This window comes from Nitrospirillum bahiense (genome assembly GCF_007828025.1).
GTDB classification, from domain to species: domain Bacteria; phylum Pseudomonadota; class Alphaproteobacteria; order Azospirillales; family Azospirillaceae; genus Nitrospirillum; species Nitrospirillum amazonense.
In genome coordinates, this window is the sequence record NZ_VITO01000005.1 from 300,622 (window position 1) to 357,127 (window position 56,506).

At 67.8% G+C, this 56,506-nt stretch carries 49 protein-coding genes (2 of these 49 running past the window's edge); 22 read left to right on the forward strand and 27 right to left on the reverse strand.

All coding sequences use genetic code 11. The annotated features are described in order from the left end of the window. The 7 genes from hpnA to FBZ88_RS09750 form a co-directional block, all read left to right on the forward strand. Positions 1–212, forward strand: the 3' end of a protein-coding gene (gene hpnA / locus FBZ88_RS09720; protein ID WP_145616614.1) for a hopanoid-associated sugar epimerase. 790 nt of this gene lie to the left of the window's left edge; the window shows 212 of its 1,002 coding nt (coding positions 791–1,002); the start codon falls outside the window, past its left edge; its stop codon occupies positions 210–212. Beyond that, entirely contained in the window at positions 209–1,489 is a 1,281-nt protein-coding gene (locus tag FBZ88_RS09725) for a glycosyltransferase (protein WP_145616615.1), read from the forward strand. The genes hpnA and FBZ88_RS09725 overlap by 4 nt, the downstream gene beginning before the upstream one ends. Further along, a complete protein-coding gene (gene hpnC, locus FBZ88_RS09730; protein ID WP_145616616.1) occupies positions 1,486–2,364 on the forward strand; it encodes a squalene synthase HpnC in 879 nt (292 codons plus the stop codon). The genes FBZ88_RS09725 and hpnC overlap by 4 nt, the downstream gene beginning before the upstream one ends. After that, entirely contained in the window at positions 2,361–3,230 is an 870-nt protein-coding gene (gene hpnD, locus FBZ88_RS09735; protein WP_246138591.1) for a presqualene diphosphate synthase HpnD, read from the forward strand. The genes hpnC and hpnD overlap by 4 nt, the downstream gene beginning before the upstream one ends. Further along, on the forward strand, positions 3,230–4,519 hold the full coding sequence (gene hpnE, locus FBZ88_RS09740) for a hydroxysqualene dehydroxylase HpnE (protein WP_145616617.1): 1,290 nt from the start codon (positions 3,230–3,232) through the stop codon (positions 4,517–4,519). Before hpnD ends, hpnE begins: the two co-directional genes overlap by 1 nt. 127 nt (positions 4,520–4,646) lie before the next feature. Beyond that, positions 4,647–6,638, forward strand: coding sequence for a squalene--hopene cyclase (gene shc / locus FBZ88_RS09745; protein WP_145616618.1), 1,992 nt, complete (start codon positions 4,647–4,649; stop codon positions 6,636–6,638). A 120-nt stretch (positions 6,639–6,758) separates the two neighbouring features. Next, positions 6,759–7,463: a phosphorylase family protein gene (locus tag FBZ88_RS09750; RefSeq protein WP_186464305.1), complete on the forward strand. Its 705-nt coding sequence runs from the start codon at positions 6,759–6,761 to the stop codon at positions 7,461–7,463. On the opposite strand, the gene hpnH is transcribed toward FBZ88_RS09750, so the two are convergent. Both hpnH and ispH read right to left on the reverse strand, forming a co-directional pair. Further along, positions 7,398–8,534 (reverse strand): adenosyl-hopene transferase HpnH, encoded by a 1,137-nt coding sequence (gene hpnH, locus FBZ88_RS09755; protein ID WP_040850176.1) that lies wholly within the window; start codon positions 8,532–8,534, stop codon positions 7,398–7,400. The genes FBZ88_RS09750 and hpnH overlap by 66 nt on opposite strands. 104 nt (positions 8,535–8,638) lie before the next feature. Next, positions 8,639–9,559, reverse strand: a complete 921-nt coding sequence (gene ispH / locus FBZ88_RS09760) for a 4-hydroxy-3-methylbut-2-enyl diphosphate reductase (protein ID WP_145616620.1) — start codon at positions 9,557–9,559, stop codon at positions 8,639–8,641. A 709-nt stretch (positions 9,560–10,268) separates the two neighbouring features. Between ispH and FBZ88_RS09765 the strand changes: the two genes are divergently transcribed. From FBZ88_RS09765 to FBZ88_RS09780, 4 genes are all read left to right on the forward strand, one after another. After that, a complete protein-coding gene (locus tag FBZ88_RS09765) occupies positions 10,269–10,682 on the forward strand; it encodes a copper resistance CopC family protein (RefSeq protein ID WP_211102591.1) in 414 nt (137 codons plus the stop codon). A 16-nt stretch (positions 10,683–10,698) separates the two neighbouring features. Further along, positions 10,699–12,357 carry a CopD family protein gene (locus FBZ88_RS09770; protein WP_145616621.1) on the forward strand — a complete coding sequence of 553 codons (1,659 nt, stop codon included), beginning with the start codon at positions 10,699–10,701 and terminating at the stop codon, positions 12,355–12,357. An 83-nt stretch (positions 12,358–12,440) separates the two neighbouring features. Beyond that, on the forward strand, positions 12,441–15,059 hold the full coding sequence (locus FBZ88_RS09775; protein WP_211102592.1) for an MMPL family transporter: 2,619 nt from the start codon (positions 12,441–12,443) through the stop codon (positions 15,057–15,059). A 110-nt stretch (positions 15,060–15,169) separates the two neighbouring features. Beyond that, the gene (locus FBZ88_RS09780) at positions 15,170–15,643 is read left to right on the forward strand and encodes a VOC family protein (protein WP_145616622.1); all 474 of its coding nucleotides are present in this window, start codon (positions 15,170–15,172) and stop codon (positions 15,641–15,643) included. A 181-nt stretch (positions 15,644–15,824) separates the two neighbouring features. Here FBZ88_RS09780 and FBZ88_RS09785 read toward each other — a convergent pair whose 3' ends face one another. From FBZ88_RS09785 to hpnI, 7 genes are all read right to left on the reverse strand, one after another. Further along, on the reverse strand, positions 15,825–17,414 hold the full coding sequence (locus FBZ88_RS09785) for an inorganic phosphate transporter (RefSeq protein WP_246138592.1): 1,590 nt from the start codon (positions 17,412–17,414) through the stop codon (positions 15,825–15,827). Positions 17,415–17,606: 192 nt separating this feature from the next. Then, positions 17,607–18,251 carry an HAD family hydrolase gene (locus FBZ88_RS09790; RefSeq protein WP_145616623.1) on the reverse strand — a complete coding sequence of 215 codons (645 nt, stop codon included), beginning with the start codon at positions 18,249–18,251 and terminating at the stop codon, positions 17,607–17,609. 38 nt (positions 18,252–18,289) lie between these two features. After that, positions 18,290–19,897 carry an inorganic phosphate transporter gene (locus FBZ88_RS09795; RefSeq protein ID WP_145616624.1) on the reverse strand — a complete coding sequence of 536 codons (1,608 nt, stop codon included), beginning with the start codon at positions 19,895–19,897 and terminating at the stop codon, positions 18,290–18,292. A gap of 90 nt (positions 19,898–19,987) precedes the next feature. Beyond that, positions 19,988–20,947 carry a lysylphosphatidylglycerol synthase domain-containing protein gene (locus FBZ88_RS09800; protein ID WP_145616625.1) on the reverse strand — a complete coding sequence of 320 codons (960 nt, stop codon included), beginning with the start codon at positions 20,945–20,947 and terminating at the stop codon, positions 19,988–19,990. An 11-nt stretch (positions 20,948–20,958) separates the two neighbouring features. Next, the gene (gene hpnK / locus FBZ88_RS09805; protein ID WP_145616626.1) at positions 20,959–21,855 is read right to left on the reverse strand and encodes a hopanoid biosynthesis-associated protein HpnK; all 897 of its coding nucleotides are present in this window, start codon (positions 21,853–21,855) and stop codon (positions 20,959–20,961) included. Between the two features lie 98 nt (positions 21,856–21,953). Next, complete coding sequence (gene hpnJ, locus FBZ88_RS09810) at positions 21,954–23,381, reverse strand: hopanoid biosynthesis associated radical SAM protein HpnJ (RefSeq protein ID WP_004272974.1); 1,428 nt, start codon at positions 23,379–23,381, stop codon at positions 21,954–21,956. Continuing rightward, positions 23,378–24,604 carry a bacteriohopanetetrol glucosamine biosynthesis glycosyltransferase HpnI gene (hpnI, locus tag FBZ88_RS09815; protein ID WP_145616627.1) on the reverse strand — a complete coding sequence of 409 codons (1,227 nt, stop codon included), beginning with the start codon at positions 24,602–24,604 and terminating at the stop codon, positions 23,378–23,380. The genes hpnJ and hpnI overlap by 4 nt, the downstream gene beginning before the upstream one ends. A gap of 387 nt (positions 24,605–24,991) precedes the next feature. Between hpnI and FBZ88_RS09820 the strand changes: the two genes are divergently transcribed. Further along, a complete protein-coding gene (locus FBZ88_RS09820) occupies positions 24,992–25,747 on the forward strand; it encodes an MlaA family lipoprotein (RefSeq protein ID WP_186464306.1) in 756 nt (251 codons plus the stop codon). A gap of 303 nt (positions 25,748–26,050) precedes the next feature. Here FBZ88_RS09820 and FBZ88_RS09825 read toward each other — a convergent pair whose 3' ends face one another. The 4 genes from FBZ88_RS09825 to FBZ88_RS09840 all read right to left on the reverse strand — a co-directional run bounded on the left by FBZ88_RS09825 (position 26,051) and on the right by FBZ88_RS09840 (position 30,066). After that, positions 26,051–26,710, reverse strand: coding sequence for an ABC transporter substrate-binding protein (locus FBZ88_RS09825; RefSeq protein WP_145616629.1), 660 nt, complete (start codon positions 26,708–26,710; stop codon positions 26,051–26,053). Beyond that, the gene (gene dxs, locus FBZ88_RS09830) at positions 26,707–28,617 is read right to left on the reverse strand and encodes a 1-deoxy-D-xylulose-5-phosphate synthase (protein ID WP_145616630.1); all 1,911 of its coding nucleotides are present in this window, start codon (positions 28,615–28,617) and stop codon (positions 26,707–26,709) included. The genes FBZ88_RS09825 and dxs overlap by 4 nt, the downstream gene beginning before the upstream one ends. Positions 28,618–28,695: 78 nt before the next feature. Next, positions 28,696–29,562, reverse strand: coding sequence for a polyprenyl synthetase family protein (locus FBZ88_RS09835; RefSeq protein WP_081486708.1), 867 nt, complete (start codon positions 29,560–29,562; stop codon positions 28,696–28,698). Positions 29,563–29,793: 231 nt separating this feature from the next. After that, a complete protein-coding gene (locus FBZ88_RS09840; protein ID WP_145616631.1) occupies positions 29,794–30,066 on the reverse strand; it encodes a hypothetical protein in 273 nt (90 codons plus the stop codon). A gap of 341 nt (positions 30,067–30,407) precedes the next feature. On the opposite strand from FBZ88_RS09840, the gene FBZ88_RS09845 reads away from it, so the two are divergent. Next, a complete protein-coding gene (locus tag FBZ88_RS09845) occupies positions 30,408–31,154 on the forward strand; it encodes a response regulator transcription factor (protein ID WP_145616632.1) in 747 nt (248 codons plus the stop codon). A gap of 122 nt (positions 31,155–31,276) precedes the next feature. Further along, positions 31,277–33,310 carry a sensor histidine kinase gene (locus tag FBZ88_RS09850; protein WP_186464307.1) on the forward strand — a complete coding sequence of 678 codons (2,034 nt, stop codon included), beginning with the start codon at positions 31,277–31,279 and terminating at the stop codon, positions 33,308–33,310. 20 nt (positions 33,311–33,330) lie between these two features. Here FBZ88_RS09850 and FBZ88_RS09855 read toward each other — a convergent pair whose 3' ends face one another. From FBZ88_RS09855 to FBZ88_RS09865, 3 genes are all read right to left on the reverse strand, one after another. Beyond that, a complete protein-coding gene (locus FBZ88_RS09855) occupies positions 33,331–33,657 on the reverse strand; it encodes an EthD family reductase (protein WP_040847536.1) in 327 nt (108 codons plus the stop codon). Between the two features lie 171 nt (positions 33,658–33,828). Beyond that, positions 33,829–36,015 (reverse strand): putative bifunctional diguanylate cyclase/phosphodiesterase, encoded by a 2,187-nt coding sequence (locus tag FBZ88_RS09860; protein ID WP_145616634.1) that lies wholly within the window; start codon positions 36,013–36,015, stop codon positions 33,829–33,831. Positions 36,016–36,095: 80 nt separating this feature from the next. Next, positions 36,096–37,913 (reverse strand): GGDEF domain-containing protein, encoded by a 1,818-nt coding sequence (locus tag FBZ88_RS09865; RefSeq protein ID WP_246138593.1) that lies wholly within the window; start codon positions 37,911–37,913, stop codon positions 36,096–36,098. A 339-nt stretch (positions 37,914–38,252) separates the two neighbouring features. Here FBZ88_RS09865 and FBZ88_RS09870 point away from each other — a divergent pair, with 339 nt between their 5' ends. Continuing rightward, positions 38,253–39,035: a 3-hydroxybutyrate dehydrogenase gene (locus tag FBZ88_RS09870; RefSeq protein WP_145616635.1), complete on the forward strand. Its 783-nt coding sequence runs from the start codon at positions 38,253–38,255 to the stop codon at positions 39,033–39,035. 462 nt (positions 39,036–39,497) lie between these two features. Here FBZ88_RS09870 and FBZ88_RS09875 read toward each other — a convergent pair whose 3' ends face one another. From FBZ88_RS09875 to FBZ88_RS09900, 6 genes are all read right to left on the reverse strand, one after another. Continuing rightward, entirely contained in the window at positions 39,498–41,150 is a 1,653-nt protein-coding gene (locus tag FBZ88_RS09875; RefSeq protein WP_145616636.1) for an OFA family MFS transporter, read from the reverse strand. 101 nt (positions 41,151–41,251) lie between these two features. Beyond that, positions 41,252–41,467, reverse strand: a complete 216-nt coding sequence (locus FBZ88_RS09880; RefSeq protein ID WP_040846996.1) for a formate dehydrogenase subunit delta — start codon at positions 41,465–41,467, stop codon at positions 41,252–41,254. Next, complete coding sequence (gene fdhD, locus FBZ88_RS09885) at positions 41,457–42,332, reverse strand: formate dehydrogenase accessory sulfurtransferase FdhD (protein ID WP_145616637.1); 876 nt, start codon at positions 42,330–42,332, stop codon at positions 41,457–41,459. Before fdhD ends, FBZ88_RS09880 begins: the two co-directional genes overlap by 11 nt. After that, positions 42,329–45,190, reverse strand: coding sequence for a formate dehydrogenase subunit alpha (fdhF, locus tag FBZ88_RS09890; RefSeq protein WP_145616638.1), 2,862 nt, complete (start codon positions 45,188–45,190; stop codon positions 42,329–42,331). The genes fdhD and fdhF overlap by 4 nt, the downstream gene beginning before the upstream one ends. Positions 45,191–45,204: 14 nt before the next feature. Beyond that, positions 45,205–46,761: a formate dehydrogenase beta subunit gene (locus tag FBZ88_RS09895; RefSeq protein ID WP_145616639.1), complete on the reverse strand. Its 1,557-nt coding sequence runs from the start codon at positions 46,759–46,761 to the stop codon at positions 45,205–45,207. Next, on the reverse strand, positions 46,758–47,255 hold the full coding sequence (locus FBZ88_RS09900) for a formate dehydrogenase subunit gamma (protein WP_145616640.1): 498 nt from the start codon (positions 47,253–47,255) through the stop codon (positions 46,758–46,760). The genes FBZ88_RS09895 and FBZ88_RS09900 overlap by 4 nt, the downstream gene beginning before the upstream one ends. A 192-nt stretch (positions 47,256–47,447) precedes the next feature. On the opposite strand from FBZ88_RS09900, the gene FBZ88_RS09905 reads away from it, so the two are divergent. After that, positions 47,448–48,179, forward strand: a complete 732-nt coding sequence (locus FBZ88_RS09905; RefSeq protein WP_145616641.1) for a tetratricopeptide repeat protein — start codon at positions 47,448–47,450, stop codon at positions 48,177–48,179. A gap of 85 nt (positions 48,180–48,264) precedes the next feature. Here the strand turns inward: FBZ88_RS09905 and FBZ88_RS09910 are convergent, their stop codons facing one another. Continuing rightward, positions 48,265–49,170, reverse strand: coding sequence for a LysR family transcriptional regulator (locus FBZ88_RS09910; protein ID WP_088874227.1), 906 nt, complete (start codon positions 49,168–49,170; stop codon positions 48,265–48,267). Between the two features lie 219 nt (positions 49,171–49,389). On the opposite strand from FBZ88_RS09910, the gene FBZ88_RS09915 reads away from it, so the two are divergent. The 6 genes from FBZ88_RS09915 to FBZ88_RS09940 all read left to right on the forward strand — a co-directional run bounded on the left by FBZ88_RS09915 (position 49,390) and on the right by FBZ88_RS09940 (position 54,340). Then, a complete protein-coding gene (locus tag FBZ88_RS09915; protein ID WP_145616642.1) occupies positions 49,390–49,890 on the forward strand; it encodes a hypothetical protein in 501 nt (166 codons plus the stop codon). A 137-nt stretch (positions 49,891–50,027) separates the two neighbouring features. Then, positions 50,028–51,476: an alpha/beta hydrolase family protein gene (locus FBZ88_RS09920; RefSeq protein WP_145616643.1), complete on the forward strand. Its 1,449-nt coding sequence runs from the start codon at positions 50,028–50,030 to the stop codon at positions 51,474–51,476. Positions 51,477–51,481: 5 nt separating this feature from the next. Further along, a complete protein-coding gene (locus FBZ88_RS09925) occupies positions 51,482–52,000 on the forward strand; it encodes a GNAT family N-acetyltransferase (protein WP_246138597.1) in 519 nt (172 codons plus the stop codon). 17 nt (positions 52,001–52,017) lie between these two features. Next, a complete protein-coding gene (locus FBZ88_RS09930) occupies positions 52,018–53,067 on the forward strand; it encodes a DUF3298 domain-containing protein (protein WP_186464308.1) in 1,050 nt (349 codons plus the stop codon). 117 nt (positions 53,068–53,184) lie between these two features. Continuing rightward, positions 53,185–53,763 (forward strand): hypothetical protein, encoded by a 579-nt coding sequence (locus FBZ88_RS09935; protein ID WP_145616646.1) that lies wholly within the window; start codon positions 53,185–53,187, stop codon positions 53,761–53,763. Between the two features lie 4 nt (positions 53,764–53,767). Next, complete coding sequence (locus tag FBZ88_RS09940; protein WP_145616647.1) at positions 53,768–54,340, forward strand: hypothetical protein; 573 nt, start codon at positions 53,768–53,770, stop codon at positions 54,338–54,340. Here the strand turns inward: FBZ88_RS09940 and FBZ88_RS09945 are convergent. The 4 genes in view from FBZ88_RS09945 to FBZ88_RS09960 are tightly spaced (at most 57 nt apart) and all read right to left on the reverse strand, a layout consistent with a single transcriptional unit that may run on beyond the window. Further along, positions 54,316–54,762 carry a hypothetical protein gene (locus tag FBZ88_RS09945; RefSeq protein ID WP_088874221.1) on the reverse strand — a complete coding sequence of 149 codons (447 nt, stop codon included), beginning with the start codon at positions 54,760–54,762 and terminating at the stop codon, positions 54,316–54,318. The two genes, FBZ88_RS09940 and FBZ88_RS09945, sit on opposite strands and share 25 nt — an antisense overlap. Beyond that, complete coding sequence (locus FBZ88_RS09950) at positions 54,762–55,379, reverse strand: HupE/UreJ family protein (protein ID WP_145616648.1); 618 nt, start codon at positions 55,377–55,379, stop codon at positions 54,762–54,764. Before FBZ88_RS09950 ends, FBZ88_RS09945 begins: the two co-directional genes overlap by 1 nt. A gap of 57 nt (positions 55,380–55,436) precedes the next feature. Next, a complete protein-coding gene (ureG, locus tag FBZ88_RS09955; RefSeq protein ID WP_088874219.1) occupies positions 55,437–56,066 on the reverse strand; it encodes an urease accessory protein UreG in 630 nt (209 codons plus the stop codon). Continuing rightward, a protein-coding gene (locus tag FBZ88_RS09960; protein ID WP_244909649.1) for an urease accessory protein UreF crosses the window boundary here: on the reverse strand, positions 56,063–56,506 show its 3' portion. It continues 282 nt past the right edge of the window; the window shows 444 of its 726 coding nt (coding positions 283–726); its start codon lies off the right edge, out of view; it ends in the stop codon at positions 56,063–56,065. Before FBZ88_RS09960 ends, ureG begins: the two co-directional genes overlap by 4 nt.

A 56,506-nucleotide genomic window follows, 5' to 3' on the forward strand; every position in this document is an offset into this window, starting at 1 on the left:
TGATCCTGCCCATCGCCGTGGTGGCGGAAGCGGTGGCCAAGGTGACGAAGCGCGAGCCGTTCGTGACCGTGGACGGCCTGCGCATGTCCAAATACCGCATGTTCTTCTCCTCGGCCAAGGCCGAGGCCGAGTTGGGCTATACCGCCCGGCCCTACGGCCAGGCCCTGGCCGACGCCCTCACCTGGTTCAAGACCGCGGGGTACCTTGCATGAGCCTGATCTTCCTCATTGGCCTCATCAGCCTGGCGATCTGGGTGGTCCTGGTCTTCGCCCGCGGCCAGTTCTGGCTGGGGCTGGAACGGGACGACATGGCGGTGGTGCCGGCCAACAGGCCGGGAGACCTGCCCAGCGGCCCAGCTCATGGCCATGGCGGGCTGGAGGGCGGCTGGCCTTCTGTCACCGCCATCATCCCCGCCCGCAACGAGGCTGACGGCATCGCCCAGGTGATCGCGTCCCTGGGCGCGCAGGATTACCCCGGCGCCCTGAACATCGTGCTGGTCGACGACGGCAGCGACGACGGCACGGCCGACCTGGCCCGCCACGCCGCCGAGTCCTCAGGCTCCACCGCCGCGCTGACGGTGCTGACGGGGGCGGAACTGGCGCCGGGCTGGACGGGCAAGCTGTGGGCCGTGCGCCAGGGCATCGCGCACGCGCAGGAGGGCGACTTTCCGCCCGACTACCTGTGGCTGACCGACGCCGACATTGCCTACGCCCCCGACACGCTGACCCGCTTGGTGACCCGCGCCCAGACGGAGAAGCGCGTGCTGGTCAGCCTGATGGCCAAGCTGCGCTGCCAGAGCTGGGCGGAGCGGGCCTTCATCCCGGCCTTCATCTATTTCTTCCAGATGCTGTACCCCTTCGGCCGGGTGAACGACAGCGGATCCACCGTGGCGGCGGCGGCCGGCGGCTGCATGCTGGTGGACCGCCAGGCGCTGGCGCGCGCCGGCGGCATCGACAGCATCCGCGACGCCCTGATCGACGACTGCGCCCTGGGGCGCCGCCTGAAGACGCAAGGGTCCATCTGGCTGGGCCTCAGCGACCGCGCCGTCAGCCTGCGCGCCTATGACAAGGTGGACGACATCCGCCGCATGGTCATCCGCAGCGCCTACGCGCAGCTGAACTATTCCCCGGCGCTGCTGGCGGGCACCGTGCTGGGCATGCTGCTGACCTATGTAGCGCCCGTGCTGCTGGCCCTGTTCAACCGGGAGGCGGCGGGCATCTTCGGCGCGCTCGCCGTCGGCCTCATGCTGGCCAGCTTCGCCCCCATCCAGGTGTTCTATCGCCTGTCGCCTATGCGGGCCGTCACCTTGCCGCTGATCGGTATCGTCTATACCGTGTGGACCGTGGACAGCGCGATCCAGCATTGGATGGGCCGTGGCGGCATGTGGAAAGGGCGCGCCCAAGCCCAGCATGTGCATCCTGTCCAGGTCAGCCAAGGCCAAGCGGTGACGGGTCAGCAGCCGGGCCAGAACGGAACCCCTACCCCATGACGGCAGCCAACCACCGCACCGGCAAAGGCCATAAGGACGAGAACTTCCCCGTCGCCTCGCTGATCATCCGCCGGGACGCCCGGGCGCCGGTCATGGCCTATTACGCCTTCGCCCGCGTGGCCGACGACGTGTCGGACAGCCCCATGCTGGCGCCGGACATGAAGCTGAAGCTGCTGGACGCCATGGGCGCCAGCCTGCGCGGCGAGCGCGAGAACGAGCCGGAGGCCGTAGCCCTGCGCGAGGTCTTGCGCGAGCGTGGCCTGCCCGACCAGCACGCCCACGACCTGCTGACCGCCTTCCGCCGCGACGTCACCCAGCTGCGCTACACCGACTGGGACGACCTGATGGACTATTGCCGGTACTCCGCCATGCCGGTGGGCCGCTACGTCCTGGACGTACATGGGGAGAGCCGCGACACCTGGCCGGCGTCGGACGCCCTGTGCGCCGCCCTGCAGGTCATCAACCACCTGCAGGACTGCGGCAAGGACAAGCGGGCGCTGGACCGCGTCTACATCCCCCTGCCCCTGCTGATCGCGGGTGACCTGACGCCCGACGTGCTGCTGGAGCCGGCGGCGCCGCCGGCCTTGCTGGACATCATCCATCATCTGGCCAAGCGCACCGACGCCCTGCTGGACCAGGCGGAGCCGCTGGCCGCCCAGGTGAAGGATCTGCGGCTGGCCATCGAGGTCGCCATCATCCAGCGCCTAGCCCGCCGCCTGGTGCGCCTGTTGCTGATCCGCGACCCGCTGTCCGACCGGGTGCACCTGACCAAGATGGAAACGCTGTGCACCGCCGCCGGCGCCGCCCTGTCCACCCTGTGGCAGCGCGTGACCGGCGGCGGCACCCGCGCCGTGCCGGCGGGGAAAAAGCCATGAGCCTGGCCGCCGAGATGACCGAAACCACAGCTCAGAACGAGACCGCGGCCAAGTCCGCCAGCGGCAGCTCGTTCTACACCGCCATGCGCGTGCTGCCCCCGGCGGAACGCGATGCCATGTTCCACATCTACGCCTTCTGCCGGGCGGTGGATGACATCGCCGATGGCGACGACCCGACCGTGGCATCTACCAAGGCGGCGCGGCGCGAGGCCTTGGACAAATGGCGCCGCGACATCGCCGCCGTGTGTGAGGGCAAGGGTCCCGCCAGCCTGGCCGGACTGCAGGCCGCCACCGTGCGCTTCGGCCTGCGCCATGACGATTTCCTCGCCATCATCGACGGCATGCAGATGGACCTGGACGCCGATATCCAGGCGCCGGACATGGCCACCTTGGATCTGTACTGCGACCGGGTGGCCAGCGCCGTGGGCCGCCTGTCCGTCCGCGTCTTCGGCATGCCGGAGGACAGCGGCATCGCCCTGTCCCACCATCTGGGCCGCGCCCTGCAGCTGACCAACGTGCTGCGCGACGTGGATGAGGATGCGGCGATCAACCGGCTGTATCTGCCGGCCGAGCTGCTGCGCAAGCACGGCATCACCGCGACCGACCCCAGCACCGTGGTGGCCGACCCGCGCATCGACGGCGTGGCGCGCGACCTGGCGGTGCGGGCCGCCGAGCATTTTCGCGAGGCCGACCGCCTGCTGGCGGCCGCCCCCCGCCGCGCCGCCCGGGCCCCGCGCCTGATGCGGGACGTCTATAAGGTGTACCTGGACCGCCTGTTGGTGCGCGGCTGGACCGGGTCCCGCCCCAAGGTCCGCATCGCCAAGCCCCACCTGCTGTGGATCGTGCTGAAGGCGTTCCTGTTCTGATGACTACCCCCCTTCCTTCCCCCGGGGCTTCCTTCCCCGGGCCCACCGTGCATGTCGTCGGCGCCGGCCTGGCCGGCCTGGCCGCCGCCGTGCGCCTGACCCAGGCCGGGCGCCACGTGCGCCTGTATGAGGCGGCGGCCCAGGCCGGCGGCCGCTGCCGCTCGTATGATGAGCCCAACCTGGGCATCCGCATCGACAACGGCAGCCACCTGATGGTCAGCGGCAATCACGCCGCCATGGCCTATTTGCGCGCCACGCACGGGCCTGGCCGGGAACCGGCACTGGAAAAGGTGGAATACCGGTTCTGGGACGGCGCCACCGGCCGGCGCTGGCAGGTGCGGCCCAACGACGGCAAGCTGCCGTGGTGGGCCCTGGTGCCCTCGCGCCGCGTGCCGGGCACCAAGGCCAGCGACTACCTGGCCGGGTGGAAGCTGATGCGGGCCGATCCGCTGGCCCCCATCGGTGAAGTGCTGGCCTGTTCCGGCCCCGCCTGGGACACCTTCTTCCGCCCGGTCCTGCTGGCGGCGCTCAATACCGAGCCGGAGCAGTCGGCTGCGGGCCTGGCCGGCGCCATCATCCGCGAGACGCTGGCCCAGGGCGGTGCTGCCTACCAGCCCTTGCTGGCCAGCGGCGGCCTGTCGCCCGTCTTCGTCGACCCGGCACTGGAGTGGCTGGCGGCGCAGGGGGCGGAGATCGTGTGGCGCCGCCGCCTGCGTGCCCTCACCCGTGTGGACCAGCGGGTCACCGCTCTTGATTTCGGCGCCGAAACGATTGAGCTGAAGCCAGAGGACCGGGTAGTGCTGGCGGTGCCGGCCTGGGTGGCGGCCGACTTGTTGCCCGGCCTGACGACGCCGACGGAACACCGCTCCATCCTGAACGTTCATTTCCGCCTGGACCGGCCGGCGGGCATGCCCCGGATGACGGGCATGATCAACACCGTTGGCGAATGGGCCTTCGCTTATGACGACCATGTGTCCGTCACCGTCAGCGGCGCCGACCGCTTGATGGAGTCGGACCGTGAAGAGACCGCGCGCACCATTTGGGGTGAGATCGCGGCCCTTGCCAACCTTGATCCCACCACGTCGCTGCCCCCGTGGCAGGTGGTGAAGGAGAAACGGGCCACCTTTGCCGCACTGCCAGAACAGGCAAAGCGTCGCCCGAATGCAACGGCCGCCGGAAAAAACCTTGCGTTGGCAGGGGATTGGACCGCTACCGGATTGCCATCCACCATCGAAGGCGCCATACGTTCAGGATTCACTGCTGCGGATGCGGTCCTGACCGCACGGTGAGCCGCCTGAGCATTTCAGGCATGAGGTTGAGGTGTGCGCTGGCGCACAGCCCGGCTTGGCGTTTGTTGAATCATCCCGCTTCAGGTTAAGTCGCGTTTCTAGAGGTCGCTTGGTCATGGATGTTCGTATGGAAGCCGATTTCGTCGGCACCGGCGCCGCTTCGGCCCGCGTCAACGAAGGGGTGCTGCAGCAGTCGATCGACCGCGCGGCCCGCGTCCTGATGGACCGCCAGGCGGCCGACGGCCACTGGGTGTTCGACCTGGAGGCGGACGCCACCATTCCCGCCGAATACATTCTGCTGAGGCACCACCTGGGTGAGGAGCCGGATCCGAAGATCGCGCGCCGCATCGGCAACTACCTGCGCCGCATCCAGGGCAGCCATGGCGGCTGGCCCCTGTTCCACAACGGCGCGTTCAACATCAGCGCCAGCGTAAAGGCCTACTTCGCGCTGAAGGCCATCGGCGACGACATCGACGCGCCGCACATGGCCCGCGCCCGCCAGGCCATCCGCGACAACGGCGGGGCTGCCGCCAGCAACGTCTTCACCCGCATCATGCTGGCGCAGTTCGGCGCCGTGCCGTGGACCGCCGTGCCGGTGATGCCGGTGGAAATCATGCTGCTGCCCAAGTGGTTTCCCTTCCACCTGACCAAGATCAGCTATTGGGCGCGCACGGTCATCGTGCCGCTGCTGGTCCTGATGGCGCTGAAATCCAAGGCCAAGAACCCGTGCAACCTGCGCATCGATGAGCTGTTCCTGGTTCCGGCCGATCAGGTGAAGTCCTGGCCCAAGGCGCCGCACGTGAAGAAGCCGTGGGGCGAAATCTTCGGCGTCATCGATCGCGTGCTGCGCCTGGCCCAGCCCTACTTCCCCAAGAAGAGCCGTGACAAGGCCGTCGAGAAGGCGGTGGCCTTCGTGCGGGAACGCCTGAACGGAGAGGATGGCCTGGGCGCCATCTACCCCGCCATGGCCAACACCGTCATGATGTTCGACCTGCTGGGCTGGTCGCCCAAGCATCCCGAGGTCGCGACCGCCCGTTACGCCATCGAGAAGCTGCTGGTGATCGACGAGGCGCGGGACGAGGCCTTCTGCCAGCCCTGCGTCAGCCCCGTGTGGGACACCAGCCTGCTGTGCCATGCCATGCTGGAAGTGGGCACGGAAGAGGCGCTGGCCCGCACCGGCCAGGCCTTGGAATGGCTGAAGGGTGAGCAGGTGCTGGACGTGAAGGGCGACTGGGCCGACCAGCGCCCCAACGTCCGCCCCGGTGGCTGGGCCTTCCAGTACGGCAACGACCATTATCCCGACCTGGACGACACCGCCGTGGTGGTGATGGCCTTCAACCGTGCCCAGCCGCAGCTGGTCGCGGCCGGCCTGCCCGCCGACTACGACATGACGGTGGCGCGCGGCGCCGAATGGGTGGAAGGCCTGCAGAGCCGCAATGGCGGCTGGGGGGCGTTCGACGCCGACAACACCCACTACTACCTGAACTACATCCCCTTCTCCGACCATGGCGCCCTGCTGGATCCGCCGACCTCCGACGTCACCGGCCGCTGCCTGGGCATGATGGCCCAGCTGGGCGCCGCCAAGGACGGCAAGGCCATGCGGGAAGGCGTCGATTACCTGCTGAAGGAGCAGGAGAAGGACGGCAGCTGGTTCGGCCGCTGGGGCGTCAATTACATCTATGGCACCTGGTCCGCTCTGAACGGCCTGAACGCCGCCGGCCTGTCGCCCGACCACCCCGCCATGAAGCGGGCGGTGGACTGGCTGGTGCAGATCCAGAACCCCGATGGCGGCTGGGGCGAGGATTGCGAGAGCTACGCCCTGGATTACAGCGGCTACCAGCCCTTCCCCTCCACCGCCTCGCAGACCGCGTGGGCCCTGCTGGGCCTGATGGCGGCCGGTGCCGTGGAGCATCCGGCCGTGGCGCGCGGCATCGACTGGCTGACGCGGAACCAGGGCGAGGATGGCCTGTGGAAGGAAGAGTACTACAGCGGCGGCGGCTTCCCCCGCATCTTCTACCTGCGCTACCACGGCTATTCGAAGTATTTCCCGCTATGGGCCATGGCGCGCTACCGCAACCTGTCCAACAGCAACAGCAAGCTGGTCAGCGTTGGCCTGTGACGAAAAGGACGCCTGTAAAAGGCCCTTTTTAAAACTGTAAATCGCCGCGACTGCGGGTAATAAAGACGCCTGGAAGGTCAGCCTTCCAGGCGTTTTGTTTTTGGTGTTCGGGAAATGGTCATGGTCCAGGCTCAGCGGCGCGTCGTGGCGCGCCCCATCATCGTCGTCACCGGCTTGAAGCGGGAGGCGGCCATCGCCCACGGGCGCGGCTGGTTGCCGCTGGTCAGCGCGGGCGATCTTGAGCGGACGGAGCGGGAACTGACGGCGCATGCCCCCGGCGCCTGCGGCTTCCTCAGCTTCGGCCTGGCCGGCGGCCTGCAGCCCGGGCTGGAACCCGGTACTCTGGTCGTCGCCAACCGCATCGTCACCGACGGCGGCGACTTCCTGCCCGATCCCGACTGGACGGCGGGACTGGCCGACGCGCTGCCCCGGGCCATGGTGGCGCCGGTGGCGGGGCAGGAATGCATCATCAACACGGTGGCGGGCAAACAAGCCCTGTACGCGGCCACGGGGGCGGCGGTGGTCGACACCGAATCCCAGATTGCGGCCCGGGTGGGCGCCCGCTTCGGCGTGCCGGTGGCGGTGCTGCGCGCCGTGTGCGACCCGGCCCACATGACCCTGCCGCCGGCGGCGACTGCCCCCCTAAAACACAACGGGACGCCGGACCCGTTCCGGATCCTGGCGTCCCTGTGGCGTCAACCGGGCCAGATCCCGCAACTGTTGCGGCTGGCCCGGGATTCCGAGGCGGCGTTTAAGGCCTTACTCGGCGGCTTTGCTGGCGTCGCGCGCGCGGATGTCAGCCAGCGCCTTCTCGACATGGCGTGAGAAGACGAACTCGGCCGGGCGCTGGTTGGCCAGGCTGATTTCCGGCGCCATGTCGCCACTGGTCTTCACGCCGCGCAGGCCGACCCAGGCGGCCTTCAGCGGGTTGGCCAGGGTGTCGGTGACGGCGGTCGCCTCATACCCGCAATGGACCATGCAGTCGGCGCACTTCTCGTAGTTGCCGGTGCCGTACTTGTCCCACTCCGTCTCCTCCATCAGCTCCTTGAAGGTCTTGGCATAGCCTTCGCCCAGGAGGTAGCAGGGACGCTGCCAGCCGAAATAGGTGCGGCAGGGGTTGCCCCACGGGGTGCAGTGGTATTCCTGGTTGCCGGCCAGGAAGTCCAGGAACATGGTCGACTGGTTGAACCGCCAGTTCTTGCCACCGTTGCCGCGCTTGAAGACTTCGCGGAACAGGTTCTTGGTGGCCGTGCGGTTCAGGAAATGCTGCTGATCGGGCGCGCGCTCATAGGCGTAGCCCGGCGAGACGGTGATGCCCTCCACCCCCATCTCCATGACGCTGTCGAAGAAGCGCGCCACGCGCTCCGGATCGGCGTCGTTGAAGAAGGTGCAGTTGATGCTGACGCGGAAGCCGCGATCCTTCGCCGCCTTGATGGCCGCGACGGCGCGGTCGTAGGTGCCCTTCTGGCAGACCGACTTGTCGTGCGCCTCGCGGTCGCCGTCCAGATGCACCGACCAGGTGAAGTACGGGCTGGGCTTGAACAGGTCCAGCTTCTTTTCCATCAGCAGCGCGTTGGTGCAGAGGATGGCGTACTTCTTCTTCGCGATGATGCCTTCGACCATCTGGTCGATTTCTTTGTGCAGCAGCGGTTCGCCGCCGGCGATCACCACCACGGGCGCGCCGCACTCGTCCACCGCCGACAGGCAATCCTCCAGCGGCAGGCGCTGGTTCAGGATCTCATCCGGGTAGTCGATCTTGCCGCAGCCGGCACAGGCCAGGTTGCACCGGAACAGCGGTTCCAGCATGAGGACCAAGGGATAGCGCTTCACGCCCGTCAGCCGCTTCTTGAGAAGATACGAGCCGATACGGACGACCTGATGCAGCGGAATACCCATGCCTTCAATCTCCTTGAACCCCTGCGCCATTAACCGCGGCGGCGCGGGTTGAAACATTTTGTCTACCGAATTGGCGGGCAAAAGACCACCAACCGGCGTGCGCGTCAGGCCAGCGTTTCCGGCAGGCGGAATTGAACGTCTTCCACGATGCCCGGCAATGTCGACAATTCGATGGGCCCCAGGCGCCGCAGCGCCGCAATCACACCGTCCACCAGTACTTCCGGCGCCGAGGCGCCGGCTGTGACGCCCACCACACCGCATCCCGTCAGCCAGGCGGGGTCGATGGCGCGCTCGTCAGGGACAAGGTAACTGGGCACGCCCAGTTCCTCACCAATTTCCCGCAGGCGGTTGGAATTTGAACTGTTTGCCGACCCAACTACCAGGATAAGATCGGCCACCTCGGCCAGTTCCCGTACCGCGGCCTGCCGATTCTGCGTGGCGTAGCAGATGTCCTTGGTCTCAGGACCCAGAATATCGACGAATCGGTGCTTAAGCGCCGCGATCACCGACCGCGTGTCATCCACGCTGAGCGTCGTCTGCGTCACATAGGCGACCGGCGTCTCCGCCGCCAGGGGCAAGGCCTCCACGTCATCGACACTGGACACCAGATATGTATCGCCCGGTATCTGGCCAAGGGTGCCTTCCACCTCGGCGTGGCCGGCATGGCCGATGAGGATGACGGTCCGGCCCTGCATCACGTAGCGCTTGCCCTCCGCATGCACCTTGGACACCAGCGGGCAGGTGGCGTCGATGACGCGCAGCTCACGCGCCTCCGCCTCCGCCTCCACGGCGCGCGATACGCCGTGGGCGCTGAATATGGTCAGGGCGCCGGCCGGCACCTCCGACAAATGCTCGACGAACCGGGCCCCCTTGGCCCGCAACCCTTCGACCACGTGCTGGTTATGGACGATCTCATGCCGCACATAAACGGGTGCGCCGTGGCGTTCCAGCGCCCGTTCGACGATGTCGATGGCGCGGATCACTCCGGCGCAGAAGCCCCGCGGCTGGGCGAGAACTACCTGCATTGCGGAAACCCCTGGAAGGACACCCCAAGTCCATCGTCCGCAACGGACCCGCCGGGGCACCCCACTTGAACATGTTAGCGATACCAACTGTCCCCCGCCGGACAGGGTCCGCCAGGTCCATATTGGCTACGGATGGTAAAACCGACCCCCCGCCTCGATCGAACACCGGCGATAGATACCCGTGCCAATCGAATCCGCCACCGCCCTATGGTCAGGCCAGACTTGCACAAAATTTAACGCGTGCCAATGCGCGGCGATTGCTTGAGCGATCTGCGCTTCACGTGTGGCATCGCGGCAACGGGGGGCCTAGACCTTCGCTAACGGCATCTTTAGTGGACAGAAAACGCAAACATCTTCCGACGGGAAGGCTATACGGGGGTCTTCGGCCCATTTGCCCCGTGATGGCGGATGGGTCGACGACGCATATGCAACAAAACGTCACGCGTGGCGCAACCTCCACAGCCCCAAATGCGACCCAGATGCGCTATGCATGACGCTTGATCTCCGTCGCCACAGCCGGGACGATGACGGAAAGAATTGACATAGACGCTGTCGCGCCCGACACCGGCCCGATAGAACGTCGCCTGACGCATGCGGACCGGCCCCGGCAGCGGCCCGTCCGCCCCGGCCCGACGGTCCCGCCCCTTCGAACGCGGGCGGCCGCCGGGCACGCCCCTGTTTTCGTGGTTCCCAGAGGAGAACACCCCCCGTGTCGACCGTACGGCCCCCCGTTTCCCGCCCCACCCGCCGCCCTTTCCTGGTCCTGGGCCTGATGGCCCTGGCGGGTACCGCGCTGGCGCCCCTGCTGGTCCCGGCGGCGGCCCAGGCCCACGCCATCGTCATCGACAGCAATCCCAAGGTGAATGACACGCTGGGCGTGGGCGGCAACGTCCTGAAGGTGCATTTCAACAGCCGAATCGACCGCGCCCGGTCCAAGCTGACCGTCATCGCCGCCGACAAGACCGAGGTGCCGGTGACCATGTCCGAAAGCCCGGATGACGAGACGCTGACGGGCCAGGTCACCCTGCCCTTCGCCGGCAGCTACAAGCTGCGCTGGCAGGTGCTGGCCGTGGACGGGCATACCACCCGCGGCGACATCCCGTTCACCGTGACCCAGCCGTAATCGGGGCCTGCCGCACGTGGATACCCTTGTCGATATCTTCGGTTACCTGACCGTCGTCTTGAACGGCATCAACCTGGTGGCCATGACCATGGCCTTCGGCAGCGTGCTGTTCCTGACCTGCCTGGCCCTGCCGCTGGCGGCCCAGTTGAAGCTGTCCGCCGACGCGGTGGCCGAGGCCGGTGCGCGTTATGCCCGCTGGGGCGGCATCGCCACGGCCATCGCCACCCTGTCCTCGCTGACGCTGAACGCCCTGGTGCTGTCCGGCACGCTGGAAATGCCGGTGCTGCAGGTGGCCGGCGCCTTCTTCATCGAGGCGGGCATCGTCCAGGTCCTGGCGGCCATCGCCATCGTGGTGGTGGCGCGCGGCCATATGACCCGCCCGCGCGTCGCCGTGCTGACGGCCCTGGCCCTGCTGATGCTGGTCGCCTCATTGGCCACCAGCCACGCCGCCGCCCGCCCGGGTGAGCGCGTGTGGATGCTGCTGGCCACCTTCTCGCACATCCTGGGCGCCGGCCTGTGGCTGGGCGGCCTGCCGGCCTTCCTGTCGTCGCTGGGCCAAGCCCAGTCGCGCGATGAGGGTGCCGCCATTGGCCAGCGCTACAGCCTGATGTCCATCACCGGCGTCATCCTGATCGTGCTGGGCGCCATCGGCATCAGCATCGGTTTCATCGGCGGGCTGCAGGGCTTCTACGGCACGGCCTACGGCGCCATGGCGGCGACCAAGGGCGTCATGCTGGGCATCCTGCTGCTGCTGGGCCTGGGCAACTTCCGCACCATCCGCCGCTTCGCCGCCGGCCAGGGCGAAAGCCTGACCCGCGTGCGCCGTTTCGTGGAAATCGAGATCGCCTTCGCCATCGCCATTCTGCTGGCGGCCGGCTCCATCACCTCGCAGCCGCCGGCCAGCGACCTGACGGACGACCGCGCCACCTGGGCCGAGGTGGTGGAGCGCATGACACCTATCATCCCGCCGCGCCTGGAAAGCCCCAGCCACGACAGCCTGGCCATCCCGGCCCTACAGGAGAAGCTGGATCAGGAATGGCGGAACCAGCAGGCCAGCAACCGCCCGCAGGCCTTCGTGCCCGGCGCCGGTGAGCTGCCGCCCCGCAACGCCGACGACATCGCCTGGTCGGAATACAACCACCACTGGGCGGGCCTGGTGGTGCTGCTGGTGGGCCTGTTCGCCCTGCTGGAGCGGGCGGGGGTGCGCTGGGCCAAGCACTGGCCGCTGTTGTTCCTGATCCTGGCGGGCTTCCTGTTCCTGCGGTCGGATCCGGAAACCTGGCCCATGGGCAACGTTGGCTTCTGGGACAGCTTCCGCGATCCGGAGGTGGTGCAGCACCGCATCTTCGTGGTGCTGATCATCGCCTTTACCGTCTTCGAATGGGGTGTGCGCACCGGGCGGTGGAAGAACCAGGCCCTGGCCCTGGTCTTCCCCGTGCTGACCACCGTGGGTGGCGACCTGCTGCTGACCCACAACCACGCCATCAGCAACATCAAGGAACAGCTGCTGATCGAGCTCAGCCACCTGTTCCTGGCGGTGCTGGGCGTGGCGGCGGGTGCGGCCCGCTGGATGCAGATCCGGGGCAGCGGCCGCGACGCCCGCTGGGCCGGCTGGATCTGGCCCACCTGCTTCGTCCTGGTCGGCCTGTTGTTGCTGGCCTACCGCGAGGCCTGATATCAAGGCCTTGGCGTTGATGATCTGGGAACGGGCGCCGGGAGACCGGCGCCCGTTTTCGCATAGGAAGCAAGGAAGCGAACATGGCGCGCGCCGACGGAAAGATGGGCCTTAACGATCGGGTGGCCGCCCTGGTGGCCGCCTGCTGCCGGCGCTGGCAGCTGACCTTGCTGGCCGGCCTGGTGCTGGGGGTGGCGGCCGCCTTCCATGTCGCCACCCACTTCGCCATCGACACCGACGCCGTGAAGCTGCTGTCGCCGCAGCTGACCTGGCGCCAGCGCGAGATCGCCTTCGACAAGCTGTATCCCCAGAAGGTGCAGCAGACCGCCATCGTCGTGGACGGGGTGACGCCGGAACTGGCGGAGCGCGCCGCCCGCATGCTGGCGGACGCCCTGCGCAAGCGCACCGACGTGGTGCGCAACGTCTTCCGCCCCGATGGCGGTCCCTATTTCGACCGCGAAGGCCTGATGCTGCTGCCCACGGAAGAGGTGCAGTCCACCATGCAGTCGCTGATCCAGGCGCAGCCGCTGCTGGGGCCGCTGGCGGCCGACCCGTCGGCGCGCGGCCTGCTGGACACGCTGGGCACCTATCTTCAGGGCGTCAGCTACGGCCAGGCCAAGCTGGAGGATCTTCAGCGCCCCTTCGACGCGCTGTCCGGCACGCTGGAGGCGGCGGCCCAGGGGAAGATGGTGCCCCTGAACTGGCGCGGCCTGGTGTCCGGCCAGCCGCCCAACCCCATGGAACTGCGCCGCTTCATCCTGGTGCAGCCGGTGCTGGACTTCAACGACCTGCAGCCGGGCGCCATGGCGTCCGACGCCATCCGCGCCACCGCCAAGGATTTGGGCCTGACGCCGGAGAACGGCATCCGGGTCCGCCTGACGGGCGAGGTGCCCATGGCGGACGAGGAGTTCGGCACCCTGGGCGAAGGGGCGGCCTTCAACGGCAGCCTGACGGGCATCGCCGTGCTGGTGCTGCTGTGGCTGGCGGTGAAGTCCTTCCGCATGGTGGGCGCCATTCTGCTGACCGTGGTTATCGGCCTGGCCGCCACCGCCGCCTTCGGCCTGATCGCCACCGGCCCGTTCAATCTGCTGTCCATCGCCTTCACCGTGCTGTTCGTGGGCCTGGGCGTGGACTTCGGCATCCAGTTCTCCGTCCGCTATCGCGCCGACCGGCTGGCCCATGATGACCTGGCCCAGGCCCTGACCGCCGCTGGGCGCGGCGTCGGCCGGGGCCTGACCATCGCGGCAGCCGCCACCGCCGCCGGCTTCCTGGCCTTCCTGCCCACCGATTACCGCGGCGTGTCGCAGCTGGGCATCATCGCCGGCGTGGGCATGGGTGTCGCCTTCCTGCTGTCCGTCACCTTCCTGCCGGCCCTGCTGATGCTGCTGCGGCCCAAGGGCGAGCAGGTGGAAGTGGGGTATAAGGCGTTGGCGCCCCTGGACCGCCTGGTGCTGACCCGCCGCCGCTGGGTGCTGGGCGCCGGCGCCGTGCTGGCCGTGGCCTGCGCCGCGCTGCTGCCGCGCCTGTCCTTCGACTTCAACCCGCTGAACCTGCGCAGCCCCAAGACGGAGGCGGTGTCGGTGGTGCTGGAGCTGATGAAGGACCCGCTGTTCACGCCCAACACCATCGACGTGCTGGCCAAGTCGGAGGATGAGGCGCGGGCGCTGGCCGACAAGCTGTCCAAGCTGCCGGAGGTGGCGCAGGCCATCACCCTGGACGACTACATCCCCACCGACCAGGACGCCAAGATGGCGGCCATCTCCGACGCCGCGTCGCTGATCGGCCCCAGCCTCGCGCCCACCGACGTGCGCCCCGCCCCCAGCATCGAGGACGTGCGCCAGTCCATGACCGGCATCGTCGCCGCCCTGGACAAGCTGAACCCCGATGGCACCAGCCCGGCCGGTGCCTCCGCCCTGCGGTTCAAGAAGGCGCTGGAGGGGGCCCTGGCCGCCCCGGCGGAAAAGGTGGTGCCCCTGTTCCAGAAGGCGGTGGAGCCCGGGCTTCAGACCATGCTGGCCCAGGTGAACGACAGCCTGCAGGCCACGCCCGTGACCTTCAAGGACCTGCCGGAGGATCTGAAGCGCGACTGGGTGGCGGCGGACGGGCACGCCCGCATCTCCGTCTTTCCCAAGGGCGACAGCAACGACAACCGGGTGCTGAAGCGCTTCGTGAAGGCGGTGCGGACCATCGCCCCCGACGCCACCGGCACGCCCATCAGCATCCAGGAAAGCAGCGCCACCATCATCCACGCCTTCCTTCAGGCGGGTATACTGGCGGTGATCCTGGTGACCATCCTGCTGGCCGTCACCCTGCGCAACGTGAGCGACGTGCTGAAGACCCTGGCGCCCCTGGCGCTGGCGTCGCTGCTGACCCTGGCCGCCGCCATCCTGGCGGGCAAGCCCATCAATTTCGCCAACATCATCGCCCTGCCCCTGCTGTTCGGCATCGGCACGGCCTTCAACATCTATTATGTCATGGCCTGGCGGCAGGGTCAGACCAACCCGCTGACCTCCAGCCTGACGCGCGCCACCATCCTGTCGGCCCTGACCACCGGCACCGCTTTCGGCAGCCTGTGGACCAGCCACCACCCGGGCACCGCCAGCATGGGCGAGCTGCTGGTGTTCTCGCTGGCCAGCATCCTGGCCACGGCGCTGCTGTTCCTGCCGGCCCTGCTGGGGCCGCCCAAGACGCCGACGGAATAATTTAGGCGAAATAATTTAAGGCGGCGGTGTCGGGCACCACCCCGCTTGGCCGTCCTTGGGGCAGAGGCGCATAGTCGGTTCGCGCCTTTCTCCAGAAAAAGGACGAGGACATGCCCAACATCCGCCCCTTCCTGTGGTTCGACACCCAGGCGGAAGACGCCGCCCGCTTCTACGTCAGCGTCTTCCCCAATTCGCGCATCACCACCATCAGCCATTACGGCGAGGCGGGCCCCCGCCCCGCCGGCCTGGTCATGACCGTGGCGTTCGAGCTGGACGGCAAGCCCTTCATCGCCCTGAACGGCGGCCCCCACTGGAAAATCAACGAGGCCATCTCTTTCGTCATCGACTGCGCCGATCAGGCGGAGGTCGACCGCTATTGGGAGGCGCTGACCGCCGACGGCGGCAAAACCCACGCCTGCGGCTGGCTGACGGACAAGTTCGGCGTCACCTGGCAGGTTGTGCCGTCCGGTTTCATCGAGCTGGTCACCAGCCCCGACCCGGTGACGGCGGCCCGCGCCATGGCCGCCATGCAGCAGATGATCAAGCTGGACATCGGCGCCCTGCGCCAGGCGGTCGAGGGCTGAGCCAAAAGCGAAGGGGCGGCCCTGGTGGACCGCCCCGGCGCCTGGTGGCTGGGTCGTCTCTATAGCAGCGGCCCGAAAGTGCGTTTCGTGCCGCTGTAGCCCGCGACCGCGGGCGCCGAAGATTTCCGGGAAGCCGAAGGCGAACTGGAAATCGAGGACGCGGACGCGGATGCGGGCTCCCTCAGAACAGGTGGCGGAACAGCCAGAACAGGCTGCCGGCCAGGACGATGGAGGCCGGCAGCGTCAGCACCCAGGCCATGGCCATGTTCCGCACCGTGGACCATTGCAGGCCGGAGCCATTGGCCGCCATGGTGCCGGCCACGCCGGACGACAGCACGTGGGTGGTGCTGACGGGCAAGCCGAAGGCGTCGGCGGCGCCGATGGTGGCCATGGCCACCAGCTCGGCCGAGGCGCCCTGGCCGTAGGTCAGGTGTTCCTTGCCGATCTTCTCACCCACCGTCACCACGATGCGCTTCCAGCCCACCATCGTGCCCAGGCCGAGCGCGATGGCCACGCCCACCTTCACCCAGGTGGGGATGAAACGGGTGGCGTGGTCGTAGCGGCCCAGCAGCTCCTTCAGCACCGGCTGGTCGGCGGCGTCGATGGCGGGCGCACCCGACTTCTGGATGATGCGCAGGGCCTCGGCCGACAGATAGATGTCGTTGCGGACGTTGCGCACCTTTTCCTGCGGCACCTGATCCACCGAGCCATAGGCGCGGATCTGGTCGGCGATGCTGGCCGTCAGGTCGTGGATGCCGCCCATGGTGCCGTCATTCGCCTTGTGGGTGCGGACGAAGTCCTCAACCGCGGCGCGGGGATCAGCCGGGGTTTCCTTGACATAGTGGCCCAGCACCTCGCTGGCGCGGTCGAAGGTGGCGATGTAGGCCGGCGTGTCGTGGATGGTGACGGCGCGGTTCAGGGCGTAGGCGGTGGGCACCGTGCCGATCAGGATCAGCATGATCAGGCCCATGCCCTTCTGCCCGTCGTTGGAGCCGTGGGCGAAGCTGACGCCGGAGCAGGTCAGCACCAGCAGGCCGCGGATCCAGGACGGCGGGGCCTTGTTGCCCTCGGGCGCTGTGAACAGCTTCTTGTCCTTGATCAGCGTGCGCATGATGACCAGCAGGGCGGCGGAGCAGAGGAAGCCCACCAGCGGCGACAGGATCAGCGACCAGCCGATCTTGGTGGCCTGGCCCCAGTCGACGCCGCTTGTGGCGGTGCCGGAGGTGGCCATCAATTGGTTCATCAGGCCGACGCCGATGATGGACCCGATCAGGGTGTGGGAGCTGGAGGACGGCAGGCCCAGATACCAGGTGCCCAGGTTCCAGATGATGGCCGCAATCAGCAGCGAGAACACCATGGCGAAGCCGGCGTCGCTGCCCACCTGCAGGATCAGTTCGACCGGCAGCAGCGAGACGATGCCGAAGGCGACGGCGCCGGTGGAGAACAGCACGCCGGCGAAGTTGCACAGGCCTGACCACACCACCGCCACGTTGGCGGGCAGGGAGTGGGTGTAGATCACCGTGGCCACGGCGTTGGCCGTGTCGTGGAAGCCGTTCACGAATTCGAAGCCCAAGGCGATCAGCAGCGCCACCCCCAGCAGCACGAAGGGCAGGACGGAGCGGGTGTCAACCCCGCTGAGGTCGCTGATCAGGTTGACCGCCATGTAGCCCAGGCCCACGGCCATCAGGGCCAGGAACAACAGGGTCCCATAGCGCGCGGCCGGGCCGCCGGAGGTTGCGACGGGGGAATGCACGGCTTCCGTATGCGCCATGGCGCCAGTCCTTCTTGAAAAAGCAGGTCCGGCACCCTACGGCGCGAGTCATGACAACTTTATGTCGCAGCCCCCACCATTTGGTTAATAAATGGCCGATTTGCCTTAACCATAAAGATGTGGGTCTGCTGGCAGGACGCGCCAAACAGGCGCTGGATCAAGGCCTTACCTTGCCACGCCCATAAAAATCCTTTAATCGCTTTGCGCGTCCAAAAGGCGACGGAGATCGCGCAAATCGCGAATATGAAAGCGCGCCCGGCCATCCCAAACGACGCCGGGACGGAGACTCTGGACCGTGGGCATGCCCAGGCTGTTGCCGGCGGCGATTTCCGACTCCGGATTGTCGCCCACCACCAGGGCCTGGGCCGCCGGCACGCCGGACTGATCCAGCAGCATCCGGAACAGCGCGGCCTTGCCGGGGTGCCCCGCCTCGTCGATGGCGTCGATGTGGATGCCCTTCATATGAGGGGCGAGGCCCAGCGCCCGCACCTTGCTCTGCTGCAAGCGGCGAAAGCCGGACGTGACGAGGTAAAGCGGCAGACCCAGCCCGGCCAGCAAGGGCAGATCGCCATAGTCGGCCATGGCGCCCGTCACCTCCAGCCCCGCCGTCGCCGTCCAGGCGGCCTGGTGCATGGCGGGGCTGAAGCCGTGCGTCCGGCTGACCCAATCCAGGGGATGGCGCCAGATGTCGGCGAAGGCGGCATCCAGGGCGTCCGGGGCCAGGGTGCCGCCATTGGCCGCCGTGATGGCGTCGAACACCGGCCGCATGAGCGCCACGCCGATCCCATCGGCCGGGGCCAGGCAGTTATCCAGGTCGAAGATGATGGTCCGGATCATACGGCGACGCTCCCCTGCCGGCGCGGCGGCGAACCGGGTCAGAACAGGTGGCGGAACAGCCAGAACAGGCCGCCGGCCAGGACGATGGAGGCCGGCAGGGTCAGCACCCAGGCCGTGGCCATGTTGCGCACCGTGGACCATTGCAGGCCGGAGCCATTGGCCGCCATGGTGCCGGCCACGCCGGACGACAGCACGTGGGTGGTGCTGACCGGCAAGCCGAAGACGTCGGCGGCACCGATGGTGCCCATGGCCACCAACTGGGCGGAGGCGCCCTGGCCGTAGGTCAGATGCTCCTTGCCGATCTTCTCACCCACGGTCACCACGGTGCGCTTCCAGCCCACCATGGTGCCCAGCCCCAGGGCGATGGCCACACCCACCTTCACCCAGGTGGGGATATAGCGGGTGGCGTGATCGTAACGGCCCAGCAATTCCTTCATCACCGCGCGGTCGTCATCGTCAAGCAGGGGGAAGCCCTGCTTCTGCAGGCGACGCAGCGCTTCGGCCGACAGGTACATGTCGTTGCGCATCTGGCCCTGCGCCACGCCGGACAAGGCGCCGGAGAAGCGCAGCTGGTCGGCGATGCTGGCCGTCAATTCATGCAGCCCGCCCAGGGTGGCGCTGGTCATGGTGCCGCTGCGCACGTAATCCTCCACCACCGCGCGGGGGTCAGCCGGCACACGCTGGGCATGACGGCCCAGCACATCGCTGGCCCGGTCGAAGGTGGCGACATAGGCGGCCGTGTCCGCGGCGGTGATGCCCCGGTTCAGGCCATAGGCGGCCGGCATGGTGCCGATCAGAATCAGCATGATCAGGCCCATGCCCTTCTGCCCGTCATTGGAACCATGGGCGAAACTGACGCCGGAGCAGGTGAGGACCAGTAGGGCGCGTATCCAGGCGGGCGGCGGCTTCCGGCCCTTGGGCGCCTGGAACAGCGCCTTGTCCTTGATCAGGCCCCGCATCAGCATCAGCAGCCCCGCGGCGCAGACGAAGCCCACGATGGGGGAGATCAGCAGCGTCTGAATGATCTTCAGGGCCTGGCCCCAGTCCACGCCGCTGGCCGCGGCACCGGGGGCGGCCATCAGCTGGTTCATGAGGCCGACGCCGATGATGGACCCGATCAGGGTGTGGGAGCTGGAGGACGGCAAGCCAAGGGCCCAGGTGCCCAGGTTCCACAGTACAGCGGAAATCAGCAGGGCGAAGACCATGGCGAAGCCGGCCTCGCTGCCCACCCGCAGGATCAGCTCCACCGGCAGCAGGGACACGATGCCATAGGCCACGGCCCCGGTGGACAGCAGCACACCGGCGAAGTTGCACAGGCCCGACAGCACCACGGCGGCGTGCGCCGGCAGGGAATGGGTGTAGATCACCGTGGCCACGGCGTTGGCCGTATCGTGGAAACCATTCACGAATTCGAAGCCCAAGGCGATCAGCAGCGCCACGCCCAGCAGCACGAAAGGCAGGGCGGACGCCGTGCCCATCCCGCGCAGGTCGGCCGCCACATTGACCACCACATAGCCCAAACCCAGGGCCAGCACCGCCAGCAGCGCCACCGTCCCCAGCCGTGACGCCAGCCCGCCGGATACGGCGGGCAGGGGCGTCAGGGGGGATTCGTCCAGTGACGGCTGAAGGACCTCAAGGTGCGCCATGGATTCAGGCTCCGGTGCGTTAGCCGTTGGCAGCGCACAACGGCGCCGGAAGATGGCTTAAGACGGGGCGCGTGGCCTTGATCGTGATCATCACGCCGCCTTGACCTTGCGGATGGTGGTCCAGGCGACCAGGCCCGGCAGGAAGACCACCAGGTCGCGCAGGCGGCGGGCGGCCGCCAGGGCCAGCGCGGCGGGCGCGTCCAGGCCCAGCGCGCCACCCAGCAGCAGGAAGGCGCCCTCCTGCACCCCCAGGGCGCCGGGCACGACGAAGGCCGCACTGCTGACGGCCTGGATCAGGCCCTCGATCACCAGCGCCTCGACCAGGCCCATCGGATGGCCCAGGGCCCACAGCGCCAGCCAGATCTCACCCGACCCCAGGGCCCAGCCCAGCAGCTGCCACAGGAAGCAGCCGGTGATAGCGCCGGTGCGGCGGTACATGGCCTTGGACGCGCGATCGATGCGGGCGCTGTGCGCCATGATGCCGGCCAGGCGGCCGGACGCCGCCTTGTCCAACAGGCCGGTGACCTTGGCGAACAGGCCGGCGCGCTGCACCAGGATGAACAGCGCCACCAGCGGCACCATGGCCAAAAGCCCCAGCGTCACCTGGCCGGCGATGCCCACGGGGCCCTTCAGCGCCACCAGCAGGCCCACCGCCAGCAGGGAGAAGCCCAGCTGGCTGAGGATGGAAATGGCCATGTCCACCACCAGGCTGGCGGCGGCGGGTGCGACACGCACCCCATCCAGGCGTAGGATGCGGAAGGACACGATCTCCCCCCCGATGCGCGCCACGGGCAGCAGGCCGTTGACCGACTCGCGGATCCAGACATTGCGGGCCATGGCGCCCAGCGAGGGGCGCGTGGCCCCGGGCAGCAGCACCTGCCAGGCCCGGGCGTTGGCCACCATGGGCACGGCATGGAACAGGCCCGCCGCCACCAGGCCCACGCCGGCGGTCTTCAGCAGGGCCCACAGGGCGCTGGTGTCCTCGCGGGCGACCAGCACCACGGCCAGGACCAGCCCCAGCAGGGCGAACAGGCGGGCTGCCTTTTCCATCGGGTGGGGGCCTATTCCAGGGTGATGGGCAGATCGCGGAAGCCGCCGCGGGGAAAGGCGGCGGCCAAGGCGTTGACCTCGGGATCCAGCAAGGCGGCCAGCTCATCGCGGTAGCGGTAGCCGGGCGCGCCGCCCGGCACGTCGTCGCTGACGGCGGGGTGCAGGTAGATTTCCGTGATGCCAGGCGGCAGGCGGGCCAAGGCGCCGCGCAGCTTCTCCGCCGTGACGGCACCGGTCCAGGCCAGGCCCAGCACCTGGTCGGGGGCGGCTAGGCCGGCACGGCGCACTTTGGCCCGCAGCAGCTTGGCCCAGAGGCCGGTGACGCGGTGCAGGCCCAGGTCGGCCTGGGGCGTCACGGCACGGATGACATCGGCCGGTTCCACCGGCACGCGCATGGCACGCGCCCCGTGGCGTCGCGCGGCATCCAGCAGGATGCGGCCCACGGTGGGGTGCAGATGATAGTGCTTATGGGCGTTGACGTGGTCCAGCTTCAGTCCGGTGGCGCGGAAGGCCTGGAACTGCGCCTCCACCTCGGCCGCGACCTGGGCGGCGACCTTGGGGCGAAAGAAGATGGACGCCCCGACCTTGGCCAGGTCGTTGCGGAACAGGCCGTCGGGCCCCACCAGGTCGGGAATCCGCTCAGGCGGCAAGAAGGGCTTGCCGTCCACCAGCACGACATGCAGGCCCACCGCCAGGCTGGGCTGGGCATGGGCCAGCGCCACCGCCGCGTCGGCGGCGGCCCCCGCCACCATCAGGCTGGCGGCGGTCAGGATGCCATTGAGGTGGGCGTCGATGACCGCGGCGTTGACGGCGGCCGACAGGCCGAAGTCATCCGCCGTAACGATCAGGCGCCGCCCCGATCCCCCATTGCTGGGGGTCGCGGCGGCGCCCGGCGTGGATACGGACATGAGAAGGTGTGTCCTGAACCCGAGGTAGTGGGCGCCGCATCGATCCCCGGCAATGGTCGGCGGGGTCGATGCCGGCGCCCGGCGCTTAAGGGCCGGCGTTAGGCGGCGTTGCGACGTTCACGCAGGAACTGCCAGAACTCCACGCCCTCGCGCAGGCGGCGCTTCATCATATCCTTGTCACGAACCATCTCGCCGACGATGGAGGCGATCTTGCCGCTGCGGAAGTAGAACTTCTTGTAGAAGGTCTCGACCGAGCCGAAGATTTCGGAGTGGCTCAGGTGGTCGTAATGCAGCGGGGCGATCTGCACGCCGTGCTCGTCCACCAGCTCGGCGTTCGCGTCGTCCAGCCAGCCATTCTCGATGGCCTGCTGGTACAGGAAGGTGCCGGGGTACGGGGCGGCCAGCGAAACCTGGATGGTGTGCGGGTTGATCTTCGCCGCCCACTTGATGGTTTCCTGGATGGTTTCCTTCGTCTCACCGGGCAGGCCCAGGATGAAGGTGCCGTGGATCTGGATGCCCAGCTCATGGCAGTCCTTGGTGAACTTCTCAGCCACCTCGACGCGCATGCCCTTCTTGATGTTGTGCAGGATCTGCTGGTTGCCGGACTCGTAGCCGACCAGCAGCAGGCGCAGGCCGTTGTCGCGCAGCACCTTCAGCGTCTCGCGCGGCACGTTGGCCTTGGCGTTGCACGACCAGGTGATGCCCAGCTTGCCCAGTTCCTTGGCGATGGCCTCGGCGCGCGGCAGGTTGTCCGTGAAGGTGTCATCGTCGAAGAAGAATTCCTTCACCTGGGGGAAGTTCTTCTGCGCCCACGCCATCTCCTCCACCACGTGGCCGACACTGCGGGTACGGTAGCGATGGCCGCCCACGGTCTGGGGCCACAGGCAGAAGGTGCAGCGCGACTTGCAGCCGCGGCCGGTGTAGATGCTGAGGTAAGGCGCCTTCAGGTAACCGATGAAGTACTTCTCGATTTCCAGGTCGCGCTTATAGACCGGGGTCACCCAGGGCAGGCTATCCATGTTTTCGAGGATCTCGCGGTCCTCGTTATGGACGATCACGCCCTCGGAATTGCGGAAGGACAGGCCCTTGATGTCCGACCACTTCTTGCCGTCGGCCACGTCCTTGATGGTGAAGTCGAATTCGTTGCGGGCGACGAAGTCGACGATGGGGGCCTGGGCCAGGCTCTTGTCCGCCTCGACCGCCACCTTGGCGCCGATCAGGCCGGCCTTCAGGTTGGGGTTGACGGCCTTCAGCGCCTCGATCGTCGCCACGTCCGACTTGAACGACGGGGTGGAGGTGTGCAGCACCACCATGTCGAAGTCTTTGATCTGCGACGTGATTTCGGACAGCTTGGTCTTGTGCGGCGGGGCGTCGATCAGCTTGCTGTTCTCGATCAGCGCCGCCGGCTGGGCCAGCCACGTCGGATACCAGAAAGACTTGATCTCGCGGCGCGCCTGGTAGCGCGAACCGGCGCCGCCGTCAAAACCATCGAAAGAAGGCGCCTGAAGAAATAGCGTCCGCATCATGACCCACCATTTTCGCCGACCGGCACCATTGTGCCGTCGGATTTGACCGAAAAGCGCTGTCCGCGCCAACTCACACGTCGAATGCCAAAGCTGGCAACGAACACCAAAAATGACAAGACGTCTCTAATCAATCCAGGCCATCGCGGCCGGGACCGTGTGATCCGTGCATCAATCGTCACCTGAAGCACGAGACGGGCGGCGACCGCAAGCCCCAGCAGCAGCAGGGACCACGCATGCCAGCCCGCGAAAATTGCACCGATGAGCGCCAGGGGCACCGAGTGGGTGACGATGGAGCCGGCGTAGCCCCCGGGGTCCAGGCCCCGGATGGTGCGGGCCCAGCGCAACTCATGAGTCAGCACCGCGCCCAGACTGGACTCGGGCGCCAGGTGCCCCACCACGAAGGGCGGCACCGCCACGGCCAGCCCCAGCGCGCGCACCGCCATGCCCATGGCATGGTCGTCCGCCAGGATGTCGCGGAACGCGGCGAAGCCGCCGATGCGCCCCAGCGTCTCATCCGTCAGGGCGATGGTGGAGCCGAAACAAGGCTTGGCCAGCCCGAGGCGCAGCCCGACCAGCACATTGGGCAGGAAATGATGGTCCACGGCGCGGGCCGCCTGGTCCTGCCAGAAGGAGCCGGCATCCACCGGATCGCCCCGGTATAGACAGGTGACCAGCCCAACGCCCGGACGCGACAAGGCGTCCACCACCCGCGCCAGGTAATCGGGACCCACGGCGATATCGCTGTCGGCCAGCACCAACACCTCATGCCGGGCGATCGCCATCAGGTTGATGACGTTGGAAATCTTGGCATTGGCGCCGTGGCGGGTGGTATCGACCACCAGATCCAGGCGCACCGGGCTGCCTGCCGCCTCAAGCTCGGCGATCAGGTCCTTCACGATGGCGATGGCGGGGTCGTCATGGGCCTGGACGCCGCACACCACCTGCACCGGCCCCGCGTATTCCTGGGTGGTCAGCGCCCGCAGGCGGGCCGCCAGCCCCGGCTCCGCCCCGTGCAGGGGCCGCAGCACCGTCACCGCCGGCGCGGGCCCGCCTGGTCTTTCCCCGCCCTCGCCCTTCCCACCCCCACGCGGCGCGAAGAAGCGCCGGGCACTGTCCGCCGCCGCCAGGGTGTAGAGCATACCGACCACGGACATCGCCCCGAATCCCCAGCCCAGGGCGTCAGTCAGCAGGGTGCCCAAGGCGTCGGTGGACGAGAACGGCATTCCGCGCGGAACTCTCAAATAGAAGCGGCCCGGCGACCCGGTCCGATGATGTCTCTGTGCCCGTGGTCTTAACGTAAGCGCGCCGCACACACCAGCGGACGTCATCGTGGTGCGGATCAGCGCTGCATTGCGATACACCGAACGCGAACGCGCATCCTGTGACGGCGGACATAGCCCGCCCCGTCACACGCGTTATTGCCTTTGCCGGTCATCCATCGACCGGCATATTGCGCTGCACGCTCCGATATTACACTTCGGGAGTGCATTTCCAATCATGGTGGTCGACACCATCATTTGTTATCCAAAGTGTCGCACCCTGGCGTCGTGGCCCCACCGGGCAGGCGGCGCGGTCCCCGGTTCCGCATCCCGCAGGAAAGTATGGCCAGCATGATCAGACAGTCCCGCGCGGCCCTGGCCGCCTGCCTCCTGACGGGCTTCATGCTCGCCGGCTGCGCCGCGCCGCCCAACGGCGGCCGTGACGAGCTGGGCGTGGTGGAGCCTTGGGATCCGATGGAGAACGTGAACCGGGTCACCTTCGACGCCAACATGTGGCTGAACGACAACGCCATCGGCCCGGCGGCCCAGGCCTATCGCTGGGCGGTGCCGGAGTATGTGCAGTTGCGCCTGCGCCACGGGATCGAGAACCTGGGCGAGCCGCTGATCTTCGGCAACGATCTGGCCCAGGCGCGCATCAAGGCGGCCTTCACCACCTTCTGGCGATTCGTCTTCAACAGCACCATCGGCCTGGCGGGCATGTACGACGTGGCGACGGACATGGGACTGACGCGCCAGACGGGCGACGTCGGCCAGACCCTCTATGCCTGGGGCATGCGGCAGAGTCCGTATTTCGTGTTGCCCCTGTTCGGACCGTCCACCGTGCGTGATGGCGTAGGCCTGGGCGTCGAGTTGTGGGCCGACCCCACCGGCCGTGTGTTCGACCACGCCGACGGCGGCGACGCCAACTATGCCATCGGCGTGGTGGGTGGCCTGGACAAGGCCCGCAACCTGGAAACCCTGGACGAGTTGCGCAAGGGCACCATCGACTTCTACGCCCTGCTGCGCAGCGTGTGGCTGCAGAACCGCCAGGCCGCGTTGGATGAGGCCATTGGCGTGACCACCAACAACATGCCGGCGATTCCTTAAGCGGTTCCTCAGGCGCCGGCGGGGCCATCTGGCCCATTGGCTACCTCGGCTCGCGCCCTGCGGTGCTCGGCATCCGGCGAACGCGGTCGCGTCCTAATTCAATCGTGCCTCAGGCGCCGGCAGGGCCATCCGGCCCATTGGCTACTTCGGCTCGCGCCCTGCGGTGCTCGGCATCCGGCGGACGCGGTCGCGTCCGTGCGGCATGAGCGCCCGGCAGATCAAATCTCGCGAATACACAAGAAAGAGGCCCGGCCCTTCCCTGCGGAAAGACCGGGCCTGATTCTTAACGGCAGCGTGAGAGGCTCAGGCGCCGGCCAGCAGTTTTTCCGCCTGCTGCTGCAGGCCCTGGATCAGGGCGTCGGCACCACCCTGCTGGATGGCGGCCGAAAACTCCGAGCGCCGGGTGGCCAGCTGGCTGATGGTGCCATTGAGATAAACATCGACGATGCGCGTCTGGTCACCCTGGCCACGCATCAGGTAGTTCAGCGGCACCGGCGGCTGGCCGTTGGGGGTCAACTTGGTTTCGACGATCTTGTCGGCTCCGCGCGCCTTGGGCGTGGGATCGACGTCGAAGACCTCGCCATTGAAGCCATCGAACTGGTTGGCGTAGGTGGCCACCGTCACCTTGGTGAAGGCGTCGATGGCACCCGTCTGCTGGTCCGGCGTGAACTTCTCCCACGCCGGGCCGACGGCCAGGCGGGTCATGGTCGCCAGGTCGAACGTCGACTTGATCACCGGGTCCAGCTTTTCCGCACGGCCTTTCACGCCCAGCTGCTTCGCCTGCTTCATGCAGCTCAGCAGCGTGTCGTAGAAGCCCTTGACCTTGCCCACCGCCGGATCGGCGGCTTCCGCCGTGGCGGGGGCCTGCTGGGCCAGGGCCGGCAGCGTCGTGCCGGTCATGGCCAGGGCCACGAAGGCCGCGGCGATGGCTTTACCCTTGAACGCGGTGACCTTGGTCGTCATGCGGTCCTCACCTGAGCGTTGGCCCCCAGCGCCTTGAGCACGGTGTCGATGATGCCGTTGGCGTTGAGGCCGGCCTCGTCATACTGCTTGGCCGGGTTGTCGTGTTCCTGATAGCGGTCAGGCAGCACCATGGGACGGAACTTCAGGCCGCTGTCGAACAGCCCTTCCTCCGCCAGGAACTGCATGACCTGGGCGCCGAAGCCGCCCACCGAGCCTTCCTCGATGGTCACCAGCACCTCGTGCTCAACCGCCAACCGGCGCACCAGTTCCCGGTCGATCGGCTTGGCGAAGCGTGCGTCCGCCACCGTCGTCGACAGGCCCCGCGCCGCCAGATCCTCGGCCGCCTTGCACGCCTCGCCCAGGCGCGTGCCCAAGCTCAGGATGGCCACCGTGTTGCCCTCGCGGACAATCCGGCCCTTGCCGATGGGCAGAACCTCGCCCTTCTCCGGCATCTCCACGCCCACGCCCTCGCCGCGCGGATAGCGCAGCGCGATGGGGCCCGCGTCATAGGCAACGCTGGTCGCCACCATGTGCACCAGCTCCGCCTCGTCCGCCGCCGCCATCACCACCATGTTGGGCAGGCAGCACAGATAGGCCAGGTCGAAGGCCCCGGCGTGCGTCGCCCCGTCCGCCCCCACCAGGCCCGCCCGGTCCATGGCGAAGCGCACGGGCAGGTTCTGGATCGACACGTCGTGCACCAGCTGGTCGTACCCGCGCTGCAGGAAGGTCGAGTAGATGGCCACGAAGGGCTTGTACCCCTCCGTCGCCATACCGGCCGCGAACGTCACCGCGTGCTGCTCCGCGATGCCCACGTCGAAGGTGCGCGTGGGGAAGGCCTGGCCGAACAGGTCCAGCCCCGTGCCCGACGGCATCGCCGCCGTGATCGCCACCACCTTGTCGTCGGCCTTGGCCTCCTTCATCAGGGCGTCGGCGAAGACACGGGTGTAGGTCGGCGCGTTCGCCTTGGCCTTGGCCTGGGCGCCCGTCACCACGTCGAACCGGCCCACCGCGTGCAGCTTGTCGGCCGAGGCCTCCGCCGGGGCGTAGCCCTTGCCCTTCTGCGTCACCGCGTGGATCAGCACCGGGCGGCCGTTCGGCTCATCCCGGATGTTCTCCAGGATGGGCACCAGCTGGTCCAGGTCGTGCCCGTCGATGGGCCCGACGTAGTAGAAGCCCAGCTCCTCGAACAGCGTCCCGCCCATGACCATGCCCCGGGCGTATTCCTCCACCCGCCGCGCCGCGTTCTGCAGCGGACGAGGCAGGTGTTCCGCCACCTGGCGCCCGATGTCCCGCAGGTGGCGGTACTGGCTGCTGCTGACCAGCTTGGCCAGGTAGCCCGACACCGCACCCACCGGCGGCGCGATCGACATGTCGTTGTCGTTCAGGATCACCACCAGGCGCGAGCCCAGGGCCCCGGCGTTGTTCATGGCCTCATACGCCATGCCGGCCGAGATCGACCCGTCGCCGATCACGGCGATGACGTGGTTGTTCCCGCCCGCCAGGTCGCGCGCCACCGCCATGCCCAGCCCGGCCGAAATGGAGGTGGAGCTGTGCGCCGCACCGAACGGGTCGTACTCGCTCTCCGACCGCCGGGTGAAGCCCGACAGCCCGCCACCCTGGCGCAGGGTGCGGATGCGGTCGCGCCGCCCCGTCAGGATCTTGTGCGGATAGGCCTGGTGCCCCACGTCCCAGATGATGCGGTCCGCCGGCGTGTCGAACACGTAATGCAGCGCCACCGTCAGTTCCACCACGCCCAGGCCCGCACCCAGGTGCCCGCCCGTCACCGACACCGCGTCGATGGTCTCGGACCGCAGCTCGTCCGCAACCTGCCGCAGCTGCTCAGGGCGCAGCGCGCGCAGGCGCTCAGGCGTCGGACACTGGTCCAACAACGGGGTCTTCGTCGCCATTCATCGGCTCCCAAATAATTCTAACCGACCTCTTACGGGCCGGTGACAGACAAACACTTTTGCACAGATCGTGATAAATCACGACTCTCGGTCGATAAGCATGAAGGGCAGGCCGCGCAACGAATCCGCCGCCGGACCGAAACCATCCAGACGGGCCGCCGCTTGCTCGGCCAGTTCCACCACCTTGGCACGGGCGGCGTCCAGGCCCAGCAAGGAGATGAGGGTCGCCTTGCCCTGCGCCTCATCCTTGCCGACGGTCTTGCCCGCCTTGCCGGCGTCGCCGGTGGCGTCAATAAGATCGTCGGAGATCTGGAAGACAAGGCCGAAATCCGCGGCGTAGTCACGCAGCAGGGCGCGTTCCGCTTCGCTGGCGCCGCCCAGGATGGGGCCGGCCTCGCAGCAGAATTCGAACAAGGCGCCGGTCTTGAGCTTTTGCAGCGTCAGGATTTCGTCGTAGCCGAAGTCGGAATTCGGCGCTTCCATATCCATCATCTGGCCGCCGATCATGCCCAGCGTTCCGCCGGCCTGGGCCAGCTTGGCGATCAGGGCGCAACGCACGCCCGCGTCGGCATGGGCCGCCGGCTGGGAGAGCACCTCGAACGCCAGGGTCAGCAGGGCGTCACCGGCCAGCAGGGCCGTCGCCTCGTCGAACTGGACATGGGTGGTGGGCTTGCCGCGGCGCAGGGTGTCGTCATCCATGCAGGGCAAGTCGTCATGCACCAGGCTGTAGGTGTGCACCATCTCCACCGCCGCGGCGGCCTGCAGCCAGTTGTCCTCGGACACGCCGAACAGGGCGGACGACGACTTAACCAGGAAGGGGCGCAAACGCTTGCCGCCGGCGAATACGGCGTAGCGGGCGGCTTCCTGCACCCGGCCGATGTAGCGGGCGGGGGTGGGCAGCAGCGCTTCCATGCGCTGTTCGGTCTGGCGCGATGCGAGGCCCATGGCCTCCAGCAATTCACGACCCGAGGGGTAACGGCCCGAGGAAGAGGGTGCGGCGGAAGAAACTAGGCCGGTCACTTGAAGAAACCTCGAAGATGATGACGCGTCGTATAAGCTGGGCACACTCTGCCAGCCATCTGCCAGTGTCAATTACTGGCGACCGCAGGGCGCCGTTGCGTCGCACGTAACAAGAGGTTGGTCAGGAATGAACACGCCGGCGATGGTTCCGGGAAATTATTCCACCAGACTGGGCTTGGCGGTGTCGGCCGACACAGACGAAACCGAAGGAGACTCGGCGGCCTCATCATAAGGCAGATCATCCGGCACGGTCCGGGCCGGCCAGCGCTCAGGCCAGGGACCGGTCAACAGGGCGGCCACGCTGTCCGCCTCCAGCATGCCGCCCCGGCGGATCCATAGGTCCCGCTCAGGACCCGAGGGCACGCTGGCGGCAACGCGATAGCATTGCTCGGCGGCGCGCAGCAGCGTCCATTGCTTCGCCTGACCCATCGATGACACCCCGATGATCCAGCCTTGGCACCGGCGCGGCCGGCGGACTGGTTCTTTGGGCGCCGTCCCGTCCAGGCCGGCGACCTTTTTCGTGAAGAGGCGAGCGTAAACAACCACGCCGTCGGCGGCAACGCCCTTCATGCCACCGGGAGCTGAAATCCGTAGGTGACGGCGCACATACCCGCCAGGATTCGAGGCGGCACGCATCGTATTGCTATAAAATTAATGAAAAATTAGAATGCGCATCAGAATAGTTCCAGCGGCAGGGCCGATCTGAGGATACGGCCCAAAAAATTTGTACCCGAACCATCGCTAAAACCTTTTAATAGAAAAGATTTTCTATGGCAGACCTGGATGCGAGCGTTGGAGTCGTCGCCCCGCGTGTGGTTTTGGTGGAAGACGATGTGGACCTTCGGGAATTACTGGCCCACTGCCTGAGCAGCCAAGGCCTGGCGGTCACCACGGCGGGCTCGGGCCTGGAGTTGTACCAGCAGATCGCCAAGGAGCCGGCGGACATCGTCATCCTGGACATCGGCCTGCCCGACCAGGATGGCTACGCCATCGCCAGCTTCCTGCGCGCCAATACCAACATGGGCCTGATCATCCTGACGGCCCGGTCGCGGGTGGACGACAGGCTGAAAGGCTTCACCAGCGGCGCCGACCTGTACTTCGTGAAGCCGGTGGATTGCCGGGAGCTGGCCATCGCCGCCACCAACCTGGCGCGCCGCCTGGCCGCCGGGCCGGATGTCAACGATCTTCCCAGCCTGCAGGCCCCATCCTCCAGCGAGCCCTGGGTGCTGGACAATGCGCGCTGGTCCGTGCTGTCGCCGCGCGGCATGGCCGTGCGCCTGACCGCCAAGGAATTCGACCTGGTGGTGGCCCTGACCCAGGATCCGGGCCGGGCGGTGGACCGCACCGCCCTGCTGGAAACGCTGGATTACGCCAACACGGTGCAAGGCAGCCGGGGCCTGGACGCCCTGGTCAGCCGCCTGCGCCGGAAAATCGAGGCCGCGGTGGGTGAGGCCTTCCCTATCCAAACCGTCCATGCCAAGGGTTACCTGTTCTCCGCCCCCATCAAGCAGCTGTAGTCCCCCACCGCACCATGACCGCCACCGTCCCATCCCCCGTAGCGCCCGCCCGGCGGCGCCCCAGCGGATGGCCAGCGGGGGGATGGCCACGGGGCGGGTGGCTATGGCTGTGCATTGTCGCCTTGGCGCTGCTGTGTGCCCCGCCCGCATGGGCCGAAGCTGGCCTCGACGGCTGGAAGGCGCCGCCGCTGCGCCTGGGGGCCGAAACGCGGACGCTTCCCATTGCCGGCCACCTCGAATTCCTGATCGACCCTGATGGGTCGCTGACCCTGGCCGACGTGACGGGTGGCGACGCCAGCCACCGCTTTCAGCCCCTGGCCGCCAATCTCAACCGCGGGTTCACCCTGACCGACACTTGGGTCAGGATGCGCATCGTGCGGCCTCCGGACAGTGACGATACCTGGTACCTGGAACTGCTGCCCAGCTTCCTCGACATGGTGGAAACCGACGTCGCCTTCACGGCGGTCGATGCGCCGCCGCCGCCGGCCGAGGCCTATGCCCGGACGGTGCAGGGCGACAGCGAGCCCACGGCCAACCGCATGCTGCGCTTCCGCAGCTTCACCCAGCCGCTGGTCTTCGACGGCGCCGGCCAGGCCTGGATCTATGTCCATGTCCACACCACCAGCGCCACCATCCTCAGTGGCCAAATCTATCGCCTGATCCCGCTGATGAACCACGTCAGCATGCAGTCCATCTGGTTGGGCTTCGTGCTGGGCATGGCGGTGGCGGTGCTGATCTCCAACCTCATCCATAGTTATTGGCTGCAGGAGCGGGTTTACTTCTACTACGCCCTGTACCTGATCAGCCTGATCGGACTGGCGTTCGGATCTTTCGGCGCGCTGGCGCAGATCCTTCCCGGGCCCGCGCCCAAGCTGGCCAACCTCATCACCGGCACCAGCGTCTGCGGCGGCATCCTGGCCGGCGCCCTGCTGACGGAGGAGTTTCTGAACCTGCGGCGCACCCTGCCGCTGATCAGCCTACTGAACCGCATCCCCATCGTTCTGGGCGCCCTGGGCATCGTCGCCACCTTCGCCGGCTATTACACGGTGGCCGGCGCCACGCTGGCCACGGTCACGTCGGCCTATATGTTCATCTATATCGGCAGCGCCATCTGGCTGGCGCGGCGGGGGCATCCCGGCGCCTTGATGTACAGTTTGGCCTTCGGCTCCGCCTGCATGGCGGCCCTGATGGGCTTCATGCGCACCCTGGGCGTGATCCCTGAGATCAGCCTGACCGAGGCGGCGTCGCAGGCGGCGTCGCTGGTGCATATGATCCTGATGAACATCGCCATCGCGTCGCGCGTGCGTCGGTCGGAAAAGGAGCGGAAGGAGGCGCAGGCCGCCGCGCTGTCGGCCTCCGTCCATGCCGAGCAGCGGGCCCTGGACATGGTGGCGCTGCGCACCCGCGAGCTGTCGGCCGCCAAGGAAAGCCTGGAGGAGGCCCTGGCCGCCGAGCGCCAGGCGGTGCGCGAGCAGATCCAGTTCATCGACATGGTGTCGCACGAATACCGCACGCCGGTGTCCATCATCCGCACCGGCATCGACATCCTGCAGATCAAAGGCTCCGCCGCCTTGGCGGAGGGCGCCAAAGGCCATGACCTGCTGAAGCGTATGGGCCGGGCCGTGGACCGCCTGGTGGAAATCATCGAAGTCGGCCTGCGCCGTGAGACCGACCGGTCGCCCGGCCTGCACCTGGAAACCCAATCGCTGATCCTGGAAGAGGTGGTGGCCGAGGCCGTCCGGTCCCTGCGCGCCTCGCACCCCGAGCAGGCGGTGCGGTTGGAGGGCGTGGTGCCGAACGAGATTCAGGGCGACCCCGCCCTCCTCAAGACATCCATCCTCAACCTGCTGGAAAATGCCGCCAAGTACGGCCCGCCCGGCAAGCCCATCCGGGTGGAACTGGCCCAGACGGCCACGCGCAGCACCGTGCGGGTGATCGATGCCGGCGCCGGCGTGCCGCCGGCCGACCGGGAGCGCATCTTCGGCAAGTTCGTGCGCCTGTCATCGGCCGAGCGCGTGCCCGGCATCGGCGTCGGCCTCTATCTGGTGCGGCGCATCGCGGAACTGCACGACGGGCGCGCCTATTACGACCACACCCGCCTGGACGGCTGCTGCCTGGTGGTGGAACTGGCGAACGCCCCGCTGCCCCGGGGATAGGGGGCCGAGAGGGCTGGAGGTCAGCCGCGGCCGGCGCCCACCACCACCTCGCTCACCTGGATGGTCGGCGACAGGGTGGTGTAGTTGGCGATGTCGGCCACGATCTCCTCGGCCACGGGCCCGAAGGCGGCCCAGAAACTGTCGGCGGACTCGGCAAAGATGTGGCACATGGCGACATAGGCCGGCGCTTCGCTGGGCGGGGCGCCGGTCAGGCCCTTGTCCACCGTGTAGAACAGGCAGGCGGCGCCCAGCTTTTCCTGGACCAGCGGCATGTGGCGGTCCCGATAATAATCGTGGTCGAAACGGGCGCCGGGTTCGTTGGCGTACAGCACGCTGACTTTGATCATGGCGTCGTCCTGGCTTTGGTTCAGGCTATGGGGATGCGCCAAGGTACGCCGGCCGCGGAAGCCGGCGTATTGTCCTATGGTTGTATGGCCACTTCACCTTTCTTCGGCGCAGGGCTTAGCCCTGCAGGTCTTCGGCGCGGGGCTCAGCCCTGCAGGTCTTCGGCGCGGGGCTCAGCCCTGCAGGAAGTCGCGCTCCACCAGATCCACCGGCATGGGACGGGCGAACAGGAAGCCCTGGACCTCGGCGCAGCCCTGCTGGGCCAGCCAGTGCCATTGCTCCTCCGTCTCCACGCCCTCGGCCACGGTCTTGAGGCCGAAGCTGCGTGACAGATCCAGCACCGCCGTGGCGATGGCGGTTTCGGCGGGGATGTCGTTCACGAAGGAGCGGTCCAGCTTCAGCGCCGTCACCGGCAGGCGGCGCAGATAGGCCAGCGACGAATAACCCGTGCCGAAATCGTCGACACTGATGCCCACACCCAGGTCGCGCAGGCGCGCCAGCAGCGCCTCGCTGTGGTCCAGGTCGCGCATCATGCTGGTCTCGGTGATCTCGATGTTCAGCAGCTCGGGCGGCAGATAGGACTTGGCCAGGCAGTCCGCCACCAGGTCGACCAGCCCCGCCTCCTGCAACTGGCGGGCGGAGACGTTGACGGAGACGGGTACGGCGTGCCCCGCTGCCAGCCAGCGCGCCGCCTGTTCGCAGGCCGTGCGCAGCACCCAGGCGCCGATGGGCACGATCAATCCGGTTTCTTCCGCAAGCGGAATGAAATCGCCCGGCATGACCAGCCGGTCCGGCTTCTGCCAGCGCAGCAGCGCCTCCACCCCGCTGAGCTTGCGGGTCAGCGTCTCCAGCTTGGGCTGGTAGTAGAGGACGAACTGGTTTTCCTCGATGGCGCGGCGCAACGCCGTCTCGTTGTGCAGGCGGGCCACCGCCCGGTCCATCATCTCGCGCGCGAAGAAGCGATAGCGCCCCCCGCCGGCCGCCTTGGCCGTGCACATGGCGACGTCGGCGCCGCGCAGCAGCGGCTCGGGATCGCGCCCGTCGCCGGGGAACAGCGCCATGCCCACGCTGGCGGTCAGCGCCACGGAATGGCCGTCGATGGCATAGGGGGCGGCCAGGGTGTCCAGGATGCGTTCCGCCAGGCGGGCCGCCATCTCCGGCTGGGCGATGTCCTCGGCCACCACGGCGAATTCGTCGGCGCCCAGGCGCGCCACGCTGTCACCGGCGCGCAGCACGCTGGTCAGGCGGGCCCCCACCTCGCGCAGCACGCGGTCGCCCACATCCAGGCCATAGCTTTCGTTGACGGTCTTGAACCGGTCCAGATCCAGGTGGAAGACGGCGACGTGATAGCCCGCGCGCTCCGCCTTGGGCAGGGAGCGGCCCAGTTCCTCCGTCAGCAGCACGCGGTTGGGCAGGCCGGTCAGCAGGTCGCGCGTGGCCATGCGGCGCTGCGCCTCCTGGCTGGAGGCCAGGCGGGCCAGCAGCTCATTGGTGCGCGCGGCGATGTAGCCCAGCTCATCCCGCTCATGCCCCGCCGGCAGCGGCAGGGCCGTTTCCATGGGGCGGTCGGGATTGATGCGGGAAATGGACCGGCCCAGGCTGAACAGCGGCCGGGTCACGTAGCGGTGCAGCACCGCCACCAGCGCCAGGCCCAGCAGCAGGTTGCGCAGCACGCCGCTGACCAGGCCGGTGCCCGCCAGGATCAGCAGGTCGCGGGCCAGGACCACCGGGTCCAGGTCCAGGCGCAGTTCGCCGATGACCTCGCCATTGGGGCTGTTGGGCTGGCGCAAGGGGCGGCGGATGGTGGACAGGTCGCCGAACACCAGGCGCGACAGCGGCCCCGTCAGCCAGCCGTCCTGCGCCGGCTTGCGCCGCACGCCGGCCAGCCGCTCGTTATCCTTCAGGAGGATTTCCACGCCGGACACGGCGTGGAGCTTCAGGTTGTCCATGATGACCTGGTTGGCCAGCTGGGCATCCAGGTTCCACGCGGCGATGGCGGCGCTGCCCTCGACCTGGGCGGCGATGTCATCGATGATCGTCAGGACCTTTTCACGCTCACGGCTGGCGGCCCAGCCGATCTCCACCGCGGAAAAGGCGAAGCCGATCAAGAGGGCGGCCAAGGCGCCGCGCACGCCTTCCTTGAAGGACAGGGAGGACCAGAACGACCAATGGAAACGGGAGCCGGCCACACGGGCGTCGTTGTCACTCCCGCCATCGGCCGGCGCGCCGCCCGGGGAAACCCCCGCCAGCGAATCGTCAGGGGCGCCGGCGCCGTCCGTCGGAGCGCCGCCCATGCCCGCCGCAGCCCCGCCGGGGCCGGCCGGATCACCCGCCGAGTGGTGGAAAGAGTACCTGACCAAGGAGAATAGCGCCCCAAATGTCTTATGTTCCGGCCGGCGTCCCAAGACATCCGGGGCCGGCCGGCTGACGACCGCATCCGTCATCCTGCCACCAGGAACAGGTTGTCGGGCGCCGCCTTCGCCGCAGTTTTATGGACGGCGATCAGTTCCACAAGTGTTTCCAGACCCGGACGGGCCGCGCCGGCCACAAGCTGCACCATGACGGCGCTGACCCGCAGCAAGGGGTAGCGCCGCACGCGCCCCTCGCGGTCCTTCGCCTCGAACCACCCGCGTTCCCGGGTTTCCACGTCGTAAAGGCTTTCGGCGTCGGAGCGGAAGCGGCCCAGGAAGGCCACCAGCCGTTCCCGCATGCGATCGGCGGTCAGGCCGCTGCACGAGAGGAAGAAGTCGTCACCGCCGATGTGACCGGCGAAACCGCCGAGGGCGGACGCCTGGACCTTCAACTGCTCACTGAACATCAGGATGGCGCGATCACCCTGGCGGAAGCCGAAATAATCGTTGAACGGCTTGAAGTTGTCGAAGTCCAGGTAGACCAGCACATGGTCCCGCTCGCCATCCGCCACCAGCGCCTCCACCTGGGCCGTGATGGCGTTATTGCCGGGCAGGCGGGTCAGCGGGTTCTGGTCCACTGCCGTGGCCAGGCGGTGTTCGTGCAGCAGGCGCACCAGCGACTGACTGCTGAGGAAGCCGACATACTCGCCGCCCTCGACGATGATGACGCCGTCGCTGTCCGCCGCCTCGGCGAACAGCTCGATCACGCGTTCCAGGGGTGTCCCGATGTCGCAGACCGGGCAGGGAATGACGAAGTCCTTCAGCGTGTTGCCGAAGGCACGGTTGCGCAGGATTTCCGTGCCGTAGCGCGAATAGACGAAGGGCTTAAGGTGGCGTTCGCGAATCAGGCCGCGCGGCACGCCCGCCCGGTCCACCACCGGCACCACCGGCGGGGCGGCCAGGTTGCCGAAATACTCCAGCAGCTTGGCCTTGGGCGCCTCCAGCGGCAGGGGCGCGATGCGTTCGATCAGCTCGATCAGGCGCTGGCGCGCGTCGGACGGGCGGCGGCGGTCGCTGCGGGTCAGGGACTCGGCGATCTCGCTGGCCTCGGCCAGCAGGCTGCCGCCGGGGCGGCCCAACAGAAAGCCCTGGGCGTGGTCGCAGCCCAGATCCCGGCAGACATAGAATTCGCGCGAGGTCTCCACGCCAACGGCGATGGTGGCCAGGCCCAGGGCGTGTGCGCTGCCGATCAACTGGCCCAGCAAGGCGCGCTTGGCCTGGTCGCCGTCCACGCCGCTGATGAAGGCGCGATCGATCTTCACATAGCTGGGCGGGCTGGCCAGCAGGCGCTGGAAATCCGCGACACCCACGCCGAAGCGATCGAAGGCGATGTCGACGCGGCCGCGCCGGTCACCACCGTCACGGCCGGCACGGGTGGGAACGGGCCCCGTCCCCGTCGTCTCATAGACCAGGTGCAGCTGTTCGCCCTGTGGCGGGGGCGGTACCTGGCCCTGGGCCTGGGGATGGATGTTCAGGAACAGGCGCACCTCGGCCGTACCGCCCGCCGCCAGGAAGGCGGCCACGGCGGCGGCCTGGATGTGCGCTTCCAAGGCCGGCAGCGCGCCCTCGTCGGCGGCCGCCTGGAACAAGGCCGCCAGACTGGCGAAGCCCGCAGCCTCCCACCCGCGCAGCAGGGCCTCATGCCCATGCACGCGGGCCGTGCGCATCTGCACGATGGGTTGGAAGACGGGATGCAGGTGCGCCACAACGTCGCGCCAGCGGGCCGGCAAGGCGACGGCGCCCCCCTCCCCCGCCGGCAGGGCGGCAGGGGGCGGCGCTGAGGATCCGGCGGCCGGACGCCCCTGGGTTCCCTGCCGGGGGATGCCGGTCTCTCGCTCTTCAGGCATCAAGATCAAGGAGGGATCGGACCTTCCGGCCGCAATAAAGAGTGTGTTCTTCAGTAATATCCGTAGACGGTGACAGTTATGTGATGACCCGGCAACCGTTGATGCGCGGGCACGGCATGCCAGGACGCCGGTGCACCAGAACCGGATGCCCTGATTTGTAGATTCCGGCGGCAATCGGCCTATGACAACGGCTTAGGCCGTGGGCGGGGCTTTCGGCGGCGCACACATGGCCTTATATCAGGGGCGGCACACCAGGCTTACGGGGCGGCCGCCATGGTCGGCCGCGCGCTGCCAACGGAATCGAGATTCACCGAACGTCCTCAACTTATAGGGGTAGTCATGCTGAAGGGTAAATCCGCCGTCGTCACCGGTTCCACCAGCGGAATCGGCCTGGGCATCGCCCGCGTCCTGGCCTCCAAGGGCGCCAACATCATGCTGAACGGCTTCGGCGACGCGGCGGAGATCGAGAAGATCCGCAGCGGCCTGGAAAGCGAGTTCGGCGTGCGCGCCGCCTATAACGCCGCCGACATTTCCAAGCCGTCCTCCATCAAGGAGATGATCGACGCCACGGTGGAGACCTTCGGGTCCATCGACGTGCTGGTCAGCAACGCCGGCATCCAGTACACGGCGGCCATCGAGGATTTCCCCGAAGACAAGTGGAACGCCATCATCGCCATCAACCTGTCCGGCGTGTTCTGGGGCATGCACTATGCCCTACCCTACATGAAGAAGCAGGGCTGGGGCCGGCTGATCAACATCGCCTCCGCCCACGGCCTGGTGGCCAGCCCGCACAAGGCGGCCTATGTCGCGGCCAAGCACGGCGTCGTCGGCCTGACCAAGGTGGCGGCCCTGGAAACGGCCGAGATCGACATCACCGCCAACGCCATCTGCCCCGGCTGGGTGCTGACGCCGCTGGTGGAAAAGCAGATCAAGGACATGGCGGCCAAGGACGGCATCAGCGAGAAGGATGCCGAGCTGAAGCTGCTGTCGGAAAAGCAGCCGTCCAAGAAGTTCACCACGCCGGAAGAGCTGGGCGAACTGGCCGCCTTCCTCTGCACCGACGCCGCCGCCCAGATGACCGGCGTGCCCCTGCCCATGGATGGCGGCTGGACGGCGCAGTAAGTGCGAACATTCCCCACGACAAAGGGCGCCTTCCCCAGGGAGGCGCCCTTAACTTTTGTCCAGTCAGTGGGATTAAATTAGATGCCAGCCCAATACCAGAAAAAACCAGATCGCAATGACAGTGATAGCTTTGGCCTTATAGGGGCTTCGCCCAAATATGGTGAAGGACATCAACGAGAAAATTATCAACAAGAATGGAATAGAAATAATGATAAATCTTATTATCCATGCCTGATAATTCCCATTCCCGCCGTCAAATGACATCACGAAGGCGATGAACACTGGGAATATGAGAACAAGACCCAAGATACCAAGCCCGGAAAACCCAATAATGGCCACCCATTTCCAAATTCCATCCATTCGCCGCAACCTGAATTAAGACACGCCCATCTACATTTATACGATTTTGGGGCGCGCCTGACATCCAGGCGCGCCCCTTGTCGTTAGGACCCAACCGCACGCTTAGTTGAACAGCGGCGCCGCCTTCTGCAGGGTGGTCCACACACCCCACAGGATGGGCAGGCCCACCGCCAGCCAGGCCAGCAGGGCCGGGCCGTTCAGGCCGCCCCGACCGATGCCGAAGGAACCGCCGGTAGCGTTGGCGTTGGCGGTCTTGGCCTGCAAGGCCGCCACCTGCGCATCACTCATGAACCATTTGGCCGCCAGCTGCTTGATGGCCAGGTTGCACAGCAGGCCGATGATCAGGAACACGGCGAGGACATAGAAGGTGACGTCATAGACGTGATCCTTCGGCACCTTCAGCGCCAGTTCAGCGTCGCGGATGCGGGTTACGACGAACGGCCCGGCGACACCCGCCACCGACCAAGCGGTTAGCAGACGTCCATGGATGGCGCCCACAAACTGGGTGCCGAAGATGTCGGCGAGATAGGCCGGCACAGTGGCGAAGCCGCCGCCGTACATGGACAGGATGACGCCGATGGCCAGCACAAACAGCGCTACGCTGCCGGCGCGAGCTAGGCTGGGCGCCGCCGCGTACAGCACCAGGCCCAGGACGAAGAAGACGCAATAGGTCATCTTGCGGCCCAGCTTGTCCGACATGGAGGCCCAGAAGAAGCGGCCACCGATGTTGAACAGCGAGATCAAGCCGGTGAAAGCCGCGCCGATGGTGGCGATGGCCGTCTTCTGCCCCGGGTCCAGCTGGTCGAAGCCCAACTCGGGATAGCCGATCAGCTTGCCGGCGAAGATTTCCTGCAGCATGGGCGAGGCCATGCCGATGACACCGATACCAGCGCTGACGTTCAGGCACAGCACCGCCCAGATCAGCCAGAACTGCGGCGTCTTGTGCGCGTTGTCCAGGTGAACATGTCCATGGGTGATCATGGCCCGCTGCGCCGCCGCCGGCGGCGTCCAGCCATCCGGCCGCCAGCCGGCGGGCGGGACGCGATAGCCGAAAGCGCCGGCCATCATGAAGACGAAATAGATGGCGGCCATCGCCAGAAAGGTCTGCCACACGCCCGCGCTATCGGAGCTCTTGAACTGATTGATCAGGATGTTGGCCAGGGGCGACCCGATCATGGCGCCGCCGCCGAAGCCCATGATGGCCATGCCGGTGGCCATGCCACGCCGGTCGGGGAACCATTTGATGAGGGTGGAGACGGGTGAGATGTAGCCCAGCCCCAGGCCCACGCCGCCGACGATGCCGCCCAGCCACAGCAACCAGAGCTGGTGGACCATGATGCCCACCGCCGACACCACCATGCCGCCACACCAGCAGAAGGCAGCGACGACACCTGCGCGCCGGGGACCCACCCGTTCCAGCCAGCCTCCCCAGACCGCCGCTGCCGAGCCTAAAACGACGAAGAAAAGGGTATACATCAGGGTCAGGTCGGAGACCTGCCAATTGCAGGTAGTGGTTGTAAGCTCTGCAATTAGAGAGATGCTCTTGCACGCCGCCTCGTCCGTACCGGCCAAGGTCTTGGACAGCGGCAGCCAGAAGACGCTGAAACCATAGGCCATACCGATGCAGAGATGGATGGCAAGCGCCGCCGGCGGTACCAGCCAACGGTTGAAACCCGCCTTTGCGACTATCCTTTCGCGATCCAGGATCGAGCCGGACGAGCTTCCACCCGTGCGGCCCGAAGTTGCCACACTCATTGACGTCTCCCGCTTTATTTATGGCCAGTAAAAAGCAGATGGCCGCCCTTTCAGGAGCGCCACCGATCCCCCCGGTACTGTTTTTATTCTACACAGATAGTCTAATTTACTTTGGGCAAACTTTCCACCGCCTTCAGCACCTCTGGATCCAATCCGCCCCCGCCTTGGGCCACATGCGCCTGGATCGCCTGGCGCATCCGGGGTTCCCAGAACTTGGCGATGTGGTTGGCGATGCCGGCCGCTGCCTTGTCGCCCGGCTGCGAGGTGAAGAACTTGCCGATTTGATTGGCCATATAGACCAGCTTGTCAGGCGACATGCCGTGTATTCCCTTGCTTCGCTTCCATCCCATCGCCCGGTACGATCCGGCCGGCATGGGTGAACACCTCGAACCCGTCGCGCCGGGCCACCGCCACCAGGGTGATGCCGGCGGCCTCGGCCGTGCGGATGGCCAGGGCTGAGGGGGCAGAAACCGCCACCAGCACCGGCACGCCCATGGCCGCCGCCTTCTGCACCAGTTCCACCGACACCCGGCTGCTCATCACCACCAGGCCGGACGCGGCGTCGATACCGCCCCGGATCAAGGCGCCCGCCAGCTTGTCCAGCGCGTTGTGGCGGCCCACGTCCTCGCGCACCGCCACCATGCCCGTATCCGGGCGCCAGAAGCCGGCGGCGTGGACGGCCCGCGTCTCCTCGAACAGCGGCTGATGGTTGGCCAGGTCGTCGCGCGCGGCGGCCACCTGGGTCGCATCAATGGTGAAGCCCTGCGGCACCACCGGCAGGGCCCGTGTCGCCTCCGCCAGGCTTTCCAGGCCGCAGAGGCCGCAGCCCATGGGGCCGGCCAGGCGACGGCGACGGCGTTCCAGCGCCTCCCCCGGGGTCTTGGCCAGCCACAGGCGGACGTTCACCCCTTCCGGCACCACCACCAGGTCGAGGTCGGCGATGTCCGCACGGCCGGTGATGATGCCCTCGGTCACGCTGAAGCCCAGGGCGAAGTCTTCCAGGTCGCGCGGGGTCGCCATCAGCACGGCGTAGGCCGCACTGTCGTAGCTGATGGCCACCGCCGTCTCCTCCGCCACCACCCGGTCCCCGTCCAGGGGAACGCCATCGCGCCAGGCCACCCGGGTCACCGGGCGGCTGGCATCCGGCAAGGCTTGCGGCACCGGCGTCACGCGGTCCGTCATTCAGCGGCATCCGTGCCGACGATGCGGCGGCTGAGGTCGCTGTGGGTCTTGTACTTCTCCTGCCAGTCGGACGGGCCGTTGCTGGGGCTGACCTGCACCGCCGTCACCTTGTATTCGGGGCAGTTGGTGGCCCAGTCGGAATAGTCGGTGGTGATCACATTGGCCTGGGTCATGGGGTGGTGGAAGGTGGTGTAGACCACGCCGGGCGACACCCGGTCGGTGATCAGGGCGCGCAGCGTGGTTTCACCCGCGCGGCTTTGCAGCTTTACCCAGTCGCCGTCGCGCACGCCACGGTTCTCCGCGTCGTGCGGGTGGATCTCCAGCCTGTCTTCCTTGTGCCATTCGCTGTTGGCCGTGCGCCGCGTTTGGGCGCCGACATTGTACTGGCTGAGGATGCGGCCGGTGGTCAACAGCAGGGGGAAGCGGGCGCCCGTGCGTTCATCCGTGGGGATGTATTCCGTCAGCACGAACTTGCCCTTGCCCCGGGCGAAGCCGTTGATGTGCATGATGGGCGTGCCCTCGGGCGCGTCGTCGTTGCACGGCCACTGGACGGAGCCGCGTTCGTCCAGCATCTGGTAGGTCACGTTGCGGAAGCCCGGGGTGGTGGCCGCGATCTCCGCCATGATCTCCGCCGGGTGGCTATAAGTCATGGGATAGCCCAGGGCGTTGGACAACAACTGGGTGATTTCCCAGTCGGCGTAGCCGTTGCGCGGCGGCATGACCCGCCGCACGCGGTTGATGCGCCGTTCCGCGTTGGTGAAGGTGCCGTCCTTCTCCAGGAAGGTGGAACCGGGCAGGAAGACGTGGGCGTAGTCCGCCGTCTCATTCAGGAACAGGTCCTGAACCACCACGCACTCCATCGCCTTCAGGCCGGCGATGACGTGGTGGGTGTCGGGGTCGGACTGCACGATGTCCTCGCCCTGGACGTACAGGCCCTTGAAGGTGCCGTCGACGGCCGCGTCCAGCATGTTGGGAATGCGCAAGCCCGGCTCCCTCTCCAGGGTCACGCCCCACATGTCCTCGAAGATGGCGCGGGTGGCGTCGTCGTGGACATGGCGGTAGCCCGGCAGCTCATGGGGGAAGGAGCCCATGTCGCAGCTGCCCTGGACGTTGTTCTGGCCGCGCAGCGGGTTCACGCCCACGCCGCGCCGGCCCAGGTTGCCCGTGGCCATGGCCAGGTTGGCGATGGCCATGACGGTGGTGGAGCCCTGACTGTGCTCCGTCACGCCCAGGCCATAGTAGATGGCGGCGTTGCCGCCGGTGGCGTAGAGCCGGGCAGCGGCGCGCAGCTCGGCCGCCGGCACGCCGGTATACTCGGCGATGGCCTCGGGGCTATGCCGCTCCTCGGCGACGAAGGCCGCCCAGTCCTGGAACTCGTCCCAGTCGCAGCGCTCGCGCACGAAGGCCTCGTTCACCAGGCCCTCGGTGACGATGACGTGGGCGATGGCGGTGACAACGGCGACGTTGGTGCCAGGACGCAGCGGCAGGTGGTGGGCCGCCTTTACGTGCGGGGTCTTCACCAGGTCGATGCGGCGCGGGTCGACGACGATCAGCTTGGCGCCCTGGCGCAGCCGCTTCTTCAGGCGGGAACCGAACACCGGGTGGCCATCGGTGGGATTGGCGCCGATGACCATCACGACGTCGGTATCCTCGACACTGTCGAAGTCCTGGGTGCCGGCGGAGGTGCCATAGGCCGTGCCCAGGCCATAGCCGGTGGGGGAGTGGCAGACGCGGGCGCAGGTATCGACGTTGTTGTTGCCGAAGCCGGCGCGCACCAGCTTCTGCACCAGGTACGTCTCCTCATTCGTGCAGCGGGAGGAGGTGATGCCGCCGACCGAGGCGCGGCCGTATTTCTCCTGGATGCGCTTGAACTCGCCGGCGGTGTAGCTGATGGCCTCTTCCCACGACACCTCGCGCCACGGGTCGGTGATCTTGGACCGGATCATGGGCTTCAGGATGCGCTCGCGGTGGGTGGCGTAACCCCAGGCGAAGCGGCCCTTCACACAGGAATGGCCGCGGTTGGCGGCGCCATCCTTGTAGGGGACCATGCGCACCAGCTCGGTCCCGCGCATCTCCGCCTTGAAGCTGCAGCCCACGCCGCAATAGGCGCAGGTGGTGACGACGGAATGCTCCGGCTGGCCGATCTCGATGACCGACTTTTCCATCAGGGTGGCCGTGGGACAGGCCTGGACGCAGGCGCCGCAGCTGACGCACTCGCTGTCCATGAAGTCCTCATCCATGCCGGCCGAAACCTTGCTGGCGAAGCCCCGGTCCTGGATGGTCAGCGCGAAGGTGCCCTGTACCTCCTGGCAGGCCCGCACGCAGCGGGAGCAGACGATGCACTTCGACGGGTCGAAGGTGAAATAGGGGTTGGACGTGTCCTTGGCCTGGCCCAGGTGGTTGGCCCCCTCCATGCCATAGCGCACCTCGCGCAGGCCCACGGCGCCGGCCATGTCCTGCAGCTCACAGTCGCCATTGGCCGCACAGGTCAGGCAATCCAGCGGATGGTCGGAGATGTACAGCTCCATCACCCCTTTGCGCAGGCGCTTCAGCCGTTCCGTCTGCGTGGATACCACCATGCCCGGGGCCACCGGCGTGGTGCAGGAGGCAGGCGTGCCCGCCCGGCCCTGGATTTCCACCAGGCACAGCCGGCAGGAGCCGAAGGCGTCCAGCGTGTCGGTGGCGCACAGCTTGGGGATGGTGACGCCACTGTCCATGGCGGCGCGCATGATGGAGGTGCCCTCCGCCACCGTCACCGTCTCGCCGTCGATGGTCAGGGTGACCATCTTGGCGTCGGTGTCGCCCTTCAGGCCGCGGGGATGCGGGGTGCCGTAGTCGATCTCAGGAACCAAGCCCATGGCCGGACCCTCCTTCACTCAGCCGCGACCGGCAGGGGCCGGCCGTGGAAATCCTCGGGGAAATGACGGATGGCGCTCAGCACCGGATAGGGTGTGAAGCCCCCCAGCGCACACAGCGAGCCGAACTTCATGGTGTTGCACAGGTCTTCCAGCAGCGCGATGTTGGCCGCCACGTCGCGGCCCGCCAGGATGCGGTCCACCACCTCCGCCCCCCGGGTGGAACCGATGCGGCAGGGCGTGCACTTGCCGCAGGATTCCTCGGCGCAGAATTCCATGGCGAAGCGCGCCATGTGCGCCATATCCACCGTGTCGTCGAACACCACCAGACCGCCGTGGCCGATCAGGGCGTCGCGCGCGGCGAAGGCCTCGTAATCATAAGGGGTGTCGAACTGGCTAGGCGGCAGGTAGGCGCCCAGGGGTCCGCCCGCCTGCACCGCGCGAACCGGCCGGCGGCTGGCGGTGCCACCGCCCACCTCCATCACGATCTCGCCCAGGGTCAGGCCGAAGGCCGTCTCGAACAGGCCGCCATGCAGGACGTTGCCAGCCAGTTGGATGGGCATGGTGCCCCGCGACCGGCCCATGCCGAAGTCGGCGTAGTATTGCGCGCCCAAATCCATGATGACGGGAATGGTGGCCAGGGAGAGCAAGTTGTTGACCACGGTGGGCCGGCCGAACAGGCCCTTCAGCGCCGGCAGCGGCGGCTTGGCGCGCACCACGCCGCGCTTGCCCTCCAGGCTTTCCAGCAGCGCTGTTTCCTCGCCACAGACATAGGCGCCGGCACCGACGCGCAGTTCCAGGTGGAACTCCAGGCCGGAGCCCAGGATGTCGCGGCCCAGCAAGCCGGCGGCGCGCGCGATGTCCAGCGCCGCCCGCATGGTGGCGTTGGCGTGCGGGTATTCGGAACGGGAGTAGATGTAGCCCCGCGTGGCGCCCACCGCCAAACCGGCGATGGTCATGCCCTCGATGAGGCAGAAGGGGTCGCCCTCCAGGATCATGCGGTCGGCGAAGGTGCCGCTGTCGCCCTCATCCGCGTTGCAGACGATGTACTTCTGGTCCGCCACCGCGTCGCGCACCGTCTTCCACTTGATGCCGGTGGGGAAGCCGGCGCCGCCACGACCGCGCAGGCCGGACTTGGTCACCGCCTCCACCGTCGCGGCACCGCCCACCTCGATGGCCTTGGCCAAGCCGCGATAGCCGCCGGCGGCTTTGTAATCCTCCACCGACAGGGGATCGACGATGCCGCAGCGGGCGAAGGTCAGCCGCGTCTGGCGGGCCAGGAAGGGATGGTCCTCCGGCCGGCCGACGCGCAGGGGATGCGTGGCGCCGGTCAGCCAGCCGGCGGTGAACAGGGCGGCCACGTCACCGGCCTGCACCGGGCCGTAGGCGATGCGGCCCAGGGGCGTTTCCACCTCCACCATCGGTTCCAGCCAGAACAGACCGCGCGAGCCGGTGCGCACGATGGTGACGGCGGCGCCTAGGGCGGCGGCCTGCGCCGCCACGGCGCGCGCGACCTCGTCGGCGCCCACCGCCAGGGCGGCCACGTCGCGGGGAATGAAGATGCGGGTGCTCATGGCGTCGACCAATCGTTGCGGGCCTCGTTCACGGCGGCGTCCAGGCGTTCGCGGTTCAGGCGGCCCAGGGGGCGGCCGTCGATCAGGGCCGCCGGGGCGCAGGCGCACAGCCCCAGGCAATAGACAGGTTCAATCGTCACCTGCCCGTCGCCGGTGGTGCCGCCCCAGTCCAGGCCCAGGCGCCGCAGCAGGCCTTCCGCCAAGGTATGGCCGCCCATGGACTGGCAGGCCTCGGCCCGGCACAGCTTCACCACGTGGCGGCCGGCGGGTGCCTCCCTAAAGTCGTGGTAAAAGCTTACAATTCCGTGAACATCGGCGCGCGAAAGGTTCAGCGCGTCCGCAAGCAAGGGCACCGCATCCTCAGGCACATGGCCGAAGGTCTCCTGCAAGGCATGCAGTATCGGCAATGCTGGCCCTTCAAGATTTTGGTGCGCCGCAATGACTTCAGCGGCCTTTTCACGGTCCCACGGGGTACTTGTTGTGGCAGACGTCACAGCAGCGGCCTCACTTCTCAGGCAATCTCCCTGTCATTAGAAGTTGGCTATCGCCGGACCATAATCAACGCAGCCGTTCCATGTTGCGATAGAAAACTTCTATCACGCCGCCCGGCCCGCACATGCCCGCCCGCGGCACATCGAAATCAAATAGGACGCCCAAATAGGACGCCCGTCACTGGGACGTGGATCATGCGTGCGCGTATTTTTGTTGCGACCTCAACCTTGCTGAGCCTCATGCTGGCGGCCCCAATCGCGGTGCAGGCCGCCTCGGTCGACAGCCCGGCGGCGGTGACGGCGGCGGCCCCGGCGGCCCCCCAGGCCACCGACCCGGCGATGACGCAGGACGTGACGCAGCTGCTGCGCGACTGGTCGGTCATCAAGTACCAGATGCACGACGATAAGGCCCAGGCCCTGAAGATGCGGGATCTGCTGGTGCGCGCCACCGACCTGCAGACCCGCTACCCGGGCCGTGCCGAGCCGATGATCAGTACCGCCCTGATCCTGGGCAGCATCGCCGGCTATGAGCAGAACGCCGGCTCGCTGGAGCTGGTACGCAAGGCCCGCGATCTGTTCGAGCAAGCCGACAAGATCGACCCCACCGCCCTGGACGGCGCGTCGGCGGTCAACCTGGGCTCGCTCTACTACCTGATGCCGGGCTTCCCCATCGGCTTCGGCAGCGACAGCAAGGCGCGCAAGTATCTGGAGCGCGGGATCGCGTTGAGCCCCAACGGGCTGGAGTCCAACTACTTCTACGGTGAGTTCCTGTCGCAGCAGGGTGAGTACGAGCGCTCGGCCAAGGTGCTGGCCCACGCCCTGGAGGCGCCGGTGTCGGTGACCCAGCCCGTGTGGGATGCCGGCCGCCGCGCCGAGGCCCGGGCCCTGCTGGCCGACGTCCGCCAGAAGCTGGTGGCGTCGAACTGAGTACCGCCCGAGCGCCGGGCACCATGTGAGAGAACCCCCGGAGCGGCCACCGCCCCGGGGGTTTTTTGCGGTCAGGGGGCGGCTGTCAGGGGGCCATGGGCTCGCCAAAGGTGCGGGCCACCTTCTTGGCCTCGGCCACCAAGGCAGCGGTCAGGGGCGTCATAGGGTCGCGATAGGGCACCACCAGGCCGATGTCATGCACCGCCGCCGGGTCGACGATGGGGATGGCCCGGATCTCCTCCGGGAAGTTGAAAGCCGTGGTCAGCACCTCGGGCATGATGCTGGCCCACTTGCCCGTGCGCACGTGCGAGAACAGCACGATCATGGAATTGGATTCCAGGGTCGGCGCCGAGGTGGCGCCGGCGATGGCCAACAGCCGGTCGATGATCCGCCGGTTCTGCATGTCCGGTGTCAGCAGGCACAGCGGTATCTCCCCCACCTCGGCCCAGCTGACCTGGGCACGGGCGCCCAGCGGGCTGTCGCGGGAGATCAGCAGGCGGTACTGTTCGCGGTACAGGGGTACGGTGCGCACCCGCCCCAGGGGCTCGTTGTCCAGGTAGGTCAGGCCAGCGTCGATCTCCAGCCCTTCCAGCAGATGCAGGATCTCGATGGAGGTGCGCGACAGCACGGTGAACTTCACGCCCGGGTGCCGTTCGCGATAGGGCGTGGTCAGGATGGGCACCATGGCCAGCGCCGTGGGAATGACGGCGATGCGCAGGTGGCCGCTGAGGCCGTGGCGCAAGGCCCGCACCTCCTGCCGCATGGCGCGGGCATCGCCCACGATGCGGCGGGCCCAGTCCAGCACCCGCTCCCCCTCCTGCGTCAGGCCCATGTAGCGCGCGCCACGGTTGACCAGCAGCACGCCCAGCTGGTCCTCCAACTGTTTCAGGCCGGCCGACAGGGTGGGCTGAGTGACGCCGCAGGCCTCCGCCGCGCGGCCGAAATGCTGTTCCCGGGCCAGCGCGATGAAGAATTCCAGCTTGTCGATCATGCCGTGCGGCGCCCTCTCCCGAAAGCGGGGCGCGATCCTGTTGACCGCATCCCGCCCGCAGCCTGTTTCGTAGGCAGAGGGGCCTCGCTGCCGGGGCCCCGCATCCCGTGCGCATGATCCATGAAGAGGGTCGGCCGATACAAGACCGCGCATGACGGAGGGTGGCAGATTAGCCATAGGCGGCAGGGGACCGCCCTTTCGATCAAAGGGGAGCAAGCCATGTTCGATCCGACCAGCTATGTGGGCTTCCATACCGATCTCAGCCTGCTGGCCTTGGCGGCGGGACTGCTCCTGCTCAACGGCCTGTTCGGCAGCCGGGTGCCGCCGGCGCTGACCGCCGTCTACCTGGCGGCGGCCGTCCTGACCGACCTCACCGGCTTCGGCTTCCCCTTCAGCGGCTTCCTGCCCTCGCATGGCGTGGGGGCGTTGTCGCTGCTGATCCTGGCGGTGGCCATCGCGGCCCTTTACGCCTTCGCCCTGCGCGGGGCCTGGCGGTGGATATACGCCGCCAGCCTGACCGCCAGCGTCTTCCTGCTGGCCTTCGTCGCCGTGGCCCAATCCTTCCTGAAGGTGCCGGCCCTGCACGCGCTGGCCCCCACGGGCAGCGAGCCGCCCTTCGGCGCCGCGGAAGGCGTCCTGCTGCTGCTGTTCGTGGGGATCGGCATCCTGGCGACCCGCCGTTTCCATCCCGGTATCCGGCGCGCCGCCGCCGTCGCCTGACCCTTGCGGCTGAGCCTCGTCCCACCGCCACACCACCTCTTGCCCCCTGGACAGCGACGCCCGTCGACCCCACGCTTATGTCGGGACGACCAGTTGGCGAAGGGCTCTGGACGGTGCGACGACGGGCTTGGATGCGGATGACGGTGCTGTTATGGGCCGCCTGCGCCGGCGGCCCCCCGCTTGGCGCCGCGGGGGCGGCACCGCCCCCATCCCAGGCACCGGCGGCGCCCGCCGCCGCCCTGACCGGCGACTGGCGGGGCACGCTGGACACCGGGCTGACCCGCCTGCGGCTGGAGTTCCATGTCACCGCCGCGCCCGGCCCCGGCGGCGCCCCCGCCCTGGCCGGCACGCTGGACAGCGTGGACCAGCAGGTTCTGGGCTTGCCCATCCCCAGCATCAGCCGTGAGGGCGACGCCGTCACCTTCGACATCCCGGCCGTGCTGGGCGGCTATACCGGCACGCTGTCGGCCGACGGGCAGACCCTGACCGGCACCTGGCGACAGGCCCACCAGTCCCGCCCGCTGGCCCTGACCCGCCTGACCACCGCGCAGATCCAGGCGGAGCAGGCACGGCCCCAGGTGCCCCGGCCGCCCTTCCCCTACCGTGCGGTCAGCGTGGCCTACGACAACCCGGCGGCATCCGGCGTCCGGCTGGCCGGCACCCTGACCCTGCCGCCGGGCAAGGGCCCGTTTCCGGCCGCGCTGTTGATCACCGGATCGGGCCCCCAGGACCGCGATGAGACCATCGAGGGGCACAAGCCCTTCCTGGTGCTGGCCGACGCGCTGACCCGGCGCGGCATCGCCGTGCTGCGGGTGGACGACCGGGGCGTGGGCCAATCCACCGGTGATTTCGATGCCGCCACCACGCCCGACTTCGCCACCGACGCCGCCGCCGGCGTCGCCTATTTGCGCGGCCGCGCCGACATCGACCCGCGCCGCATCGGCCTGATCGGCCACAGCGAGGGCGGGCTGATCGCCCCCATGGTGGCCAGCCGCGACCCCACCATCGCCTGGCTGGTGCTGATGGCCGGCCCGGGCGTGGATGGGGAGACCATCCTGCTGAGCCAGAAGCGCCTGATCGCCGGCGCCACCGGCGTGGGGGCATCCGGGGCCGAGCGTCTGGTGGACATGGACCGCCGCGAGTATGCCATCGTGAAGGACGAACCGGACCCGGAGCGCGCCCGCGCCCGCCTGCGCATCCTGCTGCAGGGCGGCATGATGGGCGGCGACAACCGCATCGCCACGTCCGAAGCGGTGATCGAGGCGGTGACCAAGCCCTGGTACCGCTGGTTCCTGACCTATGATCCCGCCCCCGCCCTGCGCACCCTGCGCCTGCCCGTTCTGGCCCTGGTGGGGTCCAAGGATTTGCAGGTCTCAGCCTCCGAAAACCTGCCGGCCCTGCGCGCCGCCCTGACCGACGACCCCAAGGCCGAGGTGCGCGAGGTGCCGGGCCTGAACCACATGTTCCAGACCGCCGATACCGGCGCCCCCACCGAATATGCCCGCATCCCTGAAACGATCGCGCCCATGGCCCTGGACCTGATCACCGATTGGGTGGCGGCGCATAGTGGGCGCCCCAAGCCGTGAGCGTGATGCTGCGCGCGCCCGAAGCCGATGAGTTGCCCGCCCTGCAAACGCTGGAGGGCGCCGCCCGCCGCCGCTACGCCGCCTGGCCGGACTTGGCCTTCGTCGCCAGCCGCCCACCGATCGCGCTTGAACGCCTGGCGGCCGGCACGGTGTGGGTGGCCGAGCACGCGGGACGACCCGCCGGCTTCATTCTGCTGCAGCCGCAGGACGGCCAGCTATACATCGCCAATATTTCGGTGGCGCCCGAGGCCGGCGGGCGGGGCATCGGGGCCGCCCTGCTGGCCCAGGCATTGAGCCACGCCCGCGCCCTGGGCGCCGAGGCCCTGACGCTGACCACCTTCCAGGCGCCACCCTGGAACGGCCCCTGGTTCCGCCGCCACGGTTATACGCTCATGCCGGAAGAGCACATGGGACCGGCCTTGCGCGCGACACTGGAGCGCCAGATCATCACCGTGGATCCGGCGACACGGGAGGTGTTGTGGCGACGGGTTGGCGACTTACTTCACTTGCCAACCGACCCTTAAGCGAAGGAAGTTTTCCAGTGCGCCTTTCCCGTGTCCTTGTTTGTGCCACCGGCTTGCTTCTTCTAAGGGACCAAGCCGGCGCCGCCAGTTTCGACTGCGCCAAAGCGGAAACGGCGGTGGAAAAGGCGATCTGCGCCGACCCGTCCCTGTCGGCGGTGGACGAAAAGCTGGCCACCGCCTATCGCCAGACTTTGGCATCGGCCCCGGCCGACATCAGGCCAGAACTGGTGCAGAACCAGCGCAACTGGCTGGTCTACGTCCACCGATATTGCAAACCCGTGAAACGCGCCCCCCCGGACGGCGTTTCCACCTGCCTGGGCGAAAAGTATAAAGAGCGCCTGGGCAGCCTGCCCCAATCACTGCGCACTGTCGGCACCACGACCGTCTATCAGATGCAGCGCTTCGACGTCGCCACCGAGGCCGGAACCGACGGGGCCGACGATACCGGCACGATGGAATTCAACATGGACCAGGTGGCAGGCACGCGGCCGCAGGACAAACAGGTGAACGCCTATATCCGCACCCTGGCCAAATTCCCCACCATCGAAACGCAAGCGGCCAAGCCGGGCCGCCTGGCGCAACCGAGTGAGGAGATCGTCAACACCTACCGCCTGATCGCCTACACCGACCACGTGGCCGAAATCCAGATCGACACCTGGGATTACGGCCACGGCGCCGCCCATGGCACGAGCGACAGCGCCAATCGCTTTTTCCTGGCCCAGGAGGGCAAGGAGTTGACGGCGGATCGCGTCTTCGCCGCCGCCAAGCCATGGCGGGCCTTTCTGGCCAAGCGCTGCTACGACGGATTGGTGGAACAGGGGATCATTGGCCCAGACAATAAAGTGTTCACCGGCACCGCGGCGGAACTGGAGCCAATGGTGGCCCAGCCTACCCATTGGGAGTTCGACAGCGACGGCCTGAGCGTAGCCTTCGCAACCTATGAGGTGGCACCCTATGCCGCTGGCGAGCCGGCAGTGACCATCCCTTGGAACGACCTGCGCCCTTATTTGATCAAGGACACGCCCATCCTGGAACTGGCGCGGGTCCCGGCGCAGGACCCGCCCTGATTGCCGCCTGCACAAATTATGCACGATAAGTGCCGGTTTCTGCTGGGAAAATGCAGCCCAGGAGGCAAGGCGTCACGGCTAGGGTAGGTAAGCTCATCCCCCTACCCGAGCTGCCTCATGGCCATCGCCACCCTCAGCCCCGACCGTCCCGCTATTTGGCCCGTCCCGGCCGCCGCCGTCCTCTTCGCCGGCTTGGTGCTGGTCGACACCGCACTGGAGTGGGAACCACCGTTCGACGCCCTGGCGCTCCTCGCGCTCTGGTGTGGTGCTGCGATGGCGGCGGCGCGCCAGGCGGTGCGGGCCCGCCGTGACGGGCTGCCCCGGCGCGCCCTATCCCTGGCGCTGCTGGCCCTGGCCTTCCTGGTGATGGTGGTTCAACCCCGCCTGGTCATGGGTGGCGCGCAATCGCTGGCGGACCACCTGCACTTCGCCCAGGGGCGCCCCTCATACCTGGCCCAAGTCCGCGCCCTGGCGGATACCGGCGAACCCAAGCTGTTGGTCTGGGGCTGGGGCGGCTTCATCGTCGCCTCGACCAGCCTGGTCTATGATGAGAGCGATGAGGTCACCCTGCCGCCCGAGCGGCAATCCGCCTCCTCGAAGGCGCGGACCGAGCACACCGACCTCGCCTGCCCCTATGGCTATCGCGTGCGCACAGAACTGGGCGAGCATTTCTATGCCGTGGGCGTGGGGTGCTGATCACATGCCGCCCGACTTGCAACACCATTTCCACCGGCCCATTCTGATCATCATCGGTCTTTTCTTATGCCTGGTGCTGATCGAGACCGTTCTGCTATCGGCACCACCCCTGTACCTGATCGCTGGACTGGTCGTCATCGTGGCCTGGAGCGGGGCAGCTCTGGCGTCCACCGTGGCTGCCCTACGATCGGCGTGGCGGCGGAACGTTCCGCAGGCCTGCGCCATGGCCATCCTACCCCTCGTCTTCCTGGCTTCCGCCCTGTGGCCAAAGCCGGTCATTTTCGGCGCTCGCGTTCTGGGTGATCGCCTGCATTTTGCGATCGCTCGACCCCGCTATCTGGCCCAAATCCGCGCCCTGCCCCAAACTGGGCAGCCGAGACTGGCAATCATCGAGTGGGGCGGCTTCATCGCCATGACCATCGGCGTCGTCTATGATGAGAGCGACGAAATAGGATTACCGCGCAGCCAACAATCTACCACTTGGAATGATCGAGCCGCCGGGTCGGAATTAAGTTGCGGTTACGCCGTCAACGCCGCTGTCGGTGATCACTTCTATCTGGTGGACTTCGGTTGCTGAGCGTCCCCACACGCGGCCCGTAACGTCCCCATCGCCCCAGCCAGGCCCTCGGTGGTGATTGCCGGGCTCACTGCCGATCCTATGCGAAATTGAAGGCGGCGGGCGCGGCCCAGGCGGTCCAGCGCTGCGGCCGGGAAGGGCACCAGCACGCCGCTCATCCCATCGGCGACATACCGTCCCACGCCCAGAGGCATGGGGCGGCCATCCAGGACCAGGGCCACGGGACAGGTATCGTCCCCACCACAGTCGGTTTCCAGCCACAGGGTCAGGGGGCCGGCCTCACAGCTCAGCGCCATGCCGGAAAACTCCCCCGCCCCATCATAGGCGAGGCCGGCCTTGTCGCCGTTGCCCATCCAACGCGGCGTGTCGGCCGCCATCGCCGGGGCGGCGGCCAACACACCGAGGAGAAGCAGGCGCCTCATCACACCGCCAGCAACAGCGGCGCCATGGCCGCTAAGCCCAGGCCGGCCAGGCGCGGGACCAGTTGCAGGCCGGCGCGCTCCGCCAGGCGGGAAAGGGCGACGCCGGTGAGGTGCAGGACGGCGGAGGCGGTGACGAAGCCGAGGCCGTAGGCCAGGCCATCGGCGTCAGCCGGCATCTCCACCCCATGGGCGGCGCCGTGGCAGAGGGCGAAAGCGCCGATCAGGGCAACGCCCGCGGCCAAGGGCAGCCGGGCGCCGAAGGCCGTCAGCCAGCCCAGGGCCGCCACCGACAGGACGATGCCCCATTCGACACCCGGCAGCGCCAGGCCGTTGGCGCCGGCGATGGCACCGGCCACCAGCAGGGCCAGAAAGGCCAGGGGCCACAGCCACACCGCTCGGCTGCCGTGCCCCCCTTTGGCCTGCCCCCCTTTGGTCTGCTGGCCAGCCCACAGGCCCACGGCGGTCATGGCGGCCAGATGGTCCAGCCCGCCGAAGGGATGGGCGAAGCCATCGGTGAAGCCATGGGTGTGGCCGGGCATGCCGGGGTGGGCCATCGCCACGGCGGGGGCAAATGCGGCGGCGGCGGCCAGGGCGGTCAGCAGGCGGCGGTGCATCATGGTCGGGTTCCCCTGTTCGATGTCTATAAAGCTCAGGCGGCCAGGCCGCCCTTTCCCCTAGGCGGCCAAGCCGCCGGCGCGTTCAATGAAGCGGGTGACGACGTCCAGGCCCTGCGCGGTCTTCAGGTTGGTGAAGACGTAGGGGCGTTCGCCCCGCATGCGCTTGGTGTCGCTGTCCATCACCTCCAGGCTGGCACCCACCAAGGGGGCCAGGTCGATCTTGTTGATGACCAGCAGGTCGGACCGGGTGATGCCGGGGCCGCCCTTGCGCGGGATCTTCTCCCCCGCCGCCACGTCGATGACGTAGATGGTGATGTCGGCCAGTTCCGGGCTGAAGGTGGCGGCCAGGTTGTCGCCGCCGGATTCGATGAGAATGATGTCCAGGCCCGGGAACTTGGCGTTCATCTGATCGACCGCCGCCAGGTTGATGGACGCGTCCTCACGAATGGCCGTGTGGGGGCAGCCGCCCGTCTCCACCCCCAGGATGCGGTCGGGATCCAGCGCGCCGACGCGCGTCAGGATCAGGGCGTCTTCCTTGGTGTAGATGTCGTTGGTGATGGCGACGATGTTGTAGATGTCGCGGAACCGCTTGCACAGCGCCTCCATCAACGCGGTCTTGCCGGAACCGACGGGGCCGCCGATGCCCACCCGCAGGGGGCCATTGGGTGAAGACGTGGACGTGCTCATGAGCGAAACAACCTCGTGTATTGCGTCTCGTGGTTCATGGAGGCGATGTCGGCCACCCAGGCCGCCCCGCCCAGATCATCCAGGGTGCTAAGGGCCGCGCGGGCCGCGGTGGCCAGCACCAGGGGTTCAGCCCGCGCCAGCGCGCGCTGGCCGTCCGTCTGGCCCAGGGGCACCAGGCGCAGGGCCGCCGACACCAGATTGCCGACGAAGCCGTGCAGATAGCCCAGCAAGGTGGCCGGCAGGCCGAGGCCATGGCCGGCGGCCACCGCCCCCACCGCCACGGGATAGGCCAGGTCGCCGCCCATCGCCTTCAGCCGGTCGACAGCGGCACAGGGCCAGGCCGACGCGATGGCGGCAGCGAAGGCCCGGCCTTGGGACAGGCTTTCCAGCCGCCGCTCCGCCGTAGGCGTCAGGGCGGCCGCCAGTTCAGCCACCTCGGC

What these genes read in the sequence shown, in the direction of transcription:
- FBZ88_RS09725 (WP_145616615.1), top strand. Translation starts at nt 209, where the DNA reads ATGAGCCTGATCTTCCTCATTGGCCTCATCAGCCTGGCGATCTGGGTG.
- hpnC (WP_145616616.1), top strand. Translation starts at nt 1,486, where the DNA reads ATGACGGCAGCCAACCACCGCACCGGCAAAGGCCATAAGGACGAGAAC.
- hpnD (WP_246138591.1), top strand. Translation starts at nt 2,361, where the DNA reads ATGAGCCTGGCCGCCGAGATGACCGAAACCACAGCTCAGAACGAGACC.
- hpnE (WP_145616617.1), top strand. Translation starts at nt 3,230, where the DNA reads ATGACTACCCCCCTTCCTTCCCCCGGGGCTTCCTTCCCCGGGCCCACC.
- shc (WP_145616618.1), top strand. Translation starts at nt 4,647, where the DNA reads ATGGAAGCCGATTTCGTCGGCACCGGCGCCGCTTCGGCCCGCGTCAAC.
- FBZ88_RS09750 (WP_186464305.1), top strand. Translation starts at nt 6,759, where the DNA reads ATGGTCCAGGCTCAGCGGCGCGTCGTGGCGCGCCCCATCATCGTCGTC.
- hpnH (WP_040850176.1), bottom strand. Translation starts at nt 8,534, where the DNA reads ATGGGTATTCCGCTGCATCAGGTCGTCCGTATCGGCTCGTATCTTCTC.
- ispH (WP_145616620.1), bottom strand. Translation starts at nt 9,559, where the DNA reads ATGCAGGTAGTTCTCGCCCAGCCGCGGGGCTTCTGCGCCGGAGTGATC.
- FBZ88_RS09775 (WP_211102592.1), top strand. Translation starts at nt 12,441, where the DNA reads ATGGCGCGCGCCGACGGAAAGATGGGCCTTAACGATCGGGTGGCCGCC.
- FBZ88_RS09780 (WP_145616622.1), top strand. Translation starts at nt 15,170, where the DNA reads ATGCCCAACATCCGCCCCTTCCTGTGGTTCGACACCCAGGCGGAAGAC.
- FBZ88_RS09785 (WP_246138592.1), bottom strand. Translation starts at nt 17,414, where the DNA reads ATGGCGCATACGGAAGCCGTGCATTCCCCCGTCGCAACCTCCGGCGGC.
- FBZ88_RS09790 (WP_145616623.1), bottom strand. Translation starts at nt 18,251, where the DNA reads ATGATCCGGACCATCATCTTCGACCTGGATAACTGCCTGGCCCCGGCC.
- FBZ88_RS09795 (WP_145616624.1), bottom strand. Translation starts at nt 19,897, where the DNA reads ATGGCGCACCTTGAGGTCCTTCAGCCGTCACTGGACGAATCCCCCCTG.
- FBZ88_RS09800 (WP_145616625.1), bottom strand. Translation starts at nt 20,947, where the DNA reads ATGGAAAAGGCAGCCCGCCTGTTCGCCCTGCTGGGGCTGGTCCTGGCC.
- hpnK (WP_145616626.1), bottom strand. Translation starts at nt 21,855, where the DNA reads ATGTCCGTATCCACGCCGGGCGCCGCCGCGACCCCCAGCAATGGGGGA.
- hpnJ (WP_004272974.1), bottom strand. Translation starts at nt 23,381, where the DNA reads ATGATGCGGACGCTATTTCTTCAGGCGCCTTCTTTCGATGGTTTTGAC.
- hpnI (WP_145616627.1), bottom strand. Translation starts at nt 24,604, where the DNA reads ATGCCGTTCTCGTCCACCGACGCCTTGGGCACCCTGCTGACTGACGCC.
- FBZ88_RS09820 (WP_186464306.1), top strand. Translation starts at nt 24,992, where the DNA reads ATGATCAGACAGTCCCGCGCGGCCCTGGCCGCCTGCCTCCTGACGGGC.
- FBZ88_RS09825 (WP_145616629.1), bottom strand. Translation starts at nt 26,710, where the DNA reads ATGACGACCAAGGTCACCGCGTTCAAGGGTAAAGCCATCGCCGCGGCC.
- dxs (WP_145616630.1), bottom strand. Translation starts at nt 28,617, where the DNA reads ATGGCGACGAAGACCCCGTTGTTGGACCAGTGTCCGACGCCTGAGCGC.
- FBZ88_RS09835 (WP_081486708.1), bottom strand. Translation starts at nt 29,562, where the DNA reads ATGGGCCTCGCATCGCGCCAGACCGAACAGCGCATGGAAGCGCTGCTG.
- FBZ88_RS09840 (WP_145616631.1), bottom strand. Translation starts at nt 30,066, where the DNA reads ATGGGTCAGGCGAAGCAATGGACGCTGCTGCGCGCCGCCGAGCAATGC.
- FBZ88_RS09845 (WP_145616632.1), top strand. Translation starts at nt 30,408, where the DNA reads ATGGCAGACCTGGATGCGAGCGTTGGAGTCGTCGCCCCGCGTGTGGTT.
- FBZ88_RS09855 (WP_040847536.1), bottom strand. Translation starts at nt 33,657, where the DNA reads ATGATCAAAGTCAGCGTGCTGTACGCCAACGAACCCGGCGCCCGTTTC.
- FBZ88_RS09865 (WP_246138593.1), bottom strand. Translation starts at nt 37,913, where the DNA reads ATGCCTGAAGAGCGAGAGACCGGCATCCCCCGGCAGGGAACCCAGGGG.
- FBZ88_RS09870 (WP_145616635.1), top strand. Translation starts at nt 38,253, where the DNA reads ATGCTGAAGGGTAAATCCGCCGTCGTCACCGGTTCCACCAGCGGAATC.
- FBZ88_RS09875 (WP_145616636.1), bottom strand. Translation starts at nt 41,150, where the DNA reads ATGAGTGTGGCAACTTCGGGCCGCACGGGTGGAAGCTCGTCCGGCTCG.
- FBZ88_RS09880 (WP_040846996.1), bottom strand. Translation starts at nt 41,467, where the DNA reads ATGTCGCCTGACAAGCTGGTCTATATGGCCAATCAAATCGGCAAGTTC.
- fdhD (WP_145616637.1), bottom strand. Translation starts at nt 42,332, where the DNA reads ATGACGGACCGCGTGACGCCGGTGCCGCAAGCCTTGCCGGATGCCAGC.
- fdhF (WP_145616638.1), bottom strand. Translation starts at nt 45,190, where the DNA reads ATGGGCTTGGTTCCTGAGATCGACTACGGCACCCCGCATCCCCGCGGC.
- FBZ88_RS09895 (WP_145616639.1), bottom strand. Translation starts at nt 46,761, where the DNA reads ATGAGCACCCGCATCTTCATTCCCCGCGACGTGGCCGCCCTGGCGGTG.
- FBZ88_RS09905 (WP_145616641.1), top strand. Translation starts at nt 47,448, where the DNA reads ATGCGTGCGCGTATTTTTGTTGCGACCTCAACCTTGCTGAGCCTCATG.
- FBZ88_RS09910 (WP_088874227.1), bottom strand. Translation starts at nt 49,170, where the DNA reads ATGATCGACAAGCTGGAATTCTTCATCGCGCTGGCCCGGGAACAGCAT.
- FBZ88_RS09915 (WP_145616642.1), top strand. Translation starts at nt 49,390, where the DNA reads ATGTTCGATCCGACCAGCTATGTGGGCTTCCATACCGATCTCAGCCTG.
- FBZ88_RS09920 (WP_145616643.1), top strand. Translation starts at nt 50,028, where the DNA reads ATGACGGTGCTGTTATGGGCCGCCTGCGCCGGCGGCCCCCCGCTTGGC.
- FBZ88_RS09925 (WP_246138597.1), top strand. Translation starts at nt 51,482, where the DNA reads ATGCTGCGCGCGCCCGAAGCCGATGAGTTGCCCGCCCTGCAAACGCTG.
- FBZ88_RS09935 (WP_145616646.1), top strand. Translation starts at nt 53,185, where the DNA reads ATGGCCATCGCCACCCTCAGCCCCGACCGTCCCGCTATTTGGCCCGTC.
- FBZ88_RS09940 (WP_145616647.1), top strand. Translation starts at nt 53,768, where the DNA reads ATGCCGCCCGACTTGCAACACCATTTCCACCGGCCCATTCTGATCATC.
- FBZ88_RS09945 (WP_088874221.1), bottom strand. Translation starts at nt 54,762, where the DNA reads ATGAGGCGCCTGCTTCTCCTCGGTGTGTTGGCCGCCGCCCCGGCGATG.
- FBZ88_RS09950 (WP_145616648.1), bottom strand. Translation starts at nt 55,379, where the DNA reads ATGATGCACCGCCGCCTGCTGACCGCCCTGGCCGCCGCCGCCGCATTT.
- ureG (WP_088874219.1), bottom strand. Translation starts at nt 56,066, where the DNA reads ATGAGCACGTCCACGTCTTCACCCAATGGCCCCCTGCGGGTGGGCATC.